53 protein-coding genes and 4 pseudogenes (1 of these 57 running past the window's edge) are annotated in these 56,978 nt (G+C 68.3%); 26 read left to right on the forward strand and 31 right to left on the reverse strand.

Annotated features, from left to right (window positions below):
• Positions 1 to 160: 160 nt before the first annotated feature.
• From AC4BGE_RS18040 to AC4BGE_RS18050, 3 genes are all read left to right on the forward strand, one after another.
• Entirely contained in the window at positions 161 to 571 is a 411-nt protein-coding gene (locus tag AC4BGE_RS18040; RefSeq protein WP_490576170.1) for a hypothetical protein, read from the forward strand.
• A gap of 93 nt (positions 572 to 664) precedes the next feature.
• Positions 665 to 1,597, forward strand: a complete 933-nt coding sequence (locus tag AC4BGE_RS18045) for a GNAT family N-acetyltransferase (protein WP_490576171.1) — start codon at positions 665 to 667, stop codon at positions 1,595 to 1,597.
• A gap of 501 nt (positions 1,598 to 2,098) precedes the next feature.
• Positions 2,099 to 2,356: a hypothetical protein gene (locus AC4BGE_RS18050; protein ID WP_490576172.1), complete on the forward strand. Its 258-nt coding sequence runs from the start codon at positions 2,099 to 2,101 to the stop codon at positions 2,354 to 2,356.
• Between the two features lie 232 nt (positions 2,357 to 2,588).
• Here the strand turns inward: AC4BGE_RS18050 and AC4BGE_RS18055 are convergent, their stop codons facing one another.
• Positions 2,589 to 2,879 carry a hypothetical protein gene (locus AC4BGE_RS18055; protein WP_490572574.1) on the reverse strand — a complete coding sequence of 97 codons (291 nt, stop codon included), beginning with the start codon at positions 2,877 to 2,879 and terminating at the stop codon, positions 2,589 to 2,591.
• A 158-nt stretch (positions 2,880 to 3,037) separates the two neighbouring features.
• Here AC4BGE_RS18055 and AC4BGE_RS18060 point away from each other — a divergent pair, with 158 nt between their 5' ends.
• A complete protein-coding gene (locus tag AC4BGE_RS18060) occupies positions 3,038 to 3,262 on the forward strand; it encodes a hypothetical protein (protein ID WP_490576173.1) in 225 nt (74 codons plus the stop codon).
• On the opposite strand, the gene AC4BGE_RS18065 is transcribed toward AC4BGE_RS18060, so the two are convergent.
• Positions 3,259 to 3,549 carry a hypothetical protein gene (locus AC4BGE_RS18065; RefSeq protein ID WP_490572576.1) on the reverse strand — a complete coding sequence of 97 codons (291 nt, stop codon included), beginning with the start codon at positions 3,547 to 3,549 and terminating at the stop codon, positions 3,259 to 3,261. The two genes, AC4BGE_RS18060 and AC4BGE_RS18065, sit on opposite strands and share 4 nt — an antisense overlap.
• Positions 3,550 to 3,710: 161 nt before the next feature.
• Here AC4BGE_RS18065 and AC4BGE_RS18070 point away from each other — a divergent pair, with 161 nt between their 5' ends.
• Both AC4BGE_RS18070 and AC4BGE_RS18075 read left to right on the forward strand, forming a co-directional pair.
• Positions 3,711 to 5,045 carry an alpha/beta fold hydrolase gene (locus AC4BGE_RS18070; protein WP_490576174.1) on the forward strand — a complete coding sequence of 445 codons (1,335 nt, stop codon included), beginning with the start codon at positions 3,711 to 3,713 and terminating at the stop codon, positions 5,043 to 5,045.
• 184 nt (positions 5,046 to 5,229) lie between these two features.
• Entirely contained in the window at positions 5,230 to 5,367 is a 138-nt protein-coding gene (locus AC4BGE_RS18075) for a hypothetical protein (RefSeq protein WP_490576175.1), read from the forward strand.
• A 287-nt stretch (positions 5,368 to 5,654) separates the two neighbouring features.
• On the opposite strand, the gene AC4BGE_RS18080 is transcribed toward AC4BGE_RS18075, so the two are convergent.
• Together AC4BGE_RS18080 and AC4BGE_RS18085 are read right to left on the reverse strand one after the other, a co-directional pair.
• Positions 5,655 to 6,314 carry a hypothetical protein gene (locus tag AC4BGE_RS18080; protein ID WP_490576176.1) on the reverse strand — a complete coding sequence of 220 codons (660 nt, stop codon included), beginning with the start codon at positions 6,312 to 6,314 and terminating at the stop codon, positions 5,655 to 5,657.
• A gap of 35 nt (positions 6,315 to 6,349) precedes the next feature.
• On the reverse strand, positions 6,350 to 6,523 hold the full coding sequence (locus AC4BGE_RS18085; RefSeq protein WP_490576177.1) for a hypothetical protein: 174 nt from the start codon (positions 6,521 to 6,523) through the stop codon (positions 6,350 to 6,352).
• Between the two features lie 606 nt (positions 6,524 to 7,129).
• On the opposite strand from AC4BGE_RS18085, the gene AC4BGE_RS18090 reads away from it, so the two are divergent.
• Together AC4BGE_RS18090 and AC4BGE_RS18095 are read left to right on the forward strand one after the other, a co-directional pair.
• Positions 7,130 to 7,480, forward strand: coding sequence for a LapA family protein (locus AC4BGE_RS18090; RefSeq protein WP_490576178.1), 351 nt, complete (start codon positions 7,130 to 7,132; stop codon positions 7,478 to 7,480).
• A 164-nt stretch (positions 7,481 to 7,644) separates the two neighbouring features.
• Positions 7,645 to 8,121: a PGPGW domain-containing protein gene (locus AC4BGE_RS18095; RefSeq protein WP_490576179.1), complete on the forward strand. Its 477-nt coding sequence runs from the start codon at positions 7,645 to 7,647 to the stop codon at positions 8,119 to 8,121.
• A 206-nt stretch (positions 8,122 to 8,327) separates the two neighbouring features.
• Here AC4BGE_RS18095 and AC4BGE_RS18100 read toward each other — a convergent pair.
• From AC4BGE_RS18100 to AC4BGE_RS18110, 3 genes and pseudogenes are all read right to left on the reverse strand, one after another.
• A pseudogene (locus AC4BGE_RS18100) lies at positions 8,328 to 9,047 on the reverse strand (acetate/propionate family kinase); the annotation flags it as partial.
• Positions 9,048 to 9,712: 665 nt separating this feature from the next.
• Positions 9,713 to 11,086: a Na+/H+ antiporter NhaA gene (gene nhaA / locus AC4BGE_RS18105; protein WP_490576180.1), complete on the reverse strand. Its 1,374-nt coding sequence runs from the start codon at positions 11,084 to 11,086 to the stop codon at positions 9,713 to 9,715.
• A 238-nt stretch (positions 11,087 to 11,324) separates the two neighbouring features.
• Positions 11,325 to 11,696 (reverse strand): MerR family transcriptional regulator, encoded by a 372-nt coding sequence (locus AC4BGE_RS18110; RefSeq protein WP_490576181.1) that lies wholly within the window; start codon positions 11,694 to 11,696, stop codon positions 11,325 to 11,327.
• A gap of 239 nt (positions 11,697 to 11,935) precedes the next feature.
• Between AC4BGE_RS18110 and AC4BGE_RS18115 the strand changes: the two genes are divergently transcribed.
• On the forward strand, positions 11,936 to 13,435 hold the full coding sequence (locus AC4BGE_RS18115; protein WP_490576182.1) for a SulP family inorganic anion transporter: 1,500 nt from the start codon (positions 11,936 to 11,938) through the stop codon (positions 13,433 to 13,435).
• Between the two features lie 42 nt (positions 13,436 to 13,477).
• Here AC4BGE_RS18115 and AC4BGE_RS18120 read toward each other — a convergent pair whose 3' ends face one another.
• Positions 13,478 to 14,551, reverse strand: coding sequence for an ArsO family NAD(P)H-dependent flavin-containing monooxygenase (locus AC4BGE_RS18120; protein WP_490576183.1), 1,074 nt, complete (start codon positions 14,549 to 14,551; stop codon positions 13,478 to 13,480).
• Between the two features lie 128 nt (positions 14,552 to 14,679).
• Complete coding sequence (locus AC4BGE_RS18125) at positions 14,680 to 15,387, reverse strand: arsenate reductase/protein-tyrosine-phosphatase family protein (protein ID WP_490576184.1); 708 nt, start codon at positions 15,385 to 15,387, stop codon at positions 14,680 to 14,682.
• Positions 15,388 to 15,492: 105 nt separating this feature from the next.
• Here AC4BGE_RS18125 and AC4BGE_RS18130 point away from each other — a divergent pair, with 105 nt between their 5' ends.
• Genes AC4BGE_RS18130 through AC4BGE_RS18145 form a run of 4 tightly spaced genes read left to right on the forward strand, consistent with a single transcriptional unit; the run spans position 15,493 to position 17,923 of the window.
• Positions 15,493 to 15,888 carry a metalloregulator ArsR/SmtB family transcription factor gene (locus AC4BGE_RS18130; protein WP_490576185.1) on the forward strand — a complete coding sequence of 132 codons (396 nt, stop codon included), beginning with the start codon at positions 15,493 to 15,495 and terminating at the stop codon, positions 15,886 to 15,888.
• Positions 15,885 to 17,003: an ACR3 family arsenite efflux transporter gene (arsB, locus tag AC4BGE_RS18135; protein ID WP_490576186.1), complete on the forward strand. Its 1,119-nt coding sequence runs from the start codon at positions 15,885 to 15,887 to the stop codon at positions 17,001 to 17,003. The genes AC4BGE_RS18130 and arsB overlap by 4 nt, the downstream gene beginning before the upstream one ends.
• Positions 17,000 to 17,449 carry an arsenate-mycothiol transferase ArsC gene (locus AC4BGE_RS18140; protein ID WP_490576187.1) on the forward strand — a complete coding sequence of 150 codons (450 nt, stop codon included), beginning with the start codon at positions 17,000 to 17,002 and terminating at the stop codon, positions 17,447 to 17,449. Before arsB ends, AC4BGE_RS18140 begins: the two co-directional genes overlap by 4 nt.
• Positions 17,450 to 17,494: 45 nt before the next feature.
• Positions 17,495 to 17,923 (forward strand): arsenate-mycothiol transferase ArsC, encoded by a 429-nt coding sequence (locus AC4BGE_RS18145; RefSeq protein WP_490576188.1) that lies wholly within the window; start codon positions 17,495 to 17,497, stop codon positions 17,921 to 17,923.
• Between the two features lie 79 nt (positions 17,924 to 18,002).
• Here the strand turns inward: AC4BGE_RS18145 and AC4BGE_RS18150 are convergent, their stop codons facing one another.
• The 5 genes from AC4BGE_RS18150 to AC4BGE_RS18170 all read right to left on the reverse strand — a co-directional run bounded on the left by AC4BGE_RS18150 (position 18,003) and on the right by AC4BGE_RS18170 (position 21,784).
• Complete coding sequence (locus AC4BGE_RS18150; protein ID WP_490576189.1) at positions 18,003 to 18,359, reverse strand: transposase; 357 nt, start codon at positions 18,357 to 18,359, stop codon at positions 18,003 to 18,005.
• On the reverse strand, positions 18,302 to 18,805 hold the full coding sequence (locus AC4BGE_RS18155) for an IS3 family transposase (protein WP_490576190.1): 504 nt from the start codon (positions 18,803 to 18,805) through the stop codon (positions 18,302 to 18,304). The genes AC4BGE_RS18150 and AC4BGE_RS18155 overlap by 58 nt, the downstream gene beginning before the upstream one ends.
• Positions 18,806 to 18,882: 77 nt before the next feature.
• On the reverse strand, positions 18,883 to 19,173 hold the full coding sequence (locus AC4BGE_RS18160) for a transposase (protein WP_489966277.1): 291 nt from the start codon (positions 19,171 to 19,173) through the stop codon (positions 18,883 to 18,885).
• Entirely contained in the window at positions 19,170 to 20,438 is a 1,269-nt protein-coding gene (locus AC4BGE_RS18165; RefSeq protein WP_490576191.1) for an MFS transporter, read from the reverse strand. Before AC4BGE_RS18165 ends, AC4BGE_RS18160 begins: the two co-directional genes overlap by 4 nt.
• The gene (locus tag AC4BGE_RS18170; RefSeq protein ID WP_490576192.1) at positions 20,435 to 21,784 is read right to left on the reverse strand and encodes an FAD-dependent oxidoreductase; all 1,350 of its coding nucleotides are present in this window, start codon (positions 21,782 to 21,784) and stop codon (positions 20,435 to 20,437) included. The genes AC4BGE_RS18165 and AC4BGE_RS18170 overlap by 4 nt, the downstream gene beginning before the upstream one ends.
• Positions 21,785 to 21,875: 91 nt before the next feature.
• Here AC4BGE_RS18170 and AC4BGE_RS18175 point away from each other — a divergent pair, with 91 nt between their 5' ends.
• A complete protein-coding gene (locus AC4BGE_RS18175; RefSeq protein WP_490576193.1) occupies positions 21,876 to 22,784 on the forward strand; it encodes a helix-turn-helix domain-containing GNAT family N-acetyltransferase in 909 nt (302 codons plus the stop codon).
• Between the two features lie 119 nt (positions 22,785 to 22,903).
• Positions 22,904 to 24,084, forward strand: a protein-coding gene (locus AC4BGE_RS18180; RefSeq protein WP_490576194.1) for an IS3 family transposase whose coding sequence is annotated in 2 segments (ribosomal slippage) — positions 22,904 to 23,188 and positions 23,191 to 24,084 — 1,179 coding nt in all. Because the reading frame shifts where the segments join, the coding sequence is not laid out codon by codon here.
• A gap of 52 nt (positions 24,085 to 24,136) precedes the next feature.
• Here the strand turns inward: AC4BGE_RS18180 and AC4BGE_RS18185 are convergent.
• From AC4BGE_RS18185 to AC4BGE_RS18220, 8 genes and pseudogenes are all read right to left on the reverse strand, one after another.
• Positions 24,137 to 24,884 (reverse strand): annotated as a pseudogene (locus tag AC4BGE_RS18185) (succinate dehydrogenase/fumarate reductase iron-sulfur subunit).
• Positions 24,881 to 26,842 carry a fumarate reductase/succinate dehydrogenase flavoprotein subunit gene (locus AC4BGE_RS18190; RefSeq protein WP_490576195.1) on the reverse strand — a complete coding sequence of 654 codons (1,962 nt, stop codon included), beginning with the start codon at positions 26,840 to 26,842 and terminating at the stop codon, positions 24,881 to 24,883. The pseudogene AC4BGE_RS18185 and the gene AC4BGE_RS18190 overlap by 4 nt, the downstream one beginning before the upstream one ends.
• Positions 26,839 to 27,468, reverse strand: a complete 630-nt coding sequence (locus tag AC4BGE_RS18195) for a succinate dehydrogenase cytochrome b subunit (protein WP_490576196.1) — start codon at positions 27,466 to 27,468, stop codon at positions 26,839 to 26,841. Before AC4BGE_RS18195 ends, AC4BGE_RS18190 begins: the two co-directional genes overlap by 4 nt.
• 828 nt (positions 27,469 to 28,296) lie before the next feature.
• A complete protein-coding gene (locus tag AC4BGE_RS18200; RefSeq protein ID WP_490576197.1) occupies positions 28,297 to 29,307 on the reverse strand; it encodes a magnesium transporter in 1,011 nt (336 codons plus the stop codon).
• A 152-nt stretch (positions 29,308 to 29,459) separates the two neighbouring features.
• Positions 29,460 to 29,831 (reverse strand): hypothetical protein, encoded by a 372-nt coding sequence (locus tag AC4BGE_RS18205; protein ID WP_490576198.1) that lies wholly within the window; start codon positions 29,829 to 29,831, stop codon positions 29,460 to 29,462.
• 301 nt (positions 29,832 to 30,132) lie between these two features.
• Entirely contained in the window at positions 30,133 to 30,861 is a 729-nt protein-coding gene (locus tag AC4BGE_RS18210; protein ID WP_490576199.1) for a transposase, read from the reverse strand.
• A gap of 124 nt (positions 30,862 to 30,985) precedes the next feature.
• On the reverse strand, positions 30,986 to 31,744 hold the full coding sequence (locus AC4BGE_RS18215; RefSeq protein WP_490576200.1) for a hypothetical protein: 759 nt from the start codon (positions 31,742 to 31,744) through the stop codon (positions 30,986 to 30,988).
• Positions 31,737 to 32,426, reverse strand: a complete 690-nt coding sequence (locus AC4BGE_RS18220) for a hypothetical protein (protein WP_490576201.1) — start codon at positions 32,424 to 32,426, stop codon at positions 31,737 to 31,739. Before AC4BGE_RS18220 ends, AC4BGE_RS18215 begins: the two co-directional genes overlap by 8 nt.
• Positions 32,427 to 32,513: 87 nt before the next feature.
• On the opposite strand from AC4BGE_RS18220, the gene AC4BGE_RS18225 reads away from it, so the two are divergent.
• The 3 genes and pseudogenes from AC4BGE_RS18225 to AC4BGE_RS18235 all read left to right on the forward strand — a co-directional run.
• Positions 32,514 to 32,846 carry a hypothetical protein gene (locus AC4BGE_RS18225; RefSeq protein ID WP_490576202.1) on the forward strand — a complete coding sequence of 111 codons (333 nt, stop codon included), beginning with the start codon at positions 32,514 to 32,516 and terminating at the stop codon, positions 32,844 to 32,846.
• Positions 32,847 to 33,052: 206 nt separating this feature from the next.
• Positions 33,053 to 33,229: pseudogene (locus AC4BGE_RS18230) on the forward strand (universal stress protein); the annotation flags it as partial.
• Between the two features lie 167 nt (positions 33,230 to 33,396).
• Positions 33,397 to 33,660 (forward strand): annotated as a pseudogene (locus AC4BGE_RS18235) (universal stress protein); the annotation flags it as partial.
• 149 nt (positions 33,661 to 33,809) lie between these two features.
• On the opposite strand, the gene AC4BGE_RS18240 reads toward AC4BGE_RS18235, so the two are convergent.
• Together AC4BGE_RS18240 and AC4BGE_RS18245 are read right to left on the reverse strand one after the other, a co-directional pair.
• On the reverse strand, positions 33,810 to 34,904 hold the full coding sequence (locus tag AC4BGE_RS18240; protein ID WP_490576203.1) for an acetate/propionate family kinase: 1,095 nt from the start codon (positions 34,902 to 34,904) through the stop codon (positions 33,810 to 33,812).
• A 4-nt stretch (positions 34,905 to 34,908) separates the two neighbouring features.
• Positions 34,909 to 37,356 (reverse strand): phosphoketolase family protein, encoded by a 2,448-nt coding sequence (locus AC4BGE_RS18245; RefSeq protein WP_490576204.1) that lies wholly within the window; start codon positions 37,354 to 37,356, stop codon positions 34,909 to 34,911.
• A 68-nt stretch (positions 37,357 to 37,424) separates the two neighbouring features.
• Between AC4BGE_RS18245 and AC4BGE_RS18250 the strand changes: the two genes are divergently transcribed.
• The 6 genes from AC4BGE_RS18250 to AC4BGE_RS18275 all read left to right on the forward strand — a co-directional run bounded on the left by AC4BGE_RS18250 (position 37,425) and on the right by AC4BGE_RS18275 (position 44,800).
• The gene (locus AC4BGE_RS18250) at positions 37,425 to 40,247 is read left to right on the forward strand and encodes a cation-translocating P-type ATPase (protein ID WP_490576205.1); all 2,823 of its coding nucleotides are present in this window, start codon (positions 37,425 to 37,427) and stop codon (positions 40,245 to 40,247) included.
• 341 nt (positions 40,248 to 40,588) lie between these two features.
• A complete protein-coding gene (locus AC4BGE_RS18255) occupies positions 40,589 to 41,200 on the forward strand; it encodes a stage II sporulation protein M (protein WP_490576206.1) in 612 nt (203 codons plus the stop codon).
• Between the two features lie 98 nt (positions 41,201 to 41,298).
• Positions 41,299 to 42,426, forward strand: coding sequence for a DUF6544 family protein (locus tag AC4BGE_RS18260; RefSeq protein ID WP_490576207.1), 1,128 nt, complete (start codon positions 41,299 to 41,301; stop codon positions 42,424 to 42,426).
• A 27-nt stretch (positions 42,427 to 42,453) separates the two neighbouring features.
• The gene (locus tag AC4BGE_RS18265; RefSeq protein ID WP_490576208.1) at positions 42,454 to 42,720 is read left to right on the forward strand and encodes a hypothetical protein; all 267 of its coding nucleotides are present in this window, start codon (positions 42,454 to 42,456) and stop codon (positions 42,718 to 42,720) included.
• On the forward strand, positions 42,717 to 44,195 hold the full coding sequence (locus AC4BGE_RS18270) for an alpha/beta fold hydrolase (RefSeq protein ID WP_490576209.1): 1,479 nt from the start codon (positions 42,717 to 42,719) through the stop codon (positions 44,193 to 44,195). The genes AC4BGE_RS18265 and AC4BGE_RS18270 overlap by 4 nt, the downstream gene beginning before the upstream one ends.
• Positions 44,196 to 44,227: 32 nt before the next feature.
• Positions 44,228 to 44,800 carry a hypothetical protein gene (locus tag AC4BGE_RS18275; protein WP_490576210.1) on the forward strand — a complete coding sequence of 191 codons (573 nt, stop codon included), beginning with the start codon at positions 44,228 to 44,230 and terminating at the stop codon, positions 44,798 to 44,800.
• Between the two features lie 14 nt (positions 44,801 to 44,814).
• Here the strand turns inward: AC4BGE_RS18275 and AC4BGE_RS18280 are convergent, their stop codons facing one another.
• From AC4BGE_RS18280 to AC4BGE_RS18310, 7 genes are all read right to left on the reverse strand, one after another.
• Complete coding sequence (locus tag AC4BGE_RS18280) at positions 44,815 to 47,346, reverse strand: ABC transporter permease (RefSeq protein ID WP_490576211.1); 2,532 nt, start codon at positions 47,344 to 47,346, stop codon at positions 44,815 to 44,817.
• Between the two features lie 2 nt (positions 47,347 to 47,348).
• Complete coding sequence (locus tag AC4BGE_RS18285) at positions 47,349 to 48,113, reverse strand: ABC transporter ATP-binding protein (RefSeq protein WP_490576212.1); 765 nt, start codon at positions 48,111 to 48,113, stop codon at positions 47,349 to 47,351.
• Positions 48,114 to 48,165: 52 nt separating this feature from the next.
• Complete coding sequence (locus AC4BGE_RS18290) at positions 48,166 to 49,479, reverse strand: anaerobic C4-dicarboxylate transporter (RefSeq protein ID WP_490576213.1); 1,314 nt, start codon at positions 49,477 to 49,479, stop codon at positions 48,166 to 48,168.
• A 6-nt stretch (positions 49,480 to 49,485) separates the two neighbouring features.
• Positions 49,486 to 50,940 (reverse strand): aspartate ammonia-lyase, encoded by a 1,455-nt coding sequence (gene aspA / locus AC4BGE_RS18295; RefSeq protein ID WP_490576214.1) that lies wholly within the window; start codon positions 50,938 to 50,940, stop codon positions 49,486 to 49,488.
• Positions 50,941 to 51,103: 163 nt separating this feature from the next.
• Entirely contained in the window at positions 51,104 to 51,610 is a 507-nt protein-coding gene (locus AC4BGE_RS18300; protein ID WP_490576215.1) for a hypothetical protein, read from the reverse strand.
• A 201-nt stretch (positions 51,611 to 51,811) separates the two neighbouring features.
• A complete protein-coding gene (locus AC4BGE_RS18305; RefSeq protein ID WP_490576216.1) occupies positions 51,812 to 52,450 on the reverse strand; it encodes a response regulator in 639 nt (212 codons plus the stop codon).
• A 19-nt stretch (positions 52,451 to 52,469) separates the two neighbouring features.
• A complete protein-coding gene (locus tag AC4BGE_RS18310) occupies positions 52,470 to 54,116 on the reverse strand; it encodes a sensor histidine kinase (RefSeq protein WP_490576217.1) in 1,647 nt (548 codons plus the stop codon).
• Between the two features lie 840 nt (positions 54,117 to 54,956).
• Here AC4BGE_RS18310 and AC4BGE_RS18315 point away from each other — a divergent pair.
• Positions 54,957 to 56,432, forward strand: coding sequence for a DUF4389 domain-containing protein (locus tag AC4BGE_RS18315; protein ID WP_490576218.1), 1,476 nt, complete (start codon positions 54,957 to 54,959; stop codon positions 56,430 to 56,432).
• 22 nt (positions 56,433 to 56,454) lie between these two features.
• Positions 56,455 to 56,978: the 5' portion of an ABC transporter ATP-binding protein gene (locus AC4BGE_RS18320; RefSeq protein ID WP_490576219.1), read on the forward strand. 421 nt of this gene lie beyond the right edge of the window; 524 of the gene's 945 nt are visible here — the first part of the coding sequence; its start codon is at positions 56,455 to 56,457; the stop codon falls past the right edge of the window.

The following is a 56,978-nucleotide window of genomic DNA, read 5'->3' on the forward strand; positions in this document are numbered from 1 at the left end:
AATGAGAGCCACACGACCAGCATGGGCAGCCGAAATGAGAGCGACAGCCCGGGCGCCTGGACCGAGCCTCGCCAGGCGCCGGTCCTGGGTCAATGGAACAAGCAGCCGATGAGCGGACGTGTGCGAGACCTCTATCTATTGAGGCAGTAGCCTCCGGGACATGGGACTCTTTGGGACATTCGTCTACGCCGACGGTGTGTGGAGCCAGGACAACGGGGCGCCGCCAGCGGGGACGTCACTGCGTGTCGAGATTCACGACAGCGACTTCGCTCGGATCGACTACCGGCCCGCTGAGACCGGCCTGGGCCGGTTCTACCTTGGCCATGAACCCGCCATCTTTTTCGAGGACCCAACGGCTAGCGAGCCGGTTGACACTCAGGCAGAAGCCACAGGCTTCAGCGCCTGGGTGAAGCATGTCGGCGGATCGCCTATCGCACCCGAGTTGATCATGCCGCTGCTGGCCGATCCCGGCGGGGCAGACCCTGAGGACGACTTTGCCGAAGAAACCGTCGTGAAGTTGCTCGGCCTGGCAAGCCTGCCCATCCCCGAGTCCCTCCAGCAGCCGGGCTGAACGCGCGCGGATCTGCCGCAACCCGTGCATCCGCTCATGCCGATGAGCGGTAAAGGGGTTGCTTTGGTTGGGGTGGCCAGGGAAGGTCGGGCGATGCGAATCGTCCAACCCTCGGCCGCGCAGCTGGCCTCCGGGGCGGCACTGAGCCTTCCTGCCGAGACCGGCCCCTCGGCCAGCGAGGTAGTAGCAGAGATCGAGGCGGGCCGTTTCCGGCCCGAGTGGTCCGTCCTGGCGATCGACGAGTCTGGCGCGGTCATCGGGCGAGCGATGTGGTGGGGCCGGGACACGACCGTGCCGATCGCGTTGGACGTGTGGGACGTTCACGCGCAGGTGCCCGACCGCGGCAGCCTGGCCAGGGCTCTTCTCAATGCGGGACACGAGGCCTTGTCGAGTCAAGGGGTGGCGGTCCCGCTGCCACACACGATCCGACTGCCGAACGATTGGCGCGAGGATGCAAGCCTCGTCGCCGAGGTGGACCTGAAGTCTCGTGCCGCTGCTGCAGCGGGCCTGGCGCGGGTCAACGAGCGACTCCAGTTCCAGTGGGACGCAGATCGACCGTTGCCGCCCGCACTCGGCTCGCTCGTATTCGTGCAAGCCGACGACGAGACCTTTGTGCGGCTGTTCGCCGCCGCTGCGGTGGGCTCGCTGGACGTCACGACCCGCCGCGAGCTCGAGTCCAGCAGCCCCGACGAGGTAGCCCGTGCCGAGATCGATTACTACCGAGCCTGCCCCGGGGAACGATCGTGGTGGCACACGGCCGCCACACCTGATCGCACCGTCGTGGGCGTCGCCATCCCGTCAGCGACCCCGACGAACCGCAACGTGGGGTACCTCGCTGTGCTCCCTGAGCACCGAGGTCGGGGGTACGTCGACGAGATCCTCGCGTTCATCACCCGCTTCCACGCCGAGCAGGGCACCCCTCGCATCACCGCAACCACGGATGCCGCCAACACGCCCATGGCTGCGGCCTTCCGCCGCGCAGGCTACCGCTGCACCGAGACGCGCATCGATCTTGAGGCCGCCTGAAGCAGCATCATGCCCGTACATGCCGCGTTGAGGGCAGCTACGCTCGCCCGGATCTGCCGCGATCCACGCTTCCCGCTCATGCCGATGAGCGTGCAGGTGCGAGACTGCGCGCATGCCGCGGCCGGTGACGTTCGTGAGCCACGACGTCGTTCACTTCCGGCCCTACGACACATGGGTGGATCTCAACTGCTTCGCTGTCCAGCCCGAGGAGTCCGACCGCTCACTGCTCGCTCATCTGATCGAGCACGAGCAATACCACGACCACTACGCCGGACAGGACCCGACGGAGCAGTCGCATCACTCCCTTCACAGGCCCTACCGGTTGGATGCCATTCTCCCCGAGGTCTTCGAGCCGGTGACCTGCGAGGCGGCTAGTGCTCAACTAGGCGCGGCGGACAAACGCACGCTCACGCCGCGAAGAGTGCGCCTTTCCGCCGCCAGTCGGACGCACGAATCCCCGATAGGCAGGCAGTTGCATCTTGCCTCTGCGATCCTTTCGATGTGCCCATCGTTGAGTTGCCCGGCGGCCAAGGATGCCTTGACCTAAAACCCGCCGACGGCGGCTACGTGTCCAGCATCAGGTGTCGGAAGCCGGACGGAACCATCACGTGGGAAGCGCTTCCGCCCGAGGGCGACAACGATGCCTGGACCCACGTTTCGGTGGACGGCGTGACCGTGGCCGCCTCCTCGTGGTCGTGCTGGTTGCTGACATTTGACGCGGCGACAGGTCAGGAGATCGAGCGCATCTTCACCAACTGAGTGCCCGCTCCTGTCGCCTGAGCATCGCCTGCAGCGCTCACGTTCTGAAGAGTGCGTCATACCCCCCGCCTGTGGGCCACTGCTGGACCGCGGTCGATGGAACAGCGAGGGCCACGCCCTTGCCTCGCGGGTCTGCACCGCTTCGCCCCTTGGTTCGTCAATCTGCCGACCACGATGACTTCCCGCCAACACGTCGACGCCGCCGGGAGAACCCGGTCACGCGACTAGGCGTCTACCCAAACGCGCTGCGCCGACGTCCGGACCGCCCCTCGACGACCGTCTCGGCACCGATCAGGTCCCCGAACCCTGCCGCGGGGTCGATCAATCCGATCTCCCAACACCTCTTCACCACGCTGATCATGTGCTCGATCGGCCATCGCATGATCTCGGCGAGGTCCTGCACCACGGCCTCGAGCGGCTCATCTCGATGGTCGTTCTGGCAGAGTTGAACGCGGTACATCCGCATGAATGCTGAGGTGCCCGTCGGCATCGGGGTGGTCCCATGCCAGTGCTTGCTGTTCATTGATGTCTCCTCTCTGCCCCCCGTCTGAGGGGTGCCCCCACTACTTCGGCAGTTCCGGCACGGCGACTCACTTTCGGTGCGCTGGGAGTATCGGCGGCTACCGCGCCCTTGCCTGCCTTCAGGGGGAACGAAGACATTCAGCGCCCGAGGGGCAGGAGGTGACGATTTGTGGCCCTCGGCGCACAGAACAGTTCGAAGACGACCCGCGCGGGTGCCGCGGCGGCCGCCACCCGGGCCGGCATCACCGGGCCAAGATCGCCAACCTGCTGCGAGGTCGGGCGGTCACCGGGCTGGACGGCCACTTCAAGGACCCGCTGATCGACCTCGCCGAGGTGCACTACTCGTTCGACACCCCCGCGCCGCCGGACGCCGGCAAGGTCTAGCTGCGGCCGCGCCACTTCCGGACGCCGTCGCGGACCAAGGTGACCAGGGCCCAGGCGAACCAGAGGGCGACCAGCGCCGCGCCCACGCCGGCGCCGACGAGGAGCCCGACGGTGCCCGCGGCGAAGTAGCCGATGACGGCGCCCAGGACGACCGGGCCGGCGATCACCACGACCTCGAGGACGCTGTCGCGGAGGTCGCCCACCATCGAGCGTGCGTCCAAGGCCAGCTCGTGCCACAGGCCTGGCCGGTCGTCCTCGTGCGTGGGTCCGTCGTCGTGGGTGCTCACGCAGGCCAGCGTAGGCCGACCGGCGCGGCGGGCGGCTGTGTCGTCCGCACATCCCCGGCAGGGCGACCAGCACCCTCGGATCGACGCCCGAGACGTCCGTTGACCCTGCTTCGCGACCACGGATAGCGTCCGGCACCCCACGCCAGGACCACGGAGCCCCCATGCTGCGACCGCTCGCCACCGCCCTTGCCACCTCCGCGCTGATGTTCGCCGGCCTGACGGCACCCACCTCGGCCACCCCCCACCCCGGTCCGTCGCCCAAGGAGGAGCGCAGACCCATCGTGTTCGTGCACGGGTCGTCGGGCTCCGGGTCGCAGTTCGAGAGCCAGGCCCAGCGGTACGCGTCGAACGGCTACCCGGTGTCGTGGATCGAGGCGCACGAGTACGACTCGACGTTCGCGACCAACTCGCTGGCCGACGTCCACGCCGCACTCGACGCCCGGATCGACGCCCTGCGCGAGCGCACCGGCGCCGAGCAGGTCGACGTCCTGGCCCACTCGTTGGGCACCTACGTGCTGCAGCGGTACCTGACCAGCTCGCCCGAGCGGGCGGCCGAGGTCGCGCACTACGTGAACCTCGACGGTGCCCCGGCGGCCGAGCCTCCCGGCGGCGTCGAGACCCTCGCCATCTGGGGGGAGAACAACGCCGCAGCGGAGATCACCGGAGCCCGCAACGTGCACCTCGACGACCAGGGCCACACCGAGACGGTCACCTCGCCCGAGTCGTTCACCGAGGCGTACACGTTCTTCACCGACAAGGCGCCGAGGACGACCGAGGTGGTCCGGGCCCACGGGCGCATCGACGTCTCCGGCCGCGCCGTGCTGTTCCCCAGCAACGTCGGCGTCGACGGCGCGACCCTCGAGGTGCACCGGGTCAACGCGCACACCGGCCGGCGGATCGGTCGCCGCCCGGTCGCCACCTACCAGCTCTCCGGCGACGGGTCGTTCGGTCCGTTCAAGGCCTCCCCGACGGCGTCCTACGAGTTCGCGCTCATCTGGCCGGGCGGGCCGACCCACCACTTCTACCGCCAGCCGTTCCGGCGCTCCAACGCGCTCGTCCGGCTGCTCGCCAGCGTCCCCGGCACCGGACTGGACGCCGCCACCGAGAAGAGCGACGCCCACGTGAACCTCACCGTGAACCGCAACAAGGAGTGGTGGGGCGACCAGGGTGAGGCCGGTGACACCCTGAGCATCGGCGGGCAGAACGTGCTGACCCCCGCGGTCGCGCCCCGGAAGCGCCGGATCATCGGGATGTTCGCCTTCGACGCCGGCAGCGACAAAGTGAGCGCCACCGACGCGGTGCTGCCCGCCTTCGCCTCGCTCCCGTTCATCACGGGCACGGACGTCTACCTCCCAGTGTCCGAGCGCGGGACCGTGCGGCTGGTGGCGAAGGCCCGCGGCGAGCGCCGCCCCCAGGTGATCAACGTCCCGGCGCTCCCGTCGAGCGAGCACCGCATCAGCGTGCAGTTCGACGACTTCGTGCCGCGTCTTCGCTGACCGGGACGGCGACCGACTCACCCGCCCTGAGGAACGAGCCTGTCGGCTCCCGACCATCACAACCGAGGCGTCCGGGCAGGCGACGATCTCGGCGTAGCAGAAGTCGTGGTGCCAGACCCGCCGGGGGTGGTTCGCTGCGCTCCCAGCGTGGGCCCGCGCGCTCATCGTTGGCGGCCCGATCACCGTGTTCGTCCTGGTCGTCTCCGTCGTGTTGATCTTCGCCGACTCGTTCTACGTGGACGTGGAGGGCATGACGTGCGAAGAGCTGGCGAAGGACGCTGTGTCCCTGGCCGAGAGCGAGCAGCCCCCGTGCGGCTCCTGAAAGTCCGCAGCCCCGAGGTCGTCGAGGACAACACCCGACACCGTGGAGGTACCGACCGGCGACGGAGGCCCCTGATCCTGGCCTGCTCCGGAACCGGTGTCTGGTCCTCCGGCGAAGACGGCGCCATCCGCCTGGAGTACCGCCTCGACGCTGACTCCGACGTATGGGTCTCTTACGAAGCCCAGTAGGCCTCACCACCGGTCACCTAGCAGAGGGAACCGGTCCCGGTCCCCGCACCCTGGGAACTGTCGCCCGAGAACTCCCAGCGAGACACCGCCCCAGTTGGGTCAACGGGTCACGCAGTGCCGCCGGTAGGAGATGACGAGGTCGACCAGCTGTTGGGCCGGCACGTCGAACGCCGGGTAGGGGATCAGCAGGTCAGGTTGGGTGCCCTTGAGGTCGACGAGCACCCCGGCGGGCTTGCGGCTGATCTTCGCTCCGTGGAGGTCTTTCCACGCCACCGTGGTCTCGGTGCGGTACCCGCGGTAGGTCAGTGCGCCCGGGGAGAAGATGAGCTGCCACCGGTGGAGCCGACCGGTGACCAGCCGGAACATGTTCGGCAGAGACAAGATCGCACCGACGACGAGGATCCCGGCCAGGACGGGTGTCTCGATCATCGACCGGTCGGTGAAGAAGAACCACCCGGTGAGCAGACCAGCGGCCACGCCCGTGACCCACGCACCGGCCAACGGCCACCCGATCAACGCCGGCGAAGTGATCACCACGGTCCCCGAAGCGTCCGGTCGCAGCACCCTCGGGCGCCGAGACATCAGCAGCGCCCGGCCGAAGCCCACGGCGGTCAGGGACGCGGAGACGAACACGACGGCCCCATAAAGGCGGTCGTTGGTGTCACCGACCAGCGCGATGACACCGAACATGACCGCGAGCAGCACCGGGATCGTCACCGCAAGGATCGAGTACCAGCGGGGAATGAGGTTCTCGCGCACCCGGGGTCCCTCCATGCTGCGGTTGCGGGGTCGGCTCACCATACGGCGACGGCTTTGATTGCTCCGCCCCACGCACCGGAGACGGCCTTCTTCACATCGTCGGTCCGCTCCCCCGCCCAGTCCTTGATGTCGTCCCAGTTGTCGTAGATCTTTCCCACGCCCACCGACACCAAGGACCCGACCACACCACCGCCCACGACGACGACCACTGCCGGCGCCGAGATGACCCCGCCCGCTACCAGCGCAGCAACCCCAGCCCCGGGCTACTCCCGTCCGCCAGATCGGCGGCCGATGCGGCGGAGCGAGCAAGATCTGCGGTGGACGCCTTGCCCAGTGACGAGGGGTCCATGCCGCTTGACTCGAGCTGCGTACTCTGGCCCTGACCTGCGGTAATAGCGATAGAGGCTGTGTTGGCCTCTGCGTGCTTACGCCCTGATCAGAGCAGTTCTGCCGCAATAAGTGGTGAATAAGTGGTGCACGCTGATGCCAGTACTGCTACAGGCGTGCGCTGACCATGTCGCGCCTACTCAGGCGCTCCCCCACTGTCGGACTAGTACTAGCGCACCGCAGCATGAACTACCGCATGACCGGATCCACCGATTGCTGTGAAACACCCTCAACGGGACGTCCTCGGGACGACGGGTCTGCCCCCGGTCTGGTTGACAATCGGGGTTTGCAGTAATCGTTCGGGGCTGCACTACGCCCAGATTGGGCGCCGCACTTCGCCTCGCGCGCAGATACTTCGAGAGACCCACTTCCCCCTGGGGTCAGAAGTGTCGTTGACAGTGATCGCGAACGCAAGGAGGGTTACGAACATGACCACGAACTCGTCCTCGCCGACACCTGACGAAGAACCCGTCGAGACGAATGCCTCTCAGGCTGACCCCTCCGCCACTTCCCACGCCCCCCTCACGCGGGCCGGCGCCGCATGGGTAGCCACTAGCGTCGCGCTCCTGCTACTGATCTGCCTCATCGTCTTCATCTTGGAGAACTCGTCGAAGGTCGAAGTCCAATTCTTTGGAATGTCTGGAACGGTCCCTCTCGGAATGGCTCTGCTGATCGCCGCCGTGGGAGGCGGTGTTGTGGTAGCGATCGCCGGCGTCGCCCGGGTCACGCAACTGCGCAGGAACGCCCGCCACACCAGGCACAGTCCATCCAGCCCTTGACTGCCACCCCGACGCAAGCTTGGCAGTCCGCCCTTGGGTGGCCCGCGACGAGGCCTCATGCCTGCCCTTGAGTGGGTGTTGACGTTCGGACCTAGGCTCGTTGGTGCAGGCACCCATTGCCGCATAGTCCCGCGGCGCCTCATCCGACCGACGAAGGACCTGCTGTGAGTGTCAAGAGCACCGGAAGTCACATCCTGCTACAAGGCGCCGGCTGGGTTCTCGTCATCGTCGGTCTTGCGGCCCTGGTGTTACCTGGACCAGGTCTGCTCGCCCTATTCGCCGGGATGGCCATCTTGGCCACCCAGTACGAATGGGCCGACCGGCGCCTTGCGCCGGTCAGGAAGGCCGCCTTGCGTACGGCGGCCGACAGCGTCAAGAGCTGGCTTCGGATCCTGCTGTCGGTGATCGGCGTCCTTCTGTTGGTCGGCCTAGGCGTCTACTGGGGCATCGGCGTCGCGGCACCCTCGTGGTGGCCTGTGGCCGACAAGTGGTGGTTGATGGGCGGCTGGGGGGCCGGTGCCACCCTGATTGGGTCCGGCGTCATTGCCCTCGCCCTGCTGGTCTACAGCTACTTGCACTTCCGAGATTTCGGGGACGAGCGGAGTCCGGCACGTGAGGGAGGAGAGGAGCGACCGGGGTGAGAACGCTTGGCCGACGGATTCGGGCTTCGTCCACCGATTCAAGAATTCGAGGGGCGAGGAGGGCGCCAAGTGTGGCCCGGCGCGTGCGGTACAGGCTTCAGCCTGCCTCATCCCAATCCCTTCCCTAATGCTACCGACCTATGGCCTGGTGCTCGGGACTGCGTGGACCCGTCGCTCGGCCCGGCCCATTGGCCCTGGGCATGAGGTCAGCTGGTTGCCAGTCGGGCGGTCTGCCTGGCGATCTCGGCTTCCTCGGAGGATTTCACCATCACCGTGAGCACGGTCGACGTCGGCGTGCTGAGGTCGGTGTCGCCTTGTGCGGAGTCGTTCGTGGCCTGGTCGATGTCGATGCCGAGGTAGCCCAGTCCGGCCGCCATGTCCCGGCGTACCTTGGCGGAGTGCTCTCCGATGCCGCCGGTGACCACCAACAGGTCCAGGCCTTGGGCGCTGGCAGACATGGCGCCAATCTCACGCCGCAGGTGGTGGGTGAAGACGTCGTAGGCCAAGGCCGCGTCGCGGTTGCCGGCCTGACGCGCAGCCAGGACGTCGCGGAGATCTCCGCTTGTTCCGGAGAGTCCCTTCATCCCCTACTGGTGCTCGAGGACGTCACGCAGTTGTTCGGGTGTGAGGTCGCCATTCTGGAGGAGCCACAGCACCATGCCCGGATCCACCGACCCGGAGCGGGTGACCATCACCAACCCTGCCAGCGGGGTGAAGCCCATGGTGGTGTCGACGGACCGTCCGTGGCGGACGGCTGCCAGGGAGGCGCCCGCGCCGAGGTGGCAGGAGACGATGCGCAGCTCGGCGGGGTCTCGTCCGACCAAGGCTGCGGCGCGGCGTACGGCGTAGGCGTGGCTGAGGCCATGGAATCCGTAGCGCCGCAGTTGCCACCGTTCGTTCCACTCCCGGGGCAGGGCGTAGTGCTCGCCGCGGCGGGGAGCGTGGCGTGGAACGTGGTGTCAAAGCAGGCGACGGCGGGTGTGTCGGGCAACAGCTTCCGGGTCTCAGCAGGGAGGGTGCGGCGACGATGAGGCCGGGGAACGTCGTCAGAGTCGCCACACCGGTCAGCGCCGGCAGGTCTCCGACCACCGCACAGCCGAGGAGTCCCAGGATGCCGACGCCAAGCAGGACCCACCCGGCGCGGCGTCGTCGGCCGCTCACCTTGCCGGTGACCGGCGCGGCGTCCCTCAGTGCTTCGACCGGGTCGACCCGCGTGGCCGCCCAGGCCGGGAGCCCTGCGGCCACGAGGGTGACCCCGACGCCCACGCCCAGGCCCACGGCCGCCACGACGGTGCGGGCTTCGATCGCGATCTCGGTGGTGGGATCTCGATCCCGAGAAGAGTCAGGAGTTGACGGATGCCCGCCTCGCCGCTGGTCACCATGCAGTAGACGACCTGCTTGCCCTGCCCGGTCCAGCGGGCGATGCGGGCCGAGGAGCCTCGCTCCTCGGCGTACTCCTTGATCCGGCCGCCCAGCTCGGTGCACCAGATCTCCCGGCCTTCCAGCTGGGCGGCGCCGGGAGGCCTTCACCCATCCACGAACTCAGACCGTGTCGTCGCAGGTCCTCGACCAACGTGCCTGGACATCACAGCTAGCCGACCTGTTGTTCGTGAAAGTGCGGCAGGTTTCGGTAGTGCCGGTTGCGGGCGCCCAGCACGCAGAGGGCCGCCACGGAGGCGGCCAGGGAGCCGAGGAGCACACCCACCTTGACGGCCTCCTCCAGTGCGCCTCCGGTATCGAAGGCCAACTCGCCAACAAGGAGTGACACGGTGAAGCCGACGCCGGCCAACAGGCTGACACCGAACAGATCGGGCCAGCGCAGGGTGGGGTCCAAACGGACGCCGGGCACCCGCGTGATGAGGAAGGTGGCGGCGGTGATCCCGATGGTCTTGCCGAGCACGAGACCGGCCATGATGCCGAGGGCAACCGGGGTGGTGGCAGCCTCCATGAGCCCGGTGAGTCCACCGAGGCTCACCCCTGCGGCGAAGAAGGCGAAGAGCGGGACTGCGACGCACGAGGACCAGGGTTTTAGGAGGTGCTCGAAGTGCGCGGTGGGCCCGTGTATGGCCGCCGCCTCTTTGTCGGCCAGCGAACTCAGTGTCACGGGCAGGGCACTGAAGACTGGAACGGTGAGCCCCAGCAGAACTCCCGCGATGGTGGCGTGGATACCAGAGGCGTGAATGAACCCCCACGCCAGGACCGCGATCGGTGCGAGCAACCACCACACGGGCCGTCGTCGTACTACTACCGCAAACGCGGCGATGCTTAGTGCGCCGAGCAGGAGGGCCGCCAAGTCGATGTGCGCCGTAAAGCCGACGGCAATGATCGTGATGGCGATGAGGTCGTCGACGACCGCCAAGGTGAGGAGGAAGGCACGTAGCGCCGGGGGAAGGTGACTCGAGATGGCCGCCAGGACTGCCACCGCGAACGCGATGTCGGTGGCCGCGGGTACCGCCCACCCGTTGAGCTCCGTGCGCCCGCCACCGGTCGCGGTGACGACGGCGAGGTAGACCAGCACCGGGACCACGACGCCGCCGACTGCAGCTGTGACGGGCACCAGCGCGCGTCGTGGGTCGCTGAGGTCTCCGGCGAGGAACTCACGCTTCAACTCCACACCGACGACGAAGAAGAACACCGCAAGAAGCCCGTCCGCGGCCCACTGGCCCAGCGTGAGGTCGAGGTGGAGTACTGCCGGACCGACCTGAAGGTCGCGGACGGACTCATAGAGGTCCACGCCGGGCGAGTTGGCGAGTACCAGGGCCAGGAGGGTGGCGGCACCCAGCAGGATGCCTCCGGTCGGTTCTAACCGGGACCAGGCACCTAGCCTCTCGCGGCGAGTGAGCTGGTCGGGCTCCGAGGGTGCGGGGGGAACGTGCGAGGCCAAAGCAGGAAGTCCAGACGTGAGGGCGTCGACGGTCCGTGGACCATCGAGCGAAGAACAAGCAGCTGCTGAAGGGGCCGTCACACACCGTCCTCAGCGGGACGGCGCGAGATCGACTCAGCGCTCTGTCTGGGGACAACCCGTCTGCCAGGCACCCCACGTCGAGATGTAGCCGTTGGTGCCGATCGCGGTCATCGTCTGAGCCTGCGTGCGCGCACCAAAACTCCCCACGGGGAGCTCCGGAGCACGGCGGTTGGTCACCAACCCAGTCTACAAGCGCCCCGGACTGCAGGGCGAACTAGGGAGCTGGCCCGAACAGGAGCTACGGCACCTGTAGCCGGAGGAGGTCGATGAATTCGTCTGCCATCGCTAGTTGCCGCGCGAGTTTCTCGCGCCGATGATTGACGTCGGATCGGATGCCGTTCAGGCGGTCGACGGCGGTTCCGCGTGCTGATGTGCCGGCGCTCGGGTCGCGGAGTGTCTCGATGTCGTTCATGACCTCGCGCATCTGGTCGAGGGTGAATCCCAAGGGCTTCATCCGTCGGATGACCAGGATCTTCTCCACGTCCTCCTCGGTGTAGAGGCGGAAGCCGCCGTCGCTGCGCCCTGAGGGACGTAACAGTCCGACCTCTTCCCAGTGACGCAGGCTGCGCAGGGACAGCTCTGTACGCGCGGCGACCTCGCCGATCTGCATGACCGACGGCGACGTTCCCGTGCCGGTGACTGGCTGGGGATGAGTGGGCATCGGTGGGTGTCCTCATGTCATGACGATTACAACCCTCACGTTACGTGAGGTTAGGATTCTGGCCAGACTTCCGCCGACGAAGACGCCGGCACGCGTGCCCATGGTGCGCACTCTCCCATCCAGAACCAAGTCGTTCGGGCCCGTCCTTGTGCAGTGACGGGCCGATCGGCTGTCCCGAACGGAGCACCTTGAGCACCACTCTCTCCCATACGCCCGAACCCACCGTCCGGGCCGCGCTGCGCTCCCCCAAGCTGCTGCGCACCGAGGTCCTCGCGGGCTTGGTGGTCGCACTCGCACTAATCCCCGAGGCGATCTCCTTCTCGATCATCGCGGGCGTCGACCCCCGCGTCGGCCTGTTCGCCTCCTTCACGATGGCGGTCTCCATCGCCTTTCTTGGCGGCCGGCCAGCGATGATCTCCGCGGCGACCGGCGCCATCGCCCTGGTCATCGCCCCGGTGGTGCGCGAGCACGGCATGGACTACTTCATCGCCACCGTCCTGCTCGGTGGTGTCTTCCAGATCGTCCTGGGCCTGGCCGGCGCGGCCAAGCTGATGCGGTTCATCCCGCGCTCGGTGATGGTCGGCTTCGTCAACGCCCTGGCGATCCTGATCTTCCTCGCCCAGGTGCCGCACATGGTTGACGTCCCGTGGGCGGTCTACCCGATGATCGCGATCGGTATCGCGGTCATGGTGGGCTTTCCGCGGCTGAACAAGGTCATTCCCGCCCCGCTGGTGGCCATCGTGGCCCTGACGGGGTTCACCGTCCTGGCTGCGGTGAATGTCCCGAACGTCGGTGACGAGGGCAAGTTGCCCGACAGCCTGCCGTCGCTATTCATCCCCGACGTGCCGCTCACCCTCGAGACTCTGGAGATCATCGCCCCCTTCGCCCTGGCCATGGCCCTGGTCGGACTGCTGGAGTCGCTGCTGACCGCCAAACTCGTCGACGACATCACCGACACTCACTCCGACAAGACCCGCGAGGCCTGGGGTCAGGGGGCCTCGAACGTGATCACCGGGTTCTTCGGGGGCATGGGGGGCTGCGCGATGATCGGCCAGACGATGATCAACGTGAAGGCCTCCGGAGCCCGCACGCGACTCTCGACCTTCCTGGCCGGTGTCTTCTTGCTGATCCTGGTGGTTGGGTTCGGTGACGTCGTGGCGCTGATCCCGATGGGTGCTCTGGTCGCGGTGATGATCATGGTCTCGGTCGGCACCTTCGACTGGCACAGCATCCAGCCGAGCACACTGCGCCGGATGCCCAAGTCCGAGACGCTGGTGATGCTCTCCACCGTCGTGGTCACCGTGTGGACCCACAACCTCGCGATCGGTGTCGGTGTCGGCGTCCTGGTCGCCATGACCCTGTTCGCCCGCCGCGTCGCGCACCTGACTGAGACCCACCGCACCGTGATCGGGGACGAGCAGGGACCCAAGGCGGTCTATCGGGTCACCGGCCAGCTCTTCTTCGCCTCCAGCAACGACCTCTACACCCAGTTCGAGTACGCCGACGACCCCGACCGCATCGTCATCGACCTGTCCGACTCCAACATCTGGGACGCCTCCACCGTCGCCGCCCTCGACGCCATCACCACCAAGTACGAACGCAAGGGCAAGACCGTGAATATCACCGGCCTCAACGAAGCCAGCGCCCAGCGCCACGGCCGGCTCACGGGACAGCTGCCCGCCCACTGACGCGAGGACCCCGGGGTCGACCCCCGGGCATCCTGGCCCGGGTCACCCGGCGCGCGCCTCCCGCACGACCGCCTCCGCCGTCGCCCGCGAAGATGGCCCCACCCCGGCGAGTGTCGCGGAGGCCAGTCCCGTCCAGTCGCCATACCCGACCAGGTAGAGCCGCGGTTCCTCGAGTGCCCGGGTGCCCGATGGCCCGCCGACCGGGATGTGGCCGCCCTCGGTCCGCAGGTGGAGTGGTTGAAGATGCCGTAGGGCCGGGCGGAAACCGGTGCACCAGATGACGGCGTCACAGGCCTGCTCCCTGCCGTCGGCCCACGCGACGCCGTTCGCGGTGAGCCGGGAGAACATCGGCTCCGCCACCAGCACCCCTCGCTCACGTGCCTCCTTGACGCTGGCGACCATGACGATGTCGCCGAGGCCGGCAACCCCGCTGTGCTCGCGGCCTTCCTCGAGTGCCTGGATGCGGGCGCGTGCGGTAGCGAACAGGGCGCGGCCGTCCACGTGGTCAGGGAGGAACCGCGGTGGTCGGGTGACCACCCAGGTGGTGTCGGCGACCGTGGAGACCTCCGCGAGGATCTGGGCGGCGGAGTTGCCGCCGCCCACGACGACCACGCGTTGCCCTGCCAGCTCGGTCGGCGTCCGGTAGTCGGCCGCGTGCAGTTGTCTCCCGGTGAACTTCGCCATGCCCGGGTATGCCGGCCAGAACGGCGCGTCCCAGGTACCGGTCGCCGAGACCACGGCACGCGCCGCCCACGTGTGCTCTGGCGTGCCGAGTAGCAGGCGCCCCCGCGGGTCGTCGTCCGCGCGGCTGACCGACTCCACCCGCTGCGGTCGCCGTACCTGCAGGTCGTAGCGCTCCTCGTAGCGGGCCAGGTAGTCCACCACGTGGTCGCGGGGCGGGAAGCCGTGGGTGGCGTCGTCCCAGGGCGGCATCATCCAGCCCGGAAGGGAGGAGAAGCCGGCGGGCGAGAACAACCGGAGGCCATCCCAGGTGCGTGGCCACGCTCCGCCGGGTCGGTCGGCTGCGTCGAGGACGACGAAGTCCAGTCCCGGGACGAGCCCCGCCCGGCGCAGGTAGAAACCGGTCGCGAGGCCGGCCTGACCACCGCCGATCACCGCAACCGCGACGTCCGCCTCGCCCGCGTGGTCGGTCGCACCGCCGGAGGCAGGGTGGGTGGGTGCGTCGGTGCGGTCGTTGATCAGCGGGTTCTCCGTGGTCGGGTGCTGAAAGGGTGTCCTAGAGCTTATGGGTGCGAGGACGTACGACGGAGCGCGTCGTCGTCGAGTTCGCGCAGGGAACGGAGTTCGTGGAGCAGGACACCGACCCGGTGGTCGATGTCGTCGCGGATGCTGCGGACGGTGTCGAGCTCGAGCCCTGCCGGATCCACCACCCCCCAGTCCAGGTAGCGGCGTCCCGGCAGCACCGGACAGGAGTCGCCGCAGCCCATGGTCACCACCACGTCCGCAGCTGCCACGACCTCGTCGGTCAGTGGCTTGGGGAACAGGTCGGCGGCATCGATGCCGATCTCAGCGAGGGCGATTCTCACCTCCGGCTGCACCTCCGAGGCCGGGTGCGTGCCCGCGGAGGCGACCTCGACGGCACCGGCCGCACGGTGTGCCAGCAGCGCCGAGGCCAGCTGGGAGCGACCCGAGTTGGCGGTGCACACGAACAGCACCAGCGGTGATCTGCCGTCGCTCGCGCCATGGCTCGCGCCTGCGTCTGTCGTGCGACTCGCAGCACGGAGCCGCTCCCGGGCAAACCGGTGCGCCAAGAGCGGCAGGTACGCCGAGATGCTGGCCGGGAGGAGCCGCTGGTAGGAGTCGGTCAGGCAGGTGGCCACACTCTCGGCGGCGAATGTGCCCGCGAACTCCTCCACCAACGAGGCGCATGCTGAGTCCAGGGTTTGCTGCACCGAAAGCGGTGCGGGCTGCTCAGGCGGGTTCGCGATCATGGCGCTCCTCGAGACGGATCCGGCGCCAACCGGACATATGGACGACAATAAATGTCGATAACCGTCAATGTGGCGGATCGCATCGACATCTGTCAACATTGATCCATGTCGAAGTCATCTGCAGGGTCAGACCTGCTTCCCCTGACCGACGGGTTGGCGTGCTGCGTGCCCCTGGCCCGCGAGCCGATCAGCGCCGAGCAGTCCGAGGGGGTCGTGCCCATGCTGAAGGCGATCGCCGACCCCACGCGACTGCGGTTGCTCTCCCTCATCCTCTCCCACGAGGGCGGGGAGGCGTGCGTGTGCGACCTGCTCCCCTACTTCGACCTGACCCAGCCCACCATCAGCCACCACCTGAAGGTGCTCCACGACGCGGGCCTGGTGAATCGCGAGAAGCGCGGCACCTGGGTCTACTACATCGCGCGACCCGAGGCGATGAACGCGCTCGGGAGCCTCTTCACCGCCCCGACGTCTTCGAAGACCCTGGAAGGGGCGAACGCGTGAGCGACACCGTCAAGGAGACCGCCTCCGGAGCACCCGAGGACCCGGTGCTGCAACGCCTCTCCACCCTGGACCGGTACCTGGCAGTGTGGATCGGCGTCGCGATGGTCGCCGGCCTGCTGCTCGGGCGCTGGGTCGATGGTCTGGACGAGGCGCTCGCGGCGGTCGAGGTCGGCTCGATCTCGCTGCCGATCGCGATCGGGCTGCTGATCATGATGTACCCGGTGCTGGCGAAGGTCCGCTACGACGAGCTGGGCCACGTCACCAGCGACGTGCGACTGCTCGGCACCTCCATCCTCCTCAATTGGGTGCTCGGCCCGGCCCTGATGTTCGCCCTGGCCTGGCTGCTGCTGCCGGACCTCCCGGAGTACCGGACCGGGCTGATCATCGTCGGCCTGGCCCGCTGCATCGCGATGGTGCTGATCTGGAACGACCTGGCGTGCGGGGACCGGGAGGCCGCCGCCATCCTGGTCGCCATCAACGCGGTCTTCCAGATCCTGGCCTTCGCGTTCCTGGGCTACTTCTACCTCCAGGTCCTGCCCGGCTGGCTGGGGCTGGAGCAGGCCGCCCTGGACGTCTCCATCTGGAGCATCGCCAAGTCGGTGCTGATCTTCCTCGGCATCCCCCTGCTCGCCGGCTACCTGACCCGCACGTTCGGGGAACGCGCCAAGGGCCGTGACTGGTACGAGACCACGTTCCTGCCCAAGATCGGGCCGACCGCGCTGTACGGCCTGCTCTTCACCATCGTCCTGCTCTTCGCCCTCCAGGGCGACACCATCACCAGCCAGCCCCTGGACGTGGCGCGCATCGCCCTACCGCTGCTGGCCTACTTCGCCCTGATGTGGGGCGGCTCGATGCTGCTGACCAAGGCGCTCGGGTTCGACTACCAGCGGGCCACCGCGGTCTCCATGACCGCGGCAGGCAACAACTTCGAGCTCGCCATCGCGGTGGCCATCGGAGTCTTCGGCGTCACCTCCGGCCAGGCCCTGGCCGGCGTGGTCGGCCCACTGATCGAGGTCCCCGTCCTGGTCGGCCTCGTCTACGTCAGCCTCTGGGCCCGCAAGTTCTTCCCCGAACGCGCCACCGCCCACCCCACCACCGCAGGAGACCCGCGATGACCGACCCGACCACCATCCCGCCCCAGGTCGTCTTCGCCTGCGTCCGCAACGGCGGACGCTCCGTGATCAGCCGCGTCCTGACCGAGCACTACGCCGATGGTCGCGTCACCGCACTGTCGGCCGGCACCCAGCCCGGCGACCACATCCACCCCGAGGTCGCAGCCGTCCTGGAGAAGATCGGTCTCGACACCTCCCAGGAGCAGCCGACGCTGCTGACCCGCGAGACCGTCGCGGCCAGCACCATGGCAATCACGCTCGGCTGCGGCGAGGAGTGCCCCTACGTCCCCGGCGTGAAGTACGTCGACTGGCCCGTCGCCGACCCCGGCGGCCAGGACGAGGCGACGGTGCGGGAGATCATCGCCGACCTCGACCAGCGGGTCCGCGACCTGCTCGTCGAGCTCGTCCCCGGCATCGAACTGCCGCCGTCCGTGCTCGCCCAGGCCTGAAGGAACCCGGTCGTGAACCAATCGTCGACCGCCCAGAGGCCGAGCGTGTTGTTCGTGTGCGTCAAGAACGGCGGCAAGTCGCAGATGGCCGCGGGGCTGATGCGCCGGTTGGCGGGCGACCGGCTGCGGATTGAGTCTGCCGGCACCCGGTCCGGTGACAATCTGAACGCGCTCTCCGTGGCCACCCTGCGGGACGTAGGTGTCGACATCTCGGACCAGTCGCCGAAGCCGGTGACCGAGGAACTCGTCCGCGACGCTGACCTGGTCGTCATCGTGGGACGCGACGCCGAGGTCGAGCCGATCGCTGGCACGACCGTGGAGCACTGGGACACCGACGAGCCGTCGGAGTACGGGATCGTGGGGGTGGACCGAATGCGGCTGGTCCGCGACGACATCGACGCCCGGGTCCGCGACCTGGCGACCAGGCTCGGCGTGGAGCCCGAGGACCGGCCCGGTCACGCCACCAAGGACTAGGTCCGGACCGGGGAGTTGACCTCTACCGGAACGATCGGACGACGCTGCGCCGATGGTGTCGCATGGTCTTGCCCGGGTTTCACGGACAGTTACTTGATGATGCTGCGTAGGAACGGGGTGGGACGTAGCCCAGGGATGAGTGCATGCGGTGGGTGTTGTACTCCCAGATGTAGCTGAACAGTCGGGCTCTGGTTTCCTTGCGGGTGAACGGGGTGCCTTTGGGGTAGATCTCTTCGTTCTTGAACGAGGCGAACCAGGACTCCATGACGGCGTTGTCGTAGCAGGACTTGCGTTCCCCGATCGACACCCTCAGGCCGGCAGCGGCGGCGTTGTCGAGCCAGTCCCAGGCGGTGAACTGGTACCCGCGGTCGGAGTGGATTACGCACCCGCGGGCGGGTCGGCGGATCTTGAGCGCGTCGTTGAGCGCGTAGAGCACGGTACGGGGGACTCCCGTGGCGAGGTGGCCCAGCTGAGAACCTCACGGTTGAACGCATCGAGCACGACTGCGGCCCACAGCCACCCCTCCCCGGTGCGGATCTGGGTCACGTCGGTGAACCACAGCGTGTTTGGGACGTCGGCCTGAAACCTGCGGCGGACCAGGTCGACGACCTCGGGGCGACGTGAGACCGGCGCGGCCCGGGGGCGCGACTTGATCTTGCAGCGGGCGGCGGTGATGCCGTGCAGGCGCATCAGCCGGGCCACCCGGTGCCGGCCCACGTGGTGCTCGCGGGCTAGCAGCTCGCGGTACACCCGGGGTGATCCGTAGTAGCCGAAGCGGGCGTGGATGGCCCGGATCTCCTCGAGCAGGACCCGGTCGGTCTGCGCCCGGACAGAAGGCTGGGTGAGCCGGCTGGCCCAGGCGTAGTAACCGGACCTGGACACCCCCAGGACACGGCACAGCAGGCTGATCTTGGCTTCTGGATCGGCAGCCTTCTCAGCGCGGATGTAGGCGTAGACCTCTACTGGTCCGCCCGACGCGCGAAGAAGGCCAGCGCTTTTCCCAGGATTTCCAGCTCCTCGTCCTTGCGAGCCAGCTCCTTCTCAAGCTGCCGGATCCGGTCCTTGTCCGGCTGCGGCACCGGCGAGGGCGACTGTTGCCCGGAACGGCCGTCGCGCTTGTCAGCGGCCCGGACCCAGTTCGAGATCGACGTCGCTGCCAGATTGAACTCCTTGGCCAGATCGCTGAACGAGCGCCCGCGACGATGCAGCTCGACGATCTGGTCCTTGAACTCCTGCGAATAGGTCGTCATCTAGACACCTCTCCGTGGTCTTTCGACCACTGTGACGGTGTCCACGAGACCGGGGGAAGACCAGCACCCACCATCAGGACGGCAGCCACAGCTGCGAGGGCAGCGAGCACGAGGAACGCCTCGGCGTAGGAGCCGAGCAGTTGGGCCAGCATGGCGCCGGCGAACGGGGCCGCCGCGGCGGCCACCAGGGCCGGTGCGGTGAGGATGCCGTTGAGCGCACCGTAGGACGTCGGACCCCAGCGGTCGGTGATGGCGGTGGCCTGGACCAGGGTGTAGATGCCCCGAGCGAGCCCCAGAACCATGCCGAGGACGATCAGCAGCCCTGCCGAGCTGGGTGCCAGTGCCAAGGCTGCCGTCGCTACGGCGACCGCCGCCAGCACGAGGACACCGCGGGAGGTGACCGAGGTCGCGGCCGTGAACCTCGCATACCCCAACCGCCCCAGCACCTGGCCGACGCCCCCAAGGCCGAGGGCAACAGCCGCGAGGTTCCGGCTCATGCCCTGCTCGACCAGCATGGGCACGAGGTTGATCACCACGGCGAACACCGCGAGGGCCGTCAGCGCGTTCGCGACCGTCAACAGCAGGAACGACGCGCTCCGGACGACGGCCCCCACCCCGATATGAGCATGCGGCGCCGCCTGCGTCCGCTGACTCTGCGAGACCGAGGTGTGCCAGGGGTGATTGAGCCCCCACCAGTGCAGCGGCACCGTCAGGACGACGAGACCGGCGAGCAGCACCAGGTAGGCCTGTCGCCATCCCAGGGCGTCGTCGAGGAGGGAGGCGAGGGGCGCGAAGACGGTGCTGGCCAGGCCGGCGACCAGGGTGAGGGTCGTCAGGGCGCGCACCCGGTTGGTTCCACCCCAGTGCGTCAGAGCCGTGAACGCCGGCGGGTAGAGCGTGGCGGCCATGGCCGCCCCGGTGAGCACCCATCCCAGGTAGAACACAGTCAGGCTCGGAGCCAGGGCCACGGCCACGACCCCGGGGATCGCCACCAGCGACCCGGCCGTCATCACCTTCCGCGGACCGACGGCGTCGATGTGTCGCCCGACCCAGATGCCCACTCCCCCGGAGACGAGCTGGCCGAGCGAGAACGCCCCGGTGACGGATGCGCTCGACCACCCGGTGTCGGTGGTGATGGCTGACTGGAGCGCGGCGAAGGCGTAGTACAGCACCCCCCAGGAGACGATCTGGACGGTGCTGAGGACGGCGACGACGTGCCGCAGCCCGACGGCATCGAGCGCACCAGGCTGCGTCGGGTGGGTCACTGCCCCGTGCGCTCCAGGGAGACCAGCTGCGGCTCCGCGGCCGGAGCGCCGCAGCACCCGCCGGCCGAGGCGGCCGCATCGGGGGCGTCAAAGGCGCCGGCCCCGTTGCACACCCCGGTCTCGGGCAGCACCAGCTCCACCCGGTCGGCGGCCTCGAGGTCGCCGTCCAGCGCGGCCATCACGGAGCGGACCTGCTCGAAGCCGGTCATCGCCAGGAACGACGGAGCGCGGCCGTAGGACTTCATCCCCACCAGGTACAGGCCCTGCTCGGGCTGGGCGAGCTCTCGGTGGCCGTGCGGTGCGACGTCGCCGCAGCTGTGGTGGTCCGGGTGGATCTGCGCGGCGAGGGTGCGGGCTGCCCCCAGGGCGGGGTCCAGGTCGAGACGGACCTCGGAGAGGAACCCGAAGTCGGGGCGGAAGCCGGTGACGACGATGACCTCGTCCACGTCGGTGACCTGCTGGCCATCGATCGACGCCAAGGTGAGGCGGCCGTCATCCTGGGCGGTGACGGACTCGGTGCGGAACTGGGTGACGTGGTCGATCACGTCACTGCTCGCCGCCGCCTTGGCGTCCTGGCCCAACTTGCCCCGCTGCTCGAGCTGGTCGTTATCGCCACCGCCGAAGGCGTCCCCCACGCTGGGGCGGCGCAGCAGCCAGGAGACCCGGGTGGCCGGGTCCTGCTGGGCGAGCCTGGCCAGGCCGACGAGGACCCCTTGGGCTGAGGCGCCCTTGCCGGCGACGGCGACGTGCTTGCCGGCGTACCGCGCGGCAACGGCCGGGTCGTTAAGGTCCGGGATGCCGTAGGTGATGTGCTCGGCATTCTCGGTCTCCCCCAAGGCGGGGTAGCCGTCGGCGCCCAGCGGGTTGGGGCGGGTCCAGGTACCTGACGCATCCACGACCGCGCTGGCCAGTAGCCGCTCACGACCATCGGCGGTCTCGATGTGGACGGCGAACGGGTCATCCTCGCGGCCGGAGTCGACCACCAGGTCGCGACCGGCACGGCCCACCCCGATCACCCGGCTTTCGTAGCGGACCTCCCCTTCAGCGGTCGCGTCGAGCAGTGCCGCGAGCGGCTGGAGGTAGGCCTGTCGCCACTGCACCCCAGTGGGGTAGGCCCCATCGTCCGGAGCCGCCCACGAGCCGTCAGCTTCGAGCAGCCGTCGCGCCGCGGGGTCAATGAGTTCTGACCACGACGAGAACAGCCGCACGTGGTCCCACTCCTCGACGGCGGCAGCCGCCTCGGACCCTGCTTCGAGGACCACGAAGTCCATCCCGCGCTCGACGGCGTTCGCCGCCGCCGCCAGCCCGATCGGGCCCGCGCCGATGATGACTACAGGGTGCTGCATGGGGACTCCTCCAGGAAGGTCGGTTCATCGACGGTTGTCGATGCGAAAACTGTATCGACCGACATCGATGAATGCAAGGTAAGGTTGGCACATGACTCCCGTACCGGTGAAGGACACTGCCGACGCGGCCAGCGAGAGGCACCGCGAGCTCGCGTCGCCCGCGTCTGCCGCGCCGGTCACCGCCGCCCTCGATCAGGCTCAAGCCGAGAACTACGCCAACTGGTTCGCCATCCTGGCCGACCCCACGCGAGTGCGGTTGCTCCACACGCTTTCCACCTCGCAGACAGGGGCAATGCGCGTCGGCGACCTCGCCAATGCGCTGGGCATCAGCCAGCCCACCTGCTCCCACCACTGTCAATTGCTGCGGAAGGTGGGGTTCGTGGTGATCGACAAAGTGGGGCGCACGAGCATGGTCTCGATCAACACCGCCTGCTGCACCGGCCTCCCCCATGCCGCGGACGTCGTCATGGGCAGCCTGTCGACGCCGCCGTGCTGCCCCGAGGACCTACCCCCGGACGTCAGCACCCGTCCCGTGACCGAGGCCGACATGCCCGCGGTACTGGCCATCTACGAGCAGGGCCTCGCGACCCGCAATGCCACCTTCGAGACCACGCTGCCCACGGTGGACCAGTTGAATGCACGGTGGATGCCTGGGATGGCGTGGGTCGCAGAGCTCGACGGCGCAGTCGTGGGCTGGACCGCGGTCACCCCCGCCTCCCACCGCGAGTGCTACGCCGGGGTCGGGGAGACCTCGGTCTACGTCGCCGCCGAAGCACGCAACCGCGGCGTCGGCAAGGCGCTGCTGTTCGCACAGGTCAACGAGGCCGACCGGGCGGGCCTGTGGACGCTTCAGACTTCGATCTTCCCCGAGAACCGCGCCAGCCTGGCGCTGCACCACTCCGCCGGCTACCGCACCCTCGCCGTGCGAACCCGCATCGCCCAACTCGACGGCGTCTGGCGCGACACCGTCCTGCTCGAACGCCGCAGCGACCACGACTGAACTCCCCCGCTACACACTTGAGTGGAGGCGCGACCGGGCACTCCGTTACGGGGGCTGGTGCACGTGTAGGTGACATCTGATCTGTGGTGCCAAGAGGTGCCGCTGGAAGGATGTACACCGTGCCGAAGCCGTATCCGAAGGAGTTCCGCGACGACGTCCTCCGCGTCGCGAGGAACCGTGAGCCTGGCGTCCATCTCAAGCAGATCGCTGCCGACTTCGGCATCAGCGAGTCGTGCCTGACGAACTGGCTGAAGAACGCCGACGTCGAGGACGGCATCAAGCCCGGAACGACCGCGGCGGAGAATGCCGAGAACCGCGAGCTGCGCAAGCGCGTACGTCTGCTCGAGCAGGAGAACGAGGTTCTGCGCCGGGCCGCCGCCCATCTGTCACAGGCCAACCTGCCGGGAAAATGATGTACCCGCTCGTCCGCGAACTGGCCGACGACGGGATCACCGTCGCGGTGACGTGCCGGGTGCTGAAGATCGCCCGCCAGCCCTACTGCCGCTGGCTCGAGTGCCCGGTGACCGAGTCCGAGCTGGTCGAGGCCTACCGCGCCAACGCGCTGTTCAACGCTCATCGCGAGGACCCCGAGTTCGGCTACCGGCTCCTGGCCGACGAGGCCGCTTTCGAGCACGGTCAGACGATGGCGGACCGCACTGCGTGGCGGATCTGTCGCGACAACGAGTGGTGGTGCGTGTTCGGCAAGCCCAGGCGCGGTACGGGGAAGCGCCCCGGGCCGGCGGTGCACGACGACCTCGTCGAACGCGTCTTCCGTGCCGACGGCCCGAACCGGCTGTGGCTGACCGACATCTCGGAGCACTGGACGCGCGAAGGCAAGCTCTACATCTGTGCGGTCAAGGACGTGTACTCCAACCGGATCGCGGGCTACTCCATCGACTCGCGGATGAAGTCCCGGCTCGCGGTAGCCGCGGTCAACAACGCCGTCGCGATGCGCCGTGCTTCCGGTGATCACGTGGCCGGGTGCGTGGTCCACTCGGATCGAGGATCGCAATTCGTTTCCAGGAAACTGCGCCGCGCCTTGGCCTCACACGGGCTCGTCGGATCCATGGGTCGTGTCGCCTCGGCCGGGGACAACGCAGCGATGGAAAGCTTCTTCAGTCTCCTCCAGCGCAATGTCCTGGACCGGCAGCCCTGGGCCACCCGTGAGGACCTCCGGATCGCGATGGTGACCTGGATCGAACGGACCTATCACCGCCGTCGTCGCCAAGCCCGCCTCGGCCGATTGACGCCCATTGAGTTCGAGACCATCACGACCACACCAGCCGCTCAGGCTGCCTGACCCAACCTGTCACCTACGCGTGCATCAGCCCCTACCGATCCGGTGCGGCGTGTCAGCTGCTCGGGCCGCGCAGCCTTGCCCGGAGGGACTCCTTGGGCACCATCGCGATGGCCGTCAACGGGATGCCTGCGGGGCAGACCTTGACGCATTCGCCGAAGGTCGAGCAGGGACCGAACTCGAGGTCCGCTGCCGCGGTCATGGCCGATGCACGGGCGGTCCGTTCGACCTCGCCCTGGGGGACGAGCGCGAGATGGGCCAGCTTCGATCCGAGGAACAACTGTGCCGAGCCGTTCGGGCAGGCGGCGACACAGGCTCCGCATCCGATGCACGCTGCCAGGTCGAGCGTCGCCTCGGCGACCGCGTGGGCCACCGGCCGCCCGTCTGCGTCCGGTGCCGTGCCGGCGTCGACCGAGATGAAGCCGCCGGACTCGATGACCCTGTCGAGGGCCGAGCGGTCCACGACGAGGTCGCGGACGACGGGAAAGCTGCCGGCCCGCAACGGTTCGAGGGTGATCCGTGCGCCGTCGATGAAGCTGCGCAGGTGCTGCTGGCAAGAGGGGGTGTTCGCCTCGGGGCCGTGGGCGGCCGTCGACGGTGATCCCGCAGGAACCGCAGATTCCTTCACGGCAGTCCGAGTCGAAAGCGACGGGCTCGATCTTCTGCCCGACGAGCGTCTCGTTGAGCCTGTCGATGAGCTCGAGGAGCGACATCGAGGGTGAGGCGTCGTTCACCTCGTACTCGACGAAACCGCCCACGGCCTCCCCATCGTGCTGACGCCAGATCCGTAGGTCGATCCTCATCGGTAGTCCCTCGTCTGGAGAGGTACGGCCGCGAAAGTGAGCGGCTCGTCGTGTCGGACGTGGTGGCCGTCGGCCTGAGTCTCCCAGGTGGAGACGAAGGCCCAGTCGTCGTCGTTGCGGACAGCCTCGCCGGCCTCGTTCTGGTATTCGACGCGGAAGTGCGCGCCGCAGGACTCGTTGCGGTCTAGGGCATCGATGCACATCAGCTCGGCCAGCTCGAGGAAGTCCGCGACCCGGCCCGCATGCTCGAGCTCGTGATCCAGCCCTTCACCATCCTCGACGAGGCACAGGTCGGTCCAGAACTCCTCGCGCAACGAGCGGATCTTCGCGATCGCGGTGCTCAACGACTCCACCGAACGGCTCACCCCGCACCCGCGAACCAGGATCTCGCCGAGCTGCCGGTGGAAGGATGATGCACTGGTGGTGCCACCGATGGACACCAGCGCGTCGATGCGCGCGCGCACGTGGTCGACGGCACCGACGACGGCCGGATCGTCCAAGGGCAACCGCTTGGTGCCCAGCAGCGGCGCCAGGTAGTTCGGGATCGAGTAGGGCAAGGTGAACCAGCCGTCCACCGAGGCCGACAGCAGCGAGTTCGCTCCCAGTCGATTGGCGCCGTGATAACCGCAACCGGCCTCGCCGCCGACGAACAGCCCCGGCATCGACGTCATCAGATCGAAGTCCGTCCAGAGCCCGCCCATCGTGTAGTGGGCGCCGGGCGCGATCCGCATAGGCGTGGCGTAGGCGTCATCGCCGGTCGCGTTGAGATAGGTGTCGAAGATGTTGCCGTACCGCTCCTCGAGTGTGGCCCGTCCGACGGAGGCCATCGCGTCGCGGAAGTCGAGGTAAACGCTGTTCTTCAGCGGGCCGACCCCGTGCCCCGAGTCGAGCTGTTCGCGGGCTGCACGAGACGCGACATCTCGCGGGGCCAGATTGCCGAACGCGGGGTACTTGCGTTCCAGGTAGTAGTCGCGCTCGTCCTCCGGGATCGTGCCGGGAGCTCGTGTGTCACCGGCCTTGACTGGCACCCAGATCCGGCCGTCGTTGCGCAGGGACTCGCTCATCAACGTGGTCTTGGACTGCCACTCGGAGTCCACCGGAAGCGTGGTCGGGTGGAACTGGACGAATGACGGCGACCCGAAAAGTGCACCTCGTCGGTGGGCCCGCCAGGCGGCAGTCGCGTTGGAGTTCATCGCCAGTGTCGAGTGGTAGAACACCGTTCCGTAGCCACCGGTGGCCAAGACCACGGCGTGCCCCGTGGTCGCTGCGATCCCGCCGGTCAGCAGGTTGGGGGTGACGATGCCCTGGGCCCGGCCATCGACCACGACGAGGTCGAGCATCTCGTGGCGGGTGTGCATGGTCACATTGCTGGCGGCGACCTGGCGGTGCAACGCCTGGGAGGCCGCGACCTGAAGCTGCTGCCCGGTCTGTCCTCGGGTGTAGTAGGTCCGCGACACCTGTACCCCACCGAACGAACGCGTCGCGAGCTGACCGCCGTACTCGCGGGCAAACGGGGCGCCGATCGCATGCATGTGGTCGATGACCCGCACCGACTCCTCGCCGAGACGGAAGCAGTCGGCCTCCCGCGAGCGGTAGTCACCACCCTTGACGGTGTCCTTCACGAATCTGGCCAGACTGTCGTTGTCGACCTTGCGGGCGCGGGCGGCGTTGATCCCACCTTGTGCGGCCACGCTGTGTGCCCTTCGCGGGGAGTCGTGAAACGTGAAGGCCTCGACGTGGAATCCCAGCTCGCCCAGCGCGGCCGCGCACGAGGCGCCTGCGAGACCGGTTCCCACGACGATCACGGTGAACTTCTTGCGGTTGGCCGGGCTGACCAGCCGATAGTCGAAGCGCCGGTTCGTCCACGCCTGCGCCGGGTCGCCCTCGGGGACGCGCCCGTCGATCGGGCTGCCCACGCTCCAGAGCGCCTGAGTGCCGGCGTCGACCTCGGCGGTCATCGGACGACACCCATGAGCACGGCCACCGGGATGGAGGCGTTGCCCACGAAGACCACCGCGGCCACCGCTCCCGAGGCGATCACGGCGATCCGGCGTACCCGCTGGCCGGTGACGCCGAGGTCGTTGACCACGGCCCACAGGCCGTGCGCGAGGTGCATGCCGAGGACAACCATCGCGAGGACGTAGAACGCCGAGACCCACGGACGGTCGAAGCTCGCCACGAGGTTCTCGTAAGACTGGCTCGAGGTTGTGGTCGTGGCGGCATACGCCGAACTGGCCGCCGGAGTGGTGCCGGTCGTCAGGTCGAGGAGGTGAAAGACGAGGAACAGCAGCAGAACGACCCCGGTCACGGGCATCGATCTGGCCGAGAACGAGCGCCAGCCGGGACGGGCGGGCCGGAAGCTGCCCCGTGCACGACGGGCGCGTCCCCAAAGCACGGTCGCGCACCACAGGTGCCCCACGAGGCTGACGGCGAGGACGACGCGCAGGAACCACAGCACACCTTCGTAGGGCAGGAGCGGCTCGAGGAGTGTGCGTAGCCAGTGCGCGTAGGCGTTGAAGTGCTCTGGGCCCGTGTAGACCTTCAGGTTGCCGACCATGTGTGCCACGACGAACAGGGCGAACATGCTCCCGCTTCCGGCCATCACGAGCTTGCACGTGAGGTTTGAGGGCTGCGGGGGCCGCCGCGCGGTAGGAACAGGCACCTCGAGGCGCGTCGAGCGGGTTGAAGCACTCACAAGCCCTGGCCTCCGGTGTCGTCGGCGTCGCGATGTGGCGTTCACGACTCCCGCCCACCCTGCGACGTGGCCGACTGTACGGCCAGAGTCCAAGCCCCCCGGGGGGCCTTGGTCAACGGGTTGACGCCCGGCCGGACTCGTCAGCGAGTTGAGGAGACGGGTCGGCTCGGCTGGGTGAACCGCCCTGCGAGTGAGTCTCTCTCGCCGATGACTGTCAAGCCGTGAAAGTGCATCGTGCTACGCGTCCCACTGTGGCCGTGCTCGTTCCGGTGCCCCGCTGGCCCAGTCGCGTGCAGTGGGACCGGCACGAATCCGGTGCGGGTCGACCTGGTGTGCCACGCCTGCGGGTCCGCCGAGCGGGCCTGGCGAAAGAAGTGGTGGCCGATGTTCACGTACGTCAGTCGCGACCACTATCAGCCCTCCAACTTGCCGGCCACGCTCCCAGGCGAGCGGCGTGAGGAGATCGGCATCGGCAGGTGGTTCGTCGGCTGCATCGACACCCCACTGGACTGAGCCGGCCCCCGCCGCAGCGCGGGGCTCGGGGATGCCTGCACTCGCCCCGGCTAGCAACTTCCCCAACGCAATCGACCCGAGACCCGAACCCCTTGGCTCACGTCGCCGCGAACCGTGGCAAGGGTGTGGTTCCCAGGCGGCAGGCGTCCAGCACCGACGGCGCCGAGGCTGCCCGGCCGGCCCGAGACGTCCTTCATGCTCCCCTCAGCTCATGATCACCCCCGCTATTGCAAAGTAGATGAGCAGCGACAGCAGGTCCTGAACGACGGTGGCCAACGGACCACTGCCGAACGCAGGGTCCCGGCCCAGGCGTGACATCAGCCACGGAAGCGACATCGCCACGATCGTGGCCACCGCGCAGGCCGCGACGAGGGAGAGGCTCACCGTGATCGCGAGCTCGACGGAGCCCAGCACCAGCCACACCGCGGGAACCGTGAGCGCCCCCAGGACCAAGCCGACAAGCAGCCCGGTGAGGACCTCCAGCCGGAACACCCCACCGATCGCGACGCCGACCGAGAGACCCCGGATCACCAGGGCCTCGGTCTGCGTCCCCACCGCATCCGCCATGTAGACGATGCCAGGGATGAATAGCGCAAGCCGGACCTCTGTGGCCAGCTCCTCCTCGAACCCACTCACCAACACGGCTGCCACCGCCGAGCCGAGGAAGCCAAGCACAAGCCACGGCAGCCGGTGCCACAACCGTGCCACCATCGGCTCATCCATGGCGTGACGGGCAGAGGCGGAGGCGCTGAGGAACCCACCCAGACGTGCCAGGTCCTCGTCGTGCTCGGCCAGGAGCACCGTGAGCAGGCTCGCTGGTGGCACCAACCCGCGGAACGTCCCGTCGCTCGCGACCACCGCGAGACTGGACTCCCCGTGATGGGCGGCCTTCCAAGCCGCCGCCTCCTGGTCGACGCCGGGCGTGACCACCGGGGGATCCGGATCCATCAGGCCAACGGCCAACTCATCCGGCTGCGCGGCCAGGGCGTTCTCCAGCGTAATCAGCCCGAGCAGCCGGTACGCGGAACTGTCGACGTGCTCACACACCGCGACGGCGGCGGCCGAGACGTACGAGGTGCCCACCAGCATCGCCTGCAGCGCGGCCCCAGTTGTTCCAGGCCCGCACAGTGGCACGTCGGTGACCATGTAATTGTCGATGGCGCCCGGCAGCATTGCCTCAGAGTGCGCGGTCAGCGGCGCGAGGGAGTCCGTCATCCAGCCATCGTGGCAGGCTGCTGGCCCGTCGGAAACGTCGGTCTTGGCTGCCCGGTCGCGGGGAAGATCCGGCGATCGTGCTTGCCTTGTCGCTCGTCGTCGGCGTTGACGGGTGCTTCGCACTCCCGCGCGGCCGATGACGTCGCCCCCTTCTACCTCGGACGGACCTCGGCAACGTCGGGGTCCTCGCCCTCTTGGAACCCCTCCGCGAGCGCGGTCCGGTCCTCGGAGGCACCTTCTCGGTCGCACTGGGAGCGCTGTCGATCCAGGGCCGCATGGCGGCGGGCCTGAACGTCCGCCCCGTATCGCCGGTTCTCGTCCGGTGATGTGAATGCCTCACGATCGGCCGAACGGTCGCGCTCGTTGGCCTCACGGTCCCGGACGTCCGCCTTCTCATCCCTGACCTCGGCAGCGTCCATGATCCGGTTCGCCGCCCCACGATGCGCGAGCAGAGCGGCCTCGCGTTTGGCGACCTCGTCCTCGCGGAACTCGAGATCTTCACGTTGATTCGCATCGCCACTCATGAGCGCGACTATTGCACTGGAGGCACCAGTGGCACGTCGGCGCTCAGCGAGACCGTCGCGATATGAATGTCGCAGGGCCTTGCGCCACTGCCGCAGGATCTGGCCGCCCCCCCTGTCAAGTGGCAGGGTGAGGCGCCGCCACGGCTGATTTGTCCTGGCGGCGCCTCTTTTCTGGCTGGGGAGGGGTTCTGGACGCCTCGAGCGGGTAGCGCGACGCTTCGTGGTCCAGACTGATGTGCGCGGGTTGGGTACCGCAGGACGGTGTTCGGCGGGAACGCTCCGCTTGATCTGAGGTCGAGCGTCACGCGCGGGCTCGTGGCTCACAGTCGAATCGCGGGTTGGTTCCGCACGTGCCGTTGGCGTCCGGAGCTGCCTCCTCGGTCAGGTCGTGTGCCGGCTGGTGAGTCGGGCAGTGTGGCCAGGGACCAGCACCAGCCGGCGAGCTCGCGGGCGACTGCGATGGGTGCCACCGTGTGCTTCTTCTTCCGGGCGCTGTAGGAGGTCCAGCGCCGGTGAAGTCGCTGGTTTCCGGCGTGAGCGCGTACCCGGGCGGCCTCGGGCGCGCCTGCTCCCAACGTGCGCGCAGCACCTTGCCGTCGGCGTAGCGGCCCTTGTGGTGCCAAGCGGCCTCGACCAGCAGCCGCCGAACATGGGTGTTGCCGGCCTTGATGATCCCGCCTTGGCGTCGGGACTGTCCGCTGGAGTACTCGCTGGGGACCAGGCCGAGGTAGGCGCCGATGCTGGCTCCGGTGAACCGCTCCCACTCGCCTATCTCGACCGCCAGCGCGAACCCGGTCAACGTGGAGACGCCCCGCAGGCAGCACAGCTTGCGCACCGTCGCGGTGAACTCTCTGTCAGCGGCCATGGCAGCGATCGCGTCATCGAGCCGAGCGCGACGCGCCACCGCGAACTCGACTGTCTCGAGGTCGGCCTCGTAGGCAGCCCGGGTGCCGGGCTGGTCGAACCGGATCCGCCGCAGCCACGCGTCGTGGGCACCGGTCCAGGCCCTGCCTGCGATCGGTACCGTCATCGGAGCCGCAGCCGGGGTAGCACTTGGCGCGGGATTCGCCCGGCGCCAGCTGATCCAAGCTGACCAGCTCGACGACCGAAGTAGGCCAGTGGATTGAGGAAGTTCACCGTCTGCTGGCGGTTGTTCAGGTCCCTCCATACGCACCGGACAGCCGGCTAGGACATACATCGGGGCTCTGCGCAACGGGTGTGGACGCGAACACGCGAGCCATCACCAGCAGCACCAACGGCAGGATGACGGCGTACCCCGCGATGCCGATGTCACGCAACCCCATGCTGCCGGTCGCTGCGCCCAGCAACCCGAACAGGCACACAGCACCGCTGAGCTGGAGACCGCGACTGACGAGACGTGGCAGCCCAGGGCCCGTGAAGGCGGTGCCGGCCAGGAGTAGGGCGAAGCCCAGGAAGAAGTCCCAGGAGGCAATGTCGAGTGCGAAGGCCACCGAAGGCCAGTTCCAGCTGAGCACCAGCTCGTAGCCCGGAGAGGTTGCCGCATCGACCTGGCGACCCACCGTCAGCAGCACCACGTGGACACACACCGTGACCCCGACTGCGACGGTGACCAGGGCGAACGCGGTGAGGGTCAGCGTCCTGCGGCTCTCGGGCGCGTAAGCGTGAACACAGGCGAAAAGCGCCACCAGCGGTACGGCCATCAACAGGATCAGCACCTCCATGATCGCGAGGTAGGGGTCCGCGATGGGTTTCTCGAAGCCTCCGTTGGCGAGAAATCCCGCCATCATCGCCGGGACATAGGCTAGGGAGAGGACGAAGATCACCCAGCACGCAGTCCGTCCCACGGCGCGTTCGGTGGCGGTCCACGACGGGCGCGCAGGAGAGTCGAGTTCCTGCTCGGTCGGGTGGTCACCGAGCCGGGGGTCAAGCATGAGCGTCGAACTCGACACGGATCGTACGGATGACGGCGCGCAGTACGTAGGCCACGAACGGGCGGATCAGCCACCAGTATCGCGACATCTGCGCCCGCGACACCGGGTCGGTGGTGGCTGTGCGGCACTCGTAGCTGAGGATGGACCGACCGGGACCGTCCGGGCGCACCAGCAGGTGGCAGGCGATCTTGCCCCACCCCGGCTCCTCGAAGGCCGCGAACTGGTCCGCGGCGAGGTCGTGCCACTCGATGTCGGGTTTCCAGAACGTACCTACGGCGCCGAACGCCACCTCCCGGCCAGCAACCTCCCCCAGAACCAGCCAGCCAGGCAACACGCCCGGGTCTCGGGCAAGCATGAGCGACCGTGGCGGCTCCGCTGGGCGTCCCAGCAGTCGGCTCGGCACGCTCCGTGCGGTCATCAGGGCGGTGACCAGCCGCGACCTGGTAGTCAGGAAGTCAAAGTTCTTCGCAACCTCGAAGAGGGCGGCGGGATCCGCGTCGACGACGAGGTGCTCCGTGAGCACGACGTCGTACGTCGGTAGGTGTGCGTCGAGGAGATCAAGGATCTCGGGTGGCGGAGCATTGCTGCTGACCAATGTGGTGACCGTGTCGTTCACCGGTTTCACGAACCCATCCGTGGCTTGTGTCGATTGCCATGCGGCACTTTCACTCGACTGTTCCATCACACAGGGTCTGCTTCTACGCTGCCAGTGCCAGGCGGCCCTACCCCGGGGGGCGTTGTGCCTTGCGTCGAGTTCACCCAGGAACGCTTGGCTGAGTTTTTCGACGTTGTCGTCACCTCTCTCCGGGACCGTCAGCTGGAGCCGGTGGCCCGATACGGCGAGGCAGTTGCGGAGCAGCGTTTCGAAGCAGGGTTCGGGATTGCGGAGGTCCAGACAGCATTCAACGTCTTGGAGGAAACGGTCTGGATACACGTGGTCGCAACGATGCGGGCAGATGAGCTCGCCGAAGCACTCGGGCTCGTCGGTACCGTCCTAGGGCATGCCAAGGATGTCCTGGCGAGACGCTACGTCTGGCTCGCCTCCCAGCGTCACGTCCCCAGCCTCGACCTGACTGCGTTGTTCTCCGGCGTCGAGACCTGATCGCGTCTCACATTTCCTGAGGGCCACCTCCCCCGGCATTCGTCACGTCATAGACATGACACCGCCCTGGCCGCAGACACCAGCGGAGCGTTGACGGGCACCGTCCTCGGTCAACTGCGCACCGCCGTACTCCTGGGCCCAATGGCCCTCCCGTCGAGGACCAACGCAGGTGGGCACATGGGGGTACCCCGCACAGGAGTGGACCCATGAACCGGTCGCAAACGCCCGCTGGCAGCATCGTCGTCGGTATCGACGGCTCAGCATGGTCGGACAGAGCCCTCGAGTGGGCGAGCGGCCAGGCGGTCATGGAACGACGGGCACTCACGATCGTGCACGCGGTCCCGTTGACGGCAACCCACGCCATGGGTCCGTACGGCTCGAGCAGGCTCGACGTCGTCCGACTCCTCGACGCTGCCCGGGCGACGGAACAGAGCCTGCTCGACACCGCTGTCGCCGACGCCCGTGGTCGGGCGCCCGAGCTGGTCGTGCACCCCGTCCCAAGCCTCGCCGACCCGCGCAGCATCCGCTCGAGCTCGGTGAGCGCGCCAGCATGCTGGCTCGGTCAGTGTGTCGGCCCCACCCCCGCGCGGGGTCCTGGCAGGAGCGGGAGGCCGACCAAGCGCGCGTCTCGGAGTCGCTGGCCGGGACGACCGAGAAATTCCCCGATGTCGAGGTCAACGTGCATTTTGCCTGCGGCTCCGCCGACCGTCAGCTCATCGCAGCGTCCCGCGGCTTCGACCTGGTCGTCGTCGGGCATCACCGTGGCCAAACGTCCCACGACTTCTTCCTCAGATCCGTTGCCCCAGCGGTCTTGGAGCACGCCGACGGCGCCACGCCGTGGTGCCGTCGACGCTGGTCACCTCTGAGCCCCAACCGGAGACTGACGACGACATTCTGCCCACCTCAGGAGCACCGCCGGCGCCGGACTCGACCAGGGTCGCGTCGACAGACTGTTCCTCCGCGTCAACGGGCTGCCAGTTGGGTCGTCTGCCTGGCGATCTCGGCCTCCTCGGAGGCCTTCACCACCACCGTGCGCACCTGCGCCGCAGGTGCGCTGATGTCGGTGTCGCCGTGCGCGGAGTCGTTCCTGGCCTGGTCGATCTCGATGCCTAGGTGCCTCATGCCTGTCGTCATGTCACGGCGCACCTCGCAGGAGTGCTCGCCGATGCCCCCCGTGACCACCAGGAGGTCCAGCCCCTGGGCACTGGCGGTCATCGAGCCGATCTCTCGGCGCAGGTGGTGGGTGAACACGTCATAGGCCAGGGTCGCGTCCGGGTTGCCGGCCTGACGCTGAGCCAGGACGTCCCGGAGGTCTCCGCTGGTCCCGGAGAGCCCTTTCATCCCGGAGCGGTGCTCCAGGACGTCGCGCAGGTCCGTGGCCGTCATCCCGCCGTTCTGGATGAGCCAGAGCACCATGCCCGGATCGATGGACCCGGAACGGGTGACCATCACCAAGCCCGCCAGCGGGGTGAAACCCATGGTGGTGTCCACCGATCGTCCGTGCCGGACCGCGGCGAGTGACGAGCCTGCGCCGAGGTGGCACGAGACGACGCGCAGGTCCTCGAGGTCTCCTCCGACCACCTCCGCCGCACGCCGTACGGCGTAGGCGTGGCTGAGTCCGTGGAAACCGTAGCGTCGCAGCTGCCACCGCTCGTTCCACTGCTTGGGCAGGGCGTAGGTGCTCGCGGCGGGCGGGAGGGTGGCGTGGAAGGCGGTGTCGAAGCAGGCCACGGCCGGCGTGTCGGGCAGCAGCTTCGTGACCTCACGGATGGCGGCGGTGGCGCGGGGGTTGTGCAGCGGCGCCAGGTTGGTGATCGAGTCGAGGTAGTCGAGCACCTCGTCGTCGATCAGCACCGGCTCGGCGAAGCGCGGCCCGCCGTGGACGACGCGGTGACCCACCACGTCGGGTGCGGGGTGCTGATCGATGAAGTCCCGGATGGGCGCGTCGTGCCCGTCTCCCTCCCAACGTTCCACAGTGGTGGCCGCGACCTCCTCGTCCCCCTCGCGGACCGAGAGCTTCAGGCTGCTGGAACCGGTGTTGACGACCAGGACCCGCACGCCCTCAGCCCTCCGGGGTGTTCTGGGCGGGATCCGGGGTGGCGGCCTGAGGTCCGGTGCCCGGCTGCCACTGCCAGCCCCGGATCTCCGGCAGGTCCTCGCCGTGGGTACGGATGTAGATCCGGTGCTCGATCAGCTTGTCCCTGAGGACCTCGAGGACCGGTCCCCCCACCGCCTGCAGACGCGGAACCCGCTCGATCACGTCCATCGCGAGGTCGAAGCGGTCGACCTGGTTGAGCACCGTCATGTCGAACGGCGTGGTCGTCGTGCCCTCCTCCTTGTAGCCACGTACGTGGAAGTTGTGGTGATTGTGCCGTCGGTAGGTCAGCCGGTGAATGAGGGTGGGGTACCCGTGGTAGGCGAAGATGACCGGCTTGTCCTTGGTGAACAGGGAGTCGAAGGCGGTGTCGGAGAGACCGTGGGGGTGCTCACGCTCGTCCTGAAGACGCATCAGGTCCACCACGTTGACGAATCTAATGACGAGGTCGGGGAAGAACCCACGCAGCAGCTCGACGGCCGCCAGGGCCTCCATCGTCGGCACGTCGCCCGCGCAGCCGAGTACCACGTCCGGCTCCTCGCCTTGATGGGTGCCGGCCCATTCCCAGATGCCGATGCCCTTGGTGCAGTGCACGACCGCCTCCTCCATCGTGAGGTACTGCAAGGTCGGCTGCTTGCCGGCGACGATCACGTTGACGTACTGCCGGCTGCGCAGGCAGTGGTCGGTCACCGAGAGCAGGGTGTTGGCGTCCGGTGGGAAGTAGATGCGCACCACGTCGGACTTCTTGTTGACCACGTGGTCCACGAAGCCTGGGTCCTGGTGGGAGAAGCCGTTGTGGTCCTGACGCCACACGTGCGAGGTCAGCAGGTAGTTCAGCGACGCGATCGGACGGCGCCACACGATGTCGTTGCTGACCTTGAGCCACTTCGCGTGCTGGTTGAACATCGAGTCCACGACGTGGATGAACGCCTCGTAGCAGGAGAAGAGCCCGTGCCTGCCGGTGAGCAGGTATCCCTCGAGCCAGCCTTGGCAGGTGTGCTCGGAGAGGATCTCCATCACCCTGCCGTCGACGGCCAGGCTGTCGTCGTCCGGCAGGAGCTCGGCGTTCCAGGTGCGAGAGGTCACCTCGAGCACGTCCTGGAGCCGGTTGGAGTTGTTCTCGTCCGGTGAGAACAGGCGGAAGCGATCCATGTTGGCGGCCATCACGTCGCGCAGGAACCCGCCCAGCACCTTCGTCGCCTCGACCGCGCCGGTCCCCGGCGCCGTCACCTCGACCGCGTAGTCCCGGAAGTCGGGCATCCTCAGGTCCCGGAGCAGCAGGCCGCCGTTCGCATGCCGGTTGGCGCTCATCCGCCGCTCCCCAGCAGGATGCAGGTCGGCGATCTCGGGGACCGGGGCGCCGTCCTCGGTGAACAGCTCCTCTGGTCGGTAGCTGCGCATCCACTGCTCGAGGACCGCACGGTGCGAGTCGTCCTCCCGCGCTCGGGCGAACGGCACCTGGTGGGAGCGCCAGGAGCCTTCGACCTGGTGCCCGTCGACCTCTGCGGGCCCGGTCCACCCCTTCGGGGAGCGCAGCACGATCATCGGCCAGGGCCGACGGGCCACCGGCTCGCCGCGCGCGGCCCGTGCCTCCTGCTGGATCTCCGCGATCTCGTCCAGGCAGTGGTCCAACGTGGTCGCGAAGCACTGGTGCATCTCCTCGGGCTCGGAGCCCTCGACCAGGTAGGGGACGTGCCCGTAGCCGCGCATCAGGGAGACCAGCTCATCCTCGCTGATGCGGGCCAGCACCGTCGGGTTGGCGATCTTGTAGCCGTTCAGGTGCAGGATCGGGAGGACGGCGCCGTCACGCCGCGGGTCCACGAACTTGTTGGAGTGCCAGCTCGCGGCCAACGGCCCGGTCTCGGCCTCCCCGTCCCCCACGACGGCGGCGACGACCAGGTCGGGGTTGTCGAACGCCGCCCCGTAGGCGTGGGAGAGCGAGTAGCCCAGCTCCCCGCCCTCGTGGATCGACCCAGGCGTCTCCGGGGCCACGTGACTGGGGATCCCGCCAGGGAAGGAGAACTGCCGGAAGAGCCGGCGCATCCCGGCCAGGTCCTGCCCCACGTCCGGGTAGACCTCGCTGTAGGTCCCCTCCAGCCAGGCCGAGGCCACCAGGCCCGGCCCGCCATGCCCCGGCCCGATGACGTACATCATGTCCAGGTCGCGCGCGGTGATCACCCGGTTGAGGTGCGCATAGACGAAGTTGAGGCCCGGAGTGGTCCCCCAGTGGCCGAGCAGCCGTGGCTTGACGTGCTCGGGTCGCAGCGGCTCACGGAGCAGCGGGTTGTCCATCAGGTAGATCTGGCCCACCGACAGGTAGTTCGCCGCACGCCACCACGCGTCGACCCGTCGAAGCTCGGCCGGGCTGAGAGTTTGTCCGCTGACGGTGCTGTTCGTGACTTTGCGTCGACTCATGCGCCAGGACGCTAACGTTGAGCCATCGCCGCGTCGAGGGCACGGCGAATCTCAGGGGGAAACGATCAATGGATCTGGATTCGTCGACTCTGGGAGAGCTTCGCGACCCGTCGCTGCTGGGCGGCGACGTCGTCAGCCGAGAGCTGGACGTGGACCCCACCACCGGACTCTCCGAGGAGGAGGCGGCCCGCCGACTGGCCGCCGACGGCCCCAACGAGCTCCGTGGCAAGAAGCCGGTGCCGACCTGGCGGAAGGTCCTCGCGCAGTTCCAGGATCCGCTGATCTACCTGCTGCTCGCGGCCGTGACGATCTCGCTCATCGCCTGGGTCATCGACGGTGCCCCGGGCACCCCCATCGACGCCTTTGTCATCGCCGCCATCATCGTGCTCAACGCCGTGCTCGGCTACACCCAGGAGTCACGGGCCGAGGACGCCGTGGCGGCTCTCGGCACCATGACGGCCGCGGCGTCCACGGTCCTGCGCGACGGGACGCTGCGGACGGTTCCCTCAGCGGAGCTGGTCCGAGGGGACGTGCTGGTGCTCGACGAGGGCGCCGCGGTCGGAGCAGACGCACGCCTGCTGACCGCTAACTCGCTCCGGATCCAGGAGGCGTCCCTGACCGGGGAGAGCGAGGCAGTCACCAAGGACCCCACCACGCTGAGTCACCCGGCCCCTCTCGGTGACCGGCTGAACATGGTGTTCAAGGGCACCGCCGTCGCCCAGGGCACCGGACGCGCGATCGTCACCGGCGTCGGGATGGACAGCGAGGTCGGCGCCATCGCCGAGCTGCTGGACGCCACCGTCGAGGAACCCACCCCTCTGCAGGACGAGGTGGCGAGCATCAGCCGGGTCCTCGGGGCAGGGGTCGTCGTCATCGCGATCGTCGTGATGCTCACGATCATCCTGGTGGACGGGGTCACCGAGCCGAGTGACCTGGTGATCGTGCTGCTGCTGGGGGTCTCGCTCGCTGTCGCCGCGGTGCCCGAGGGCCTCCCGACCATCCTGTCCGTGGTGCTCGCCATCGGCGTGCAGCGGATGGCCAAGCGCAACGCCGTGGTGAAGAAGCTCAACTCGGTGGAGGCGCTCGGGTCGGCCTCGGTCATCTGCACCGACAAGACCGGCACCCTCACCCGCAACGAGATGACGATCCAGCGGATCGTCACGGCGTCGGGGACGGCCGAGGTGAGCGGTGTGGGATACCGCCCCGAGGGTGAGGTAGGAGGCGAGGAGGGACAGCTCACCGACACTCAGCTGCACGAGGCACGCCTCGTGCTGGGGGCTGGCTCGCTCGCCAACGACGCCCAGCTCACCGAGCGTGCCGGGACCTGGGAGATCGTGGGCGATCCGACCGAGGCCGCGTTCCTGGTGGCGGCGCGCAAGCTCGAGGGCACCACGGAACGCATGAGCCGGTTCGAACGTCGGGCGGAGATCCCGTTCACCTCCGAACGCAAGATGATGTCGACCCTGCACCAGGAGCCCGGCCACGGCGTCACCGTCCTGCTCAGCAAGGGGGCACCCGACGTACTGCTGTCCAGGTGCACCCGGCAGCAGGTGGGCCGCGACACAGAACCCTTGACCGACGCGACCAGGGCCGAGCGGCTCGCCGAGATCGAAAGCCTCTCCGCAAGCGCCTTTCGAACTCTCGGCGTCGCCTACCGCACCGTGAGCGAGGAACCCGTCAAGGCGTCCGAGGGTGACGTCGACATCGACCAGTCCTGGGAACGCGACCTGGTCTATGTCGGGGTCGTCGGCATCATCGACCCCGCTCGCACCGAGGTGGCCGCGGCCATTGGCGAGGCACACCGCGCCGGCATCCGTGTGATCATGATCACCGGGGACCACCCAAGCACCGCAAGCCGCATCGCGGAGGACCTCGGCATCATCGAGGCCGGAGACCGCGCAGTGACCGGGGTGGAGCTGGACACCCTCGACGACGAGGAGCTGCTCGTCCTCACGCGCGAGGTCTCCGTGTATGCCCGGGTGGCCCCCCAGCACAAGCTCAGGCTCGTCGACTCGCTGCAGTCCGACGGCCAGATCGTGTCCATGACCGGCGACGGCGTCAACGACGCCCCCGCCCTGAAGTCGGCAGACATCGGCGTGGCGATGGGCGTCACCGGGACGGAGGTGACCAAGGAGGCGGCGCGGATGATCCTGGCCGACGACAACTTCGCCACGATCGTCGCCGCCGTGCGTCAGGGCCGCGTCATCTTCGAGAACATCAAGAAGTTCCTGCGGTACCTGCTGTCGTCCAACGTGGGCGAGGTCCTCACCGTCTTCCTCGGCGTCGTCCTGGCCGGCGTCATTGGGCTCGACGAGGCCAGCGACGGGGCCACCGTCGTGCTGCCGCTGCTCGCCACCCAGATCCTGTGGATCAACCTGATCACCGACTCGACACCCGCGCTGGCCATGGGGATCGACCCCGAGATCGACGATGTGATGGCACGGACGCCGCGCAAGATGACGGACCGGGCAATCGACGCCCGGATGTGGAGAGGCATCGTGACCCTCGGCCTGGTCATGGCCGGGGCCACCCTCTTCTCCATCGACCTGTTCCTGCCAGGCGGCCTCGTCGAGGGCAACGACACCCTCGACGTCGCCCGCACCGCTGGGTTCACCACCCTCGTGCTGGCACAGCTCTTCAACTCCCTCAACGCCCGGTCGGAGACGACGACCGCCTTCCACGGCCTCTTCGCCAACAAATGGCTGTGGGGCGCGATCGGTCTCGGAGTGGTGCTCCAGGTCGCCGTCGTCGAGGTTCCGTTCCTCCAGGTCGCCTTCGGCACCGCATCCCTGGACCTGGCTCACTGGGCCGCGTGCGTCGCCCTCGGCTCGGTCGTGCTCTGGTACGACGAGCTCCGCAAAATGCTCCTCCGGCTGAAGGATCGTCCCTGAGAGCAGGCAGGGCCGACCGGGCCACCGGCGTATGGTCGAAGCAGTTGCCATCGTGGCGGCCGCACACAGTCGGCGGGAGTGTCGTGACAACTCAGGACGCACAGTCCATGCGGGTCCCCCAGGCGATGGTGTTGGGAGCCGGGATCGGCCTCACCCTCTGTGCGGTTCTGGGTGGCACCGCCTTCATCGCTCCCGGCATCTTGTTGGGTGCCGGGGTCGGCCTCGTCATCGGCGCGGCAGCTGCCGCCCACAGGTCGCCAACAAGCCCGTAGCGCAGGCGCCGCGTGAGGGGAACAACGTCGACTTCAGGGGTCGATCAACGACGCATCATTCCTTCCGTCTTGGTCAGCCTCCTGTGCTCCCCGCGGCTGAGCGTCCGTTTCGCGACGCTGCTCGGCCTCGGGGTCGTCGCCTTCGTCCTCTGCCAAGCCATCGCCTTCTGGTGGCTGCCCGCGGGGTTGCTGCGTGGACGCAGCGCAGGCGTGCTGGTCACAGGTGATGACGCTGGCGGCAGCTTCCTCGTCGAGTGGGCGCGCACTGCGGCGTTCAACTCGGTGATCCTGCTTCTCTTCTACGTGGCAGCCAACCTCATCCGCTTCTCCAACGGTGTGCCGCTTGGCTACCTCACCGTGGTCGTGATGCAGGTCTACTTCGGGGTCATCACTGGAACGAACTCCTTCACCATGCCCGAGACGGGCAAGATCGCGCCATCGTTCCACTGGCTAGTCACACCCGGCTTCTACGAGCTCGCGGCCTATGCCCTTGCCGCGGCAGCCACCTACCAAATCAGCAGATGGCAGGACGTCAAGATCCACGGCAGGACGAGGGCAGTCCGGATCCAGCCGTCTCAGAGAGGCAGGAGAAGTCCCCAGGTGGGGTGGGGACTGGCCGCTGCCATGGTGGTGTTGATCGCGGCGAACGGGTGGGAAGCAGGCGTCATCGTCGGACTCTGAACTGGACCCGATCGTGGGGCTCCCGGCGGGTCCGCGCTGCGGGGTTTAGCACGCGACGTCGATGGGGAGGAGAGTGGCGGGGGAAGGGACTGATCCGCATGGGCAACGCTGTTCGCTGGACCGTGATCGTCGTGCTGGGAGTACACGGGCTCATCCATCTCCTCGGTGTCGCCAAGGGGTTTGGGTGGGCAGACGTTCCCCAGCTCAAGGGACCCATCGACGCCCGGACGGGTGTCCTGTGGTTGCTGGCGGCCGTGCTCGTCCTGACCACCGCCGTCCTGATCGTCCTCGGAGCACCCACGTGGTGGTGGTTGATCGCCGCAGCCGCCGCGGTGGTGTCCCAGCTCGCCGTCGTCACGTCGTGGAGCGACGCGAGGGCGGGCACCGCGCTCAACGTGATCCTGGCCCTCGTCGCGGCCTACGGCTTCCTCTCGGTGGGGCCAACCAGCTTCCCCACCACGTGGGAGAAGCAGGCCACCCAGGCGCTCACGGACGCCGACGCGACACCCCCGGTGCTGACCGAGAAGGACCTCGCCGGGTTGCCACAGCCTCTCGCGACCTACATCCGCCGCTCGGGAGCCGTCGGCAAGCCCCGGGTCACCAGCGTGTACGCCGACTTCCACGGCCGCATCCGCAGCAGCCCGGACACCGCATGGATGACCTTCACCGGCAGGCAGGTCAACACCTTCGGGGAGCGGCCGCAGCGACTGTTCCTGATGGACGCCACCCGGTCCGGGCTCCCGGTCACCGTTCTGCACCTCTACGCCGACGCGACCGCCACCATGCGAGCCAAGGTCCTCTCGCTGGTCACCGTCGTCGACGCCTCCGGCGCCGAGATGAATCGAGGCGAGACGGTCACCGTCTTCAACGAGCTCGTCCTCCTGGCGCCCGGCGCCATCGTCGACGCCCCCTTCCGGTGGACGGCCATGGACGCCACGCACGTCCGTGGGGTCTTCACCCTCGTCGACCAGACGGTCTCGGCCGAGCTCACGTTCAACACCTCCGGCGACCTGGTCGACTTCGTCTCCGAGGACCGGTCCCGCGCCTCGGAGGATGGGAAGTCGTTCGTCCCGCAGGCGTGGTCAACCCCGCTGTCGGGATACCGCGACGCGGACGGGCACCGACTGCTCACGACGGGCGAGGGACGGTGGCAGGACCCCACGGGCTGGTTCACCTACATCGAGCTCGAGTTCGACGAGATCGCCTACAACGTGCCTAGCGTGTAGGAGCAACACCCCACAGGAGTGGTGGGCATGCGGTTGAATCGAGTGGTCCCGACCATGATCGAGGGGCGTGGCCAACGGCTGCTGCCCGCGGGGCTCACCGCGATCTCCTACACCGGCCCGGTGTCGGGCCGTGCCGTCCGCGACGGCGCCCGGTACGACGTCGTCGGACACATGCTGGCGTGTCCCCAACGTTCCCCGGCCGCGGCGACGTACCTGGCGACCCACCCCGCCAGCCGACGCGGCCTCGGGACCTCGACGCCGGTGATCGCGTTCGAACGGGTGGAGTCCTCGTGAGCAGCCGGAGCGCGGCAGGAGTGCTTCTCGTCGGCGTCGCCGGCGCGATCACGGGATGGCTCGTGCCCCGCGGACCCGTGACCACCGTCGAGGCGGTCACGGTCCTGCTGGTCATGCTGGCGGTGGGCCTGGTCGCCGGGTGGTCGACCCGCGCCCGATGGATCCTGCTCGCCGCCCCCCTGACCTTCGGGCTCGTCTTCGAGCTGGTCAGGATGAGGATCGACGGACCCACGGTGGACGGCATCTCCCTCGACGGCCTGTACGGCGTCATCGCGCTGGTCGGCGGCCGCGGGGTCGATGCCGTGCTGATGCTGCTGCCGCTGGTGGTCGGCTGCGGCTGGGGACTGGTCCTGGCGCGCCGCATCGAACACTCCCCCGGCGTGCAGTCGCCTGGCGGGCGGCGACTGGTACGCCGTGTCGTCCTGGCGCTCTCGACCGTGGCAGTGGTTCTGCTGGCCGCCGGTCTGCTCCGACCCGCGTCGACCGAGCGCATCGTCGGTGCCGACGGCGACGCGGTGCCCGGCAGCATCGCCGAGCTGGTCGAGGTACCGATCGGCGGCCACAAACAGGCCATCATGCTCCGCGGCCACTCCGCGCAGGCGCCGGTCCTGCTGTTCCTCGAGGGCGGCCCGGGCGGGACCGGGATCGGCCGGATCCGCAACTCCGGCGAGGACCTGGAGCAGGACTTCGTCGTCGCCACCTGGGACCAGCGCGGCACCGGCAAGTCCTTCCACGCGCTGGAACCGACCTCCACCCTCACCCTCGACCAGATGGTCCAGGACACCCTCGAGGTCACCCAGTACCTGCGCGACCGGTTCGAGGAGCAGAAGATCTACCTCGTCGGCAGCTCCTGGGGCACCATCCTCGGGACGAAGGCGGTCCAGGACTCCCCCGAGCTGTTCCACGCCTACATCGGCACCGGACAGATGGTCGACCCGTTCGAGACCGACCAGCTGATGTACGCCGAGAGCCTCCAGGACGCGGAGGCCAGGGGCGACGACGACGCCGTCGACGCGCTGCTCGACCTCGGTCCCCCACCCTACGACGACACCCTGGACTACCCCGTCGCGATCGCGTCCAACCCCAAGTGGATCGACTTTGAGCACGGCGAGGACTACAACCCCGCTTCGGAGTACCCGTCCAGCCTGCTCGTCGGTGAGTACACGCTCGTGGAGCAACTGCGTGGGATGGCCGCCATCGCCGAGACGTTCCACGTGCTGTATCCCCAACTGGAGGGCACGGACTTCCGGGAGCAGGTGCCGCGCCTGGCCGTCCCCGTCTACCTGGTCGAAGGCCGACACGAGGCGGCCGGGCGGGAGAGCCTGGCCCGCGAGTGGTTCGACGCGCTGGCCGCTCCCAGCAAGGAGTACGTGGTCTTCGAACAGTCCGGGCACACCCCGCCGTACGACGAGCCGGGCCGGTTCGCCGACCTGATGTCCCAGGTCCACACCGGCACCGAGCCCGGAACCCTATGACCACGAGGCGCCAACCCCGCGACCGCGCGAGTGTGGACCTGTACTGGCTGCCACTGGGCGCCGGCGCCGGCGGCCAGTGCGTGCGCGGCAGCGGTCGCCTCTACGAAGCCCTCATCGCCATCCGGAAGCACCGCCCACCGGTCGACCTGTACCACTCGGCGCTGATCGTCCACCTGGACGGCCACGACCACGCCATCGAGATGGCACCCGTCTGGGCCACCAAGCACCATGACCGAGGCGTCGTCTCCGAAGGGCCGGTCGGGTCCCGCGCGTGGGGCCGCTCGCGGATCTTCCGCTATGAGATCCGCTGCTGGCGCGACGGCGCCATCCCGGACGCCGCCACGGCGGTTGAGAGCCCTCACCGCCTCAGCACCAACCGCGCCCAGGCACGGCAGGTGCTCGACCTGGTCCCGTGCTGTCCCACGGCCACCTGGGGCCGAGACGAGCAGCACGCCGGTGAGATGTGGAACTCCAACTCGCTCACCTCGTGGCTGCTCACCCGTAGCGGGCACGACCTCGCCGCCGTCCGACCCCCCGAGGGTGGTCGCGCACCCGGATGGGCAGCGGGGTCAGCCGTCGCCGGACCCTTCAGCACCCCGTCGTAATCACCCGCAGTCGATCAGTCGAGCGCGATGGCCCCGAGCACGTCCACGTTGCTCGCACGTCGGGCCGGGCCGATCGCGGCCAGGACTCCCACTGCGGCAGCGCCCACCAGGTAGGCCAGCAGCTGCGTGATCGGAACCACCACGGTGGTGACGCCCTCGCTGGACAGGGCACGGCTCAACGCGATGCCCGAGAGCGTCCCCAGCCCGACGCCGGTGACGGCGCCCAGGAGAGCCATCAGGACCGATTCACGACGCACGATCCCTCGGATCTGCCTGCGCGTGGCTCCCACGGCACGCATGAGTCCCAGCTCCCTCGTCCGTTCCAGGACGGAGAGCACGAGGGTGTTGACGATGCCGAGGATTGCGACGACGACGGAGAGAAGCAGCAACGCCAGCACCACTCCTAGCAGCTGGTCCATGGAGGCCTCAGCGTTCTCGGTCAGCTCCACGGGGCTGCTGACCGTGACGTTCGGATGGGCGTCGAGCGTGGCCCCGATCAGCTGCTCGGTCGCGGCGAGGTCGGCGTGCTCGACTGCGGAGATGAGGACCACGGTGTCGAGCGTGGAGGTCACGTGGGCGGCGAAGTCCTCGAGCGAGACCACGTAGGAGGAGTTGAGGAGATTGGTCGGGCCCTCGGCAAGCGTGCCGACGACGGTCAGCGTCGTCTCACCTGTCTCCGGAAACGTGACGGTCACGGAGTCGCCGACCCCCACCCCCAGTGCCTGCGCCTCGGCGAGGCCGACGATCACGGTGCCGGGGACTAGGTCGAGCGCTCCGACCGATCCCTCGAGATCCATCACACGGTCAAGGTGGGTGGGGTCCAGCGCCACGACCGTGGCCCGGCTCCCGTCGACCTCGGCGCCTGTGTACTTCACCTCCACCACCGCGTCGACACCGTCCACGCCGCGAACGGCGGTCGCTGCGGCCGGGCTGATCCCGGCGCCGGCCCCGAGGGGCTGCAGGAAGAAGTCGGCCCGGTTGCTGGCCGTCACTGTCTCGCCCACCGACTCGCGCAGGGACGAAGCGGTCACGGTCACCGCGGCGACGACGGCGACCCCGATGGTGAGGGCGAGCGCCGTGGCCGCCGCCCGTCGCGGAGCGCGATTGACGTTGCGGGACGCGAGCCGCCAACCGCCGCCCCGGCGTCCACGGCCGGCTAGCCGGGCGGTCCCTCGAGCGAGCGAGGGCCCGGCGACGATGAGGCCGGCGAACGTCGTCAGGGTCGCCACACCGGTCAGCGCCGGGAGGTCTCCGAGCACCGCGCAGCAGACCAGTCCCAGAATCCCGACGCCCAGCAGGACCCACCCGGCGCGGCGTCGGCGGTCGCTCACCTCGCCGGTGACTGGGGTGGCGTCCCTTAGTGCTTCGACCGGGTCGACCCGAGTTGCCGCCCACGCCGGGATCCCTGCCGCCACGAGGGTGACCCCAACGCCCACACCCAAGGTCGCCACGACGGTGCGTGGCTCGATCGTCACCGCGGTGGTGGGGATCTCGATCCCAATCAGGGTCAGGAGCTGACGGATGCCGAGAGCCAGGCCCGCGCCGGCCAGGAGACCAACCCCCGAGGCGAGCAACCCGACGACGCTCGACTCGAGCAGGACCCCGCCGAGCACCTGAGCTCGGGTCGCACCCACCGCGCGCAGCAGCCCCACCTCCCGTCGACGCTGGGCGACCATGACGTTGAAGGTGTTCCAGATGACGAAGGAGCCGACGAGGAGGGACACCGCGGCGAAGACGAGCAGCACCTGGGTGAAGATCGCCAACCCTGACTGCATGGCCTCCGAGCCCTCCTCAGCCACCGTCTGCCCGGTAAGGACCTCGACACCGTCCGGCACCACACCCGCGATGTCGGCCATCACGTCGTCGGCGCTGGTCCCGGACTCAGTGAGGACTGAGATCTGGTCCACGCCGCCGTCCTTGCCCAGCACCCGCTGAGCCGTGGGAAGGTCGAACCCGGCCAGTGTTGCGCCGGCGAGACTGTCGTTCTCCCCGAACCCCGTGATGCCGACGAGGGTGAACTCGTGGGTCCCGTCGTGCAGGACGACCGCAACTCTGTCCCCCACGGCGTACCCGGCGCTCTCAGCGGAGCGGGCATCGATCGTAACCTCGTCCGACCCGACCGGCGCGACTCCCTCGCGGATGGTGAAGTCGCCCGCCAGTTCGGCGTCGCCGTTGACACTGGACCCCAGGGTGGGTGCGCCGCCGGGCTGGATCGGCTCGCCGTCCTTGTCGAGGAGCAGCGCGAAACCGGTCACCGAACCCTCTGCCAGCTCCACCCCGGGGACCGCCGCGATCGTCCCGACGAGAGCCTCGTCCAGAGGTCGCGCCTCTGCCTGGAAGCCGTAGTCGGTGTAGGCGACCTCGGAGCGCACCACCACGTCGGTGTCGGCGTTGAGTCCGGCGTACAGGTCGTCGAAGGCCCGGTTCATGGTGTCGGACAGGACGAAGGTTCCGGAGACGAACGCGACCCCGATGGTGATCGCTGCGGTGGTCAGCAGGAGCCGCAGCTTGTTCATCAACAGGCTGCGCAGTGAGAGACGAAGCATGGTCAGCTCCCCAGGCGCTTCATGGTGTCGAGAACCGCCTCATGGGTGGGGGCGGCCACCTCTTCCACCACCGAGCCGTCGACCAGGAACACGACTCGATCGGTGTATCCGGCAGCCCTGGGGTCGTGGGTCACCATCACGACGGTCTGGCCCAGATCGTCGACGGCGGTCCTGAGAAAGGTCAGCAGTTCCGAACTGGCCCTGGTGTCCAGGGCTCCGGTCGGTTCGTCGGCGAAGACCACCTCGGGTCGCTCCACCAGGGCACGAGCGATCGCCACGCGTTGTTGCTGGCCGCCGGAGAGCTGAGAGGGGCGGTGGTGCAGCCGGTCGGCGATCTTGAGGGTGGAGACCACGGAGTCGAACCAGTCAGGGTCGACCTTCCGGCCTGCCAAGTCCGCGGGCAGCGTGATGTTCTCCTCCGCCGTCAGGGGCGCGAGCAGGTTGAACGCCTGGAACACGAACCCCAGTCGGTCCCGGCGCAGAATCGTGCGCTGTCGGTCCGAGAGAGTGGCGAGGTCGGTGTCGCCGATGAACGCCTGCCCGGACGTAAGCGTGTCGAGTCCGGCCATGCAGTGCATGAGGGTCGACTTCCCCGAACCTGAAGGCCCCATGATCGCCGTGAAGGCACCGGCGGCAAAGCCGACGCTGACGTCGTCGAGGGCGACCACCTCGCTACCGCCCATCCCGTAGGTCTTGCGTGCATCCTGGACTCGGGCCGCCAGAGCGCCCACCTCGGGAACGGGCTCGAGGGTCTCGGTGCTGGTCATGGTGTCCGTTCTTGTCTTTGCCGGGGTCTTGTCTTTGCGGGATGTTCGAGGGCTACAAGATGAGCGAGCCGAACAGGAATCCCAGGGCAACAGCGATGGTGATGTTGATGGCGCCGGGGATGAGGAACGGGTGGTTGAAGACATACTTGCCGATCTGTGTGGTGCCGGTGTCGTCCATCTCGACCGCTGCGAGCAGGGTGGGATAGGTGGGCAGCACGAACAGTGCGGAGACTGCCGGGAAGGCGGCCACCGCCGCCACAGGTGCGATGCCGATGGCCAGGGCCGTGGGCATCAGGGCCTGCGTGGTTGCGGCTTGGGAGTAGAGCAGGGCCGAGGCAAAGAACAGGACCACGGCAAGCATCCAGGGTTGGCTGCTGAGCAGGTCACCTGAGAAGTCGGTGATCTCCTCCACGTGCTCGGTGACGAACGTGGTGCCCAACCACGCGACTCCCAGCACGCAGATGCTCGCGCTCATGCCGGACTTGAACGTCGACGCGGAGAGGATGTCGGGGGTCTCCACCTTGCACACGAGGACGATTGCCGCCGCGATGGACAACATGAAGGTGATGATCGCGGCGTCGCGCTCCATGACGGGGTTGGCGATGAGCCCGACGTTCTCGCTGATGGCCGTCGCGTAGCCCATGACGCCCACCAGTCCGATCAGGAAGATCACCACCGAGAGCCGCGCCCGAGGCAGGATCGAGTGCCCGGTCGACTCGTTCGTCGACACGGTCCCGGCGGCCATCCGGCGCTGGTACTCGGGGTGCGAGCTCAGGTCGGTGTCACCGCGCGCCTTGTCGATGGCCATCATGATCGGGGCGGTCGCGATGCAGGCCAGGAACGTGGAGGGAATTGCCACCGCCAGCACCTCCAGGTAGTCCACCCCCTGGTTCTCGAGCATGCCCGAGAAGATCACCACGGCGGCCGAGACCGGTGACGCGGTGATGGCGATCTGGGAGGCGACCACGGCGACCGAGAGCGGCCGCGACGGTCGAATGTTGTTCTCCTTGGCCAGTTCGACGATCACCGGCATGGTTGAGAACGCGGTGTGGCCTGTGCCGGCCATGAAGGTCATCAGGTAGGTGATGACCGGGGCCAGGAAATTCAGGTGCTTGGGGTTCCTGCGCAGGATGCGGTCGGCGAGATCGACGAGGTAGTCCATGCCTCCGGCCACCTGCATTGCGGCCACGGCCGCGATGACGCTCATGATGATGGAGATGACCGCCAGCGGGAGCTCCCCCGGGGTCACCCCCAGGAGCGCCAGCACCAGCACGCCGAGCCCACCGGCGAAGCCGATGGCGATCCCACCCAGTCGGGCCCCCAGGAAGATGGCGGCGAGGACGACCGCGAACTCCACGAAGATCACGGCCCGTCACACCCTCAGCGGAAGGTCATCGGCAGCAGCGGCGGCGGCGTAGATCTTGCCGCGGTACTGCGGTCGCATCAGGTTCTCCGGAGCGAGGTGGATGTCCAGCTCGGCCTCGGTGAGAAGCCCCATCTCCAGCACGACCTGGCGCACGCTCTTGCCGGTCCGGGCGCACTCCTTGCCGACCAAGTCACCGTTGTGGTGACCGATCGAGGGGTTCAGGAAGGTGACGATGCCGATGGAGTCCATCACGTGGTCGTGGCACACCTCAGGGTTCGCCGTGATCCCGTCGATGCACCGGACCCGAAGGTTCTGGCACGCGTTGGTGAGCAGGCTGACCGACTCGAAGAGCGCCTGAGCGATGACCGGCTCCATGACGTTGAGCTGGAGCTGACCTGCGCCTGCGGCCATCGAGACCGTGACGTCGTTGCCGATCACCTTGAAGCAGACCTGGTTCACGACCTCCGGGATCACCGGGTTCACCTTGGCCGGCATGATCGAGGAGCCCGCCTGCAGCTCGGGCAGGTTGATCTCGTTGAGCCCGGCACGCGGACCAGACGACAACAGTCGAAGGTCGTTGCACACGGTGCCGAGCTTGACCGCCAAGTGCTTGATGGCGGCGTGCATGGAGACGTAGGCCCCGGTGTCGGACGTCGCCTCGATGAGGTCGTCGGCCGGTACGATCGCCAGGCCGGTGACCGCCGCGAGCTTGTCGGCCGCGCAGCGCGGGTAGCCGTCCGGGGTGTTCAGCCCGGTCCCGATGGCGGTGCCTCCCAGATTGATCTCCAGGAGCAGCTCGCCGGCTCGGGTGAGGCGTCGGATCTCGTGACGCATCAGGGCACCCAGCGCCGCGAACTCCTGGCCCAGAGTCATCGGGACGGCGTCCTGGAGCTGGGTCCGGCCCATCTTCAGGACGTTCCGGAACTCCTCCGCCTTCGCGTCGAAGGCGTCCGCCAGGGCCGCAACTTCCAACTCCAGGCCGTCAACGACGCTGAGCACTGCCAGGTGCAGTCCGGTGGGGTAGGCGTCGTTGGTGGACTGGCACTGGTTCACGTGCTCGTTGGGGCTGATCACGTCGTAGCGCCCCTTCGCCAACCCCAGGTGCTCGAGCGCCAGATTGGCGACCACCTCGTTGGTGTTCATGTTGACCGAGGTGCCCGCGCCGCCCTGGAACACGTCGACCGGGAACTGGTCCATGCAGCGGCCCTCGAGAAGGATCGCGTCGCATCCGGCGACGATGGCGTCAGCCACGTCCGCAGGAATCGTGCCGAGCTCTTTGTTCGCCATGGCGGATGCCCGCTTCACCATGACCATCCCCCGGATCATCTCGGGGAAGTCGTTGATGCTCGCCGAGCTGATCTGGAAATTCTGCATCGCACGGACGGTGTGAATGCCGTAATAGGCCTCGGCAGGCACCTCCCGCGTTCCCAGCAAATCTTCTTCGATGCGGGTGGTTACCACGATGCAACGCTCTCTTCTTATGGTTGCGAAAGGTCGCTTGTCCACGGCCTCGCTGGGTGCCGGCGGGGGGTTCCCCGGGCACCGTGCTCCCACCAGACCACGGCACCGACCAACGCACAGGTGCCGAAAGTCCCAACCGGTAGGGCAGTCTCGCAGTCCCTCGCTAGTCTCCGGCGGCTGTGACCCCGGCGTCCGACTGCCGGATCAGCTCCGAGACCAGCGCCTCACCGATGCGCAGGGTGTCGTCGAGGGCGCGGATGCCCTCCTGGATCCTGCCGACCTCCAGTGCCCACTTCGCTGCGGCCATTCCCTGGACGAGCGTGTCGTTGACCTCGACCGCTTGTCGGCGCAGCATCTCGTGGGACTCGTGGGCCGCCCGCTCCCGCTCGGCGCGCCTGAGCCGGTCCGAGGCGTCGCCGAGGAGGTAGCCCACCAACAGGATGGGGATCGCACGGGACCCCCATCCCACGGTCGAGAGCTCGACGTTCTCGACCAGGACCCACAGGCCGATCAGGGTCAGCGCCACGAGTGAGGACACGATCCCCGACCAACGTCCCCAGGCGAGTGCGGTGAGGCTGATCGGGAGGATGTAGAGCATCGTGACGCCGAGGGTGGCATCGTCCCCCTGCGCTACCCGCAGCACGGTGATGATGACGAAGAGGAAGGCCACCGTGGCCACGGTGAACCGAGGTCGGCGCAGGAACCAGGGCCCGTGCGGCCCCTGCGGAATCGGCTTCGTGCTCCTGTGCATATGCGTCACCCACTGTCTCGACCGTGCCCGTCCTTCGAGCGTGCACGGGCGGCGCGTGTGGCGGCAGGGCTGGAAGTCCCTCGGCGTATCGGCGCAGGTCATCTCGCGGCGGTGCGACCGCTATGGTGACTCCAGTCCCTGGTCGAGGAGCTTGGTGGCCATGACAGCGGCCTGCGTGCGGCTCTCCAGCCCAAGTTTCGTCAGCACGGTGGAGACATAGTTCTTCACCGTCTTCTCCGCCAGTGCCATCCGCTCGCCGATCTGCCGATTGGTCAGACCTTCGGCCAGGAAGCCCAGAAGGGCCAGCTCCTGCTTGGTCAGGTGCGACAGCTCCGGGGCGACCACGTGTGGGTGGCGCACCCGGTCCAGCACCCGTTCGATCAGGGAGGGATCGATGAGCGACTGACCACCCGCCACCCGGCGGATCGCGTCCAGCAGGTCCGAGCCGCGGGTGTGCTTGAGGACGTAACCGGAGGCACCGGCCATGATCGCGGCGAACAGGGCCGCGTCGTCGTCGTACGAGGTCAGGATGAGTCCCCGGATGCTGGGATCGACCTCCCTGACCGCCCGGCACACGTCGATCCCGGAGCCGTCAGGCAGTCGTGCGTCGAGGATCGCGACGTGCGGTCGCAGCGCGGGAATCCGGCTGGTCGCCTCGACCGCGGACCCCGACTCACCCACCACCTCGATGTCCTCGGCGCTCTCCAGCAGCCAGTGCAGCCCGTCGCGGACGACCTCATGATCGTCGAGCAGGTACACCCGGATCGGTTCTCCACGCTCACTCGGTGGTGTGCTGGTCACTGGCATCTCCTGGTCTCGCTGGCTTCAGGGGCACCGACCACACCAGCGCCGTGCCCCCCTTCGGGGTCTTGCGGATCTCCATCCTGCCGCCGCGGCGTCGGGCACGCTCTCGCAGGTTGGCGAGTCCGCCGGCAGTGGCGATCTCACCGATTCCTGTGCCGTCGTCGGTGACGCTCGCCTCCACACGGGTGGCGGTGGCAGAGACCCGGACCTGGGCACTGCGCGCCCGTCCGTGGCGGACGGCGTTGGACAGTGCCTCGCGTACGACCGCGAGCAGGTCGATCGCGAGCTCGGGATCAGCCACCGTGTCCAACGGTCCCGCGACCACGACTTCGGGAGCGTTCTGGAATCCCGCGACCCCGTCGACCAGCCGGTGCAGCTGCGCCCGCGGCGACGCCTCGGTGCCTGACCGCAGGGCGAAGATCACCTCCCGCATCTGTACGATGGTCGCGTTGATCTCGTCGATCGTCACCTCGATCCGGTGGGCGTCCGCCGGCGCCTCGATCCGACTCGCCAGGGCGCTCAGCCTGAGTCCCGTCGCGTAGAGCCGCTGGATGACGTGGTCATGCAGGTCTCGGGCGATCCGGCTGCGGTCCTCGAGCCTGGTGAGCAGATCGTGCGCTTTTTGCATCCGGGACTGTCCCAGCACCACCCCGATGTGTGCGGCGAACGACTCCGCCATCTCCCGGTCTCGGGCAAGGAACGGTCCCCGCTCACGGGCACTCTCCAGGCAGAGCGCACCACGCACGCCCTGTGCGCCGGAGAGCGGTACGACGATCGTGCGCGTGGCCCGCTTTCCCTCGGGCGCGTCGTCGACGAGGGTGACACCCCTGGTCATGGCCTCGTGGGCGGGCGACCCGGTCAACGGGATCTCCTCACCCACGCGCCGTGCCGCCCCGTCGCCATAGGCATGGCAGACCGTGAGGGCCGATTCGTCACCGGTGACGAGCAGCACCGAGGCCCGGTCGGCTCCCGCGAGCTCGCTGGCCCTGCGCAGCAGCATCCCCACCGAGTCCCCTCCCACCGAATCATCCCCCAACGAGCCATCCGTCAGGGAGGCGGCGTCGCGCGCAGCGGTCGCCAAGGCTGTGGACCAGCGGGCGCGGTACCTGGTCTCCTCGTGGAGCCTGGCGTTCGCGATCGCGATCCCGGCGGCGGCGGAAAACGCCTCGATCAGTTGCTCGTCGTCGGCGGAGAAGGTCCCGGCGCGACAGTTCGTCACGTAGAAGGTGCCGAGGACCTCACCGCGCACGCGGATCGGCACGCCCAGGAAGTCCGTCATCGGCGGGTCGTGTGGTGGGAACCCGTCGAAGAGTGGATGAGTCGCGGTGTCGGCTGCACGGAGGGGTCCTCGGTCACTGAGCAATGCGCCGAGCAGGCCGCGTCCCGGGGGAAGCTCGCCGCCCCCGCGGGCGACCTCGTCGTCGAGACCGACGTGAATGAACTCGGCGAAGCCCTGTCCGTTCTCGGTCAGCACTGCCAGGGCGCCGTACCGGGCGTTCAGCAGATCCACGGCCGCCTCGACCACCCGGCGGAGCACCTCGCGAAGATCCAGGGCGCTGGTGAGCTCGAGGTTGGCACGCAGGATGGCCCGCAGCCCTGCCTCGGGTCCTCGTTCTCCCACTGCTTCCCCCAAATCGCGTAGCCGTTGCCCCAGTGTGCACTGCTGGACCCGCGCCCGGGACGAAGTGCCCCCGGTCAGGTGCCCGGCGGCCCTGCCGCCGGAGCGGCATCGGCACGAGGCTGAGGGAGAGCACGAGGCCCCCGCACCGTGTCATCCGCAGCCAGTTGGAGTCACCCACATGAACATCCCACCCACACTCCGCACCCAGGGCGATCACACCGACCCAACCCCCGCCGGGGCACCAGCGAAGTCCCGGGTTCTCGATCTGACCTCCCCCGCACGTCGCGCGCTGGCCACCCTGCACATCGGTTTCGGGCTCACCTTCCTGTGAGCCTTCATTGACAAGCTGCTGGCTCTCGGGTTCCACACCGGGTTCGACCAGGAGGGCACCCTGGATCGGTCCGGGGACGCGGCCTGGATCAACGGGGGCAGCCCCACCGAGGGATTCTTGGCGTTCGCGGCCGACGGCCATTCGAGGACCTCTAACACCCATCGCCGGTGCCGCCTGAGCAGACTGGCTGTTCATGCTCGGCCTCCTCGGGATCGGTCTCGCGCTCACGCTCGGGATCGGGATGCGCCTCGCCGCAGCCGCCGGAGCAGTGCTCTACGTACTGATGTGGAGCGTCGTCCAGCCCCCGGAGAACCATCCCGTGCTCGACCGAGCACCGCCTCTCCGCCCTCGCCCTGGTTGTTTTCGCGCTCACCTACGCCGGCGACACCTGGGGACTGGGCCGTCCGCGGTCCAGGAGCCCGGATCGTCCAGGACAACCCCGTTCTCGATGAACACTGCCCCGGCCCGTCACGCACGGGTTGGGGGCTCACAAGCCTTGGAAAGGCGCCATGACCACCCTTGCGACCCCGTTCGTGTCCCCCACCGACTACCCGGTGCACGTCGATGCCCAGCTCGACCCGCACCTGAGCCGTGGCCTGTGGCTCGTCAAGTGGCTCCTGGCGATCCCTCACTACGTGATCCTGGCCTTCCTGTGGATCGGCTTCGTGGCGACCAGCGTCATTGCGTTCTTCGCCATCCTCTTCACCTGCCACTACCCGCGGGCGCTGTTCGACTTCAACGTGGGCGTCCTGCGGTGGTCCTGGCGGGTCGGCTTCTACACCTTCGGTGCACTGGGGACAGACCGCTATCCCCCGTTCTCGCTGCACGACGTCCCTGACTACCCGGCCCACCTCGAGGTCGACTACCCGCATCAGCTGTCCCGGGGTCTGGTGCTGGTCAAGTGGTGGCTGCTGGCCATCCCCCACTATCTGGTCGCCGGCCTGTTCCTCGGCGGTGTCGGCTACGTGGCGCAGGACGGGCCCGGGGAGTCGTTCTCCGGGATGGGTCTGATCGGGCTGCTCGCGCTGATAGCCGGCATCGTGCTGCTCTTCACCGGCCGATACCCCGGCCCGATCTTCGACCTGGTGCTGGGTCTGAACCGGTGGGTGCTCCGCGTTGCGGGCTACGCCGCGCTGATGACCGACCGCTACCCCCCGTTCGCGCTCGAGCAGGGTGGCCACGAGACCGGCACGGTGTCTGTGCACGCGTCCCTGACCTCATCGGCTGCAGCGACACCGGTCGCCGCCGAGACGTGCACCGGCGCGACCCCGACCATGTCCGGCTGGACCGGCGGCCGGGTCACGTCACTGGTCCTCGGCTCCGTGCTCCTCCTGAGCTCCCTGGGCCTGGCAGGTGCCACCGGCACGCTGGCTGTGCTCGACCAGGGCGGGCGTGACCAGGACGGGTTCCTGATGAGCGATCGGCAAGCCTTCGACACCCCCACCCATGCCGTCGCGTCGAGCAACCTGCAGCTGCACACCGATGCACCCGGCGAGTCCCTCCCTGGCCGATTGCTCGGCGATGCTCGGATGACCGCGGAGCCGAACACTGGAGCCGAGCTCTTTCTCGGTGTCGGTCCCACCTCGAAGGTCCGGGACTACCTCGCTGGGGTGGGCTACGACACGGTGACCGGGATCCGTGATCACGACCCCACCTACAGGACCCACTTAGGCGCCGCGCCCACCACATCGCCGGCCCAGCAGACCTTCTGGGTCACTCAGGACTCCGGCGTCGGCGAGCGAACACTCACCTGGGAGCCGGCCGACGGTGACTGGACGGCCGTGCTCATGAACGCCGACGGTGGCCAAGCAGTCTCCGCGGAGGTCACCGTCGGTGCCGAGCTTCCCGCCCTCGGGGGCGCCGTCGTGCTGCTAGCCGTCCTGACCGCCCTCGGGCTGCTCGCCGGCGGCATCCTCGTCGCCCTGCCGTGGCGAGCGATCTCACGGCAGCGGCGAGACACCAACGCCGTCGTCCCTCAGCTCTGACAGCCCCGAAGACAGGAATCCCATGTACCCCATCAAGTTCGAGACGGTCACCAAGAAATACGGCCACGAGGTCGCGGTCGACAACCTCAGCTTCACCGTCCACCCCGGCCGCGTGACAGGCTTCCTGGGACCCAACGGCGCAGGCAAGTCGACCGCTATGAAGATCCTGCTCGACCTGGCGAAGGCTGAGCACGGCCGCACGACGATCGGCGGCACCCGCTACCGCGACATGCCCGACCCGGCGCGCACCGTCGGTGTGGTGCTCGAACCCAACGCGTTCCACCCGGGACGCAGCGGCCGCAACCACCTGCGGATACTCGCCGACGGTGCCGGGCTGACACCTTCACGTATCGACGAGATGCTAGAGGCAGTCGGGTTGTCGCACGCAGCAGACCGACACGTCGGGGGATACTCCTTGGGCATGCGGCAGCGGCTCGGGCTGGCCGCCGCCCTGCTCGGCGACCCACCCGTCCTCGTCCTCGACGAGCCCGGCAACGGGCTCGACCCGCAAGGTATCCGCTGGCTGCGCGACCTGTTGCGTGAACG

The organism is Nocardioides sp. Z50_6 (genome assembly GCF_058215755.1).

Coding starts and splice junctions, on each gene's coding strand:
- AC4BGE_RS18040 (WP_490576170.1), top strand. CDS start 161: ATGGGACTCTTTGGGACATTCGTCTACGCCGACGGTGTGTGGAGCCAG.
- AC4BGE_RS18045 (WP_490576171.1), top strand. CDS start 665: ATGCGAATCGTCCAACCCTCGGCCGCGCAGCTGGCCTCCGGGGCGGCA.
- AC4BGE_RS18055 (WP_490572574.1), bottom strand. CDS start 2,879: ATGAACAGCAAGCACTGGCATGGGACCACCCCGATGCCGACGGGCACC.
- AC4BGE_RS18070 (WP_490576174.1), top strand. CDS start 3,711: ATGCTGCGACCGCTCGCCACCGCCCTTGCCACCTCCGCGCTGATGTTC.
- AC4BGE_RS18090 (WP_490576178.1), top strand. CDS start 7,130: ATGACCACGAACTCGTCCTCGCCGACACCTGACGAAGAACCCGTCGAG.
- AC4BGE_RS18110 (WP_490576181.1), bottom strand. CDS start 11,696: ATGCAGATCGGCGAGGTCGCCGCGCGTACAGAGCTGTCCCTGCGCAGC.
- AC4BGE_RS18125 (WP_490576184.1), bottom strand. CDS start 15,387: ATGATCGCGAACCCGCCTGAGCAGCCCGCACCGCTTTCGGTGCAGCAA.
- AC4BGE_RS18130 (WP_490576185.1), top strand. CDS start 15,493: ATGTCGAAGTCATCTGCAGGGTCAGACCTGCTTCCCCTGACCGACGGG.
- AC4BGE_RS18140 (WP_490576187.1), top strand. CDS start 17,000: ATGACCGACCCGACCACCATCCCGCCCCAGGTCGTCTTCGCCTGCGTC.
- AC4BGE_RS18160 (WP_489966277.1), bottom strand. CDS start 19,173: ATGACGACCTATTCGCAGGAGTTCAAGGACCAGATCGTCGAGCTGCAT.
- AC4BGE_RS18170 (WP_490576192.1), bottom strand. CDS start 21,784: ATGCAGCACCCTGTAGTCATCATCGGCGCGGGCCCGATCGGGCTGGCG.
- AC4BGE_RS18175 (WP_490576193.1), top strand. CDS start 21,876: ATGACTCCCGTACCGGTGAAGGACACTGCCGACGCGGCCAGCGAGAGG.
- AC4BGE_RS18190 (WP_490576195.1), bottom strand. CDS start 26,842: ATGACCGCCGAGGTCGACGCCGGCACTCAGGCGCTCTGGAGCGTGGGC.
- AC4BGE_RS18195 (WP_490576196.1), bottom strand. CDS start 27,468: ATGTTCGCCCTGTTCGTCGTGGCACACATGGTCGGCAACCTGAAGGTC.
- AC4BGE_RS18200 (WP_490576197.1), bottom strand. CDS start 29,307: ATGACGGACTCCCTCGCGCCGCTGACCGCGCACTCTGAGGCAATGCTG.
- AC4BGE_RS18205 (WP_490576198.1), bottom strand. CDS start 29,831: ATGAGTGGCGATGCGAATCAACGTGAAGATCTCGAGTTCCGCGAGGAC.
- AC4BGE_RS18210 (WP_490576199.1), bottom strand. CDS start 30,861: ATGACGGTACCGATCGCAGGCAGGGCCTGGACCGGTGCCCACGACGCG.
- AC4BGE_RS18215 (WP_490576200.1), bottom strand. CDS start 31,744: ATGCTTGACCCCCGGCTCGGTGACCACCCGACCGAGCAGGAACTCGAC.
- AC4BGE_RS18220 (WP_490576201.1), bottom strand. CDS start 32,426: ATGGAACAGTCGAGTGAAAGTGCCGCATGGCAATCGACACAAGCCACG.
- AC4BGE_RS18245 (WP_490576204.1), bottom strand. CDS start 37,356: ATGAGTCGACGCAAAGTCACGAACAGCACCGTCAGCGGACAAACTCTC.
- AC4BGE_RS18250 (WP_490576205.1), top strand. CDS start 37,425: ATGGATCTGGATTCGTCGACTCTGGGAGAGCTTCGCGACCCGTCGCTG.
- AC4BGE_RS18260 (WP_490576207.1), top strand. CDS start 41,299: ATGGGCAACGCTGTTCGCTGGACCGTGATCGTCGTGCTGGGAGTACAC.
- AC4BGE_RS18265 (WP_490576208.1), top strand. CDS start 42,454: ATGCGGTTGAATCGAGTGGTCCCGACCATGATCGAGGGGCGTGGCCAA.
- AC4BGE_RS18280 (WP_490576211.1), bottom strand. CDS start 47,346: ATGCTTCGTCTCTCACTGCGCAGCCTGTTGATGAACAAGCTGCGGCTC.
- AC4BGE_RS18285 (WP_490576212.1), bottom strand. CDS start 48,113: ATGACCAGCACCGAGACCCTCGAGCCCGTTCCCGAGGTGGGCGCTCTG.
- AC4BGE_RS18315 (WP_490576218.1), top strand. CDS start 54,957: ATGACCACCCTTGCGACCCCGTTCGTGTCCCCCACCGACTACCCGGTG.